Consider the following 56,687-nt stretch of genomic DNA (forward strand, 5'->3'; position numbering starts at 1 on the left):
AGTTCCTCGGCAGGGTCCTGCGGCTGGTCCGGGGCGCGAACCGAGTCGTCTCCAACCAGCTCTCCACCGCTGTCGTCTACGCCGCCGCCGAGGGCACGCCGACCGCGATCTACGGCACGGACATCGCTATCGGCGCGCTCGGGACCGAGGTCTCGCGGCGCACGCGGGAGCTGTGGCCGGAGTTCCACGAGGACGCCGATGACGCACTGCGCCAGAATCTCGCCCGCCACGAGCTCGGGCATGAGCACCTGCTGGACGCACCGGCACTGCGCACGGCCCTGGGCTGGGATCGCACCTCTCCGGGACCGTTCCTGAGCTATTGGACCGGCGCCCCGCTGCGGAAGGCCGGTGCTGTCCTGGGTCTGGTGAAGCGGCCCGAGGGAGTTCAGGACGCGGGCTCGGGCGGCTCCCCGCTGGTGTTCCTGCGCCATCCGCTCAGCCACCTCCCGAGCAGGCTCCCTCGACTTCCCGAGCACGACGCACTCCTGCCGGAGCCGCTGGTCCCGGCCCTGTGAGACGGTGGCCCGCCTAGACTGCTGGGCTATGGCGAGGCAGCCATGATCAGGCCCGACTCGAGGAGAGCCCTTCGGTGGATGCAGTGCTTCGCAAGCTCGTGCGTATCGCGAGAACTCCGTTCGATGCGAAGGGTCGTCGTCAGGCACTGATGGAGCGGGCGTCGAGCGCCCCGGTCGGCGGTCGCCTCGAGATCGCCCGTCATCTGTCGAGGCTGCGGAACTTCCGAACCGCTTCGCAACTGCTGGGGGAGGTCGACGCCCGCCAGCTCGCCTTCATCGACCAGTGCTTCGTCGGCGTGACCTTGCTCCATGCCCAGAGCGGGCGCATGTCAGACGAGCTGCTGGCACCCCACCTCGCTCACCTCGGGGACCGTGCTCTCAGCCCGTCAGAGGCGGTGAAGCTCGCCGAGTGGATCCAGCTGTCCGGCATGGATGCTGACGACAAGCTGCAGGCGCTGGACGTGCTCCAGCACGCCGAGCGCAGCGCGCGGCCCTCCGGCCAGACGGTGAGAGATCTCCGCTTCCGTGAGTTCCGGCTTCGCACAGCCGAGCTGCAGAAGGTCGAGGTCATGGACTACTTCGACGACGGCGAGGATGACCCGTACCAGTGGAAGGACAACCTCCGCTACGTCGGCGACCTCGTCACCCACGGCCATGCGGATGTCGCGCGCACGCTCCTGGAGCAACAGCTCTCCCTGCTCGGGCTCGGCGATCGCGGCGTGCTCGAAGCCGCGATGCGGTTCGACTCCGGCTCCCTGATCGGGGACCTCGACCAGATCCCTGCGAGATTCCTCGAGGTCCCCGGCGTGCTCGCCCTCACCTATGACCTGAGATCCAAGGGACCGGCGCACCAGGAGCTCTTCGCCGCAAGCCTCGCGGCGACCGCCGAGCGGTTCCCGAGCATGGACGTGTACACCCAGGATTCACTGCTGCGCGTGCTCACGGTCAAGGACCTCCTGGCAGAGCTGGACTCTCTCGTGCCACATCTCCAGGGCGTCCCCGACACGATGCTCGGCGCCCGTTGCGGCCGCGGCCTGATCGCCATGGAGGACGAGGCGCACCGCGATGCTGCAGAGCTGCTGAGGTCGGTCCTCGAGGAGGACCCGACCTACACCGCCGCGGCGACCGGCCTCCGGTTCGTCTATGCACGGCTCGACGAGGACTACTCCGTCATCGACCTCCGCAACGAGATCGGCTACGGCTCTGCGAGCGCCGGCCGCACGGGCATCCGCCTCGGGGACCGCGATCAGGCGACCACCCTGCTGCTCGAAGGTGACTTCCTCAAGAGCTGGAGCGTGCGCCGGGCGGCGCCGCCGTGGCGGACTCTCAAGCGAGATCTCGGCAGCACCTTCCTGAACTATGAGGAGCTGCCGGAGGCGCCCGGGTCGTCCTTGTTCCTCATCATCGATGACGGAGTCGGCGATGAGATCCGCACGGCGCAGTACCTGGACGAGCTCTCCTCCCGCTTCGCAGTCACTGCGACCTGTGATCCGCGCCTGCAGTCGCTGCTCGAGCGGAGCTTCCCCTCGGTGGAGTTCGTCGGCGTCCCGCGTCGCGTGCGAGGGATCCTCAACCCGGTCTATGACGGTCGCTACAGCGACTTCATCCTCGCCAGCCATCTGACGGCGGTCTGCGATCCGTATGTGGCGGCGTCGGACCACGTCACCTTCGGCCAGAACCTGACCTTCAACCGCTTCGCCGGCGTGCTCCCGCGCTCGGACTCGGGCGCCTATCTCGTCCCCGACCCCGCCCGGGCGGTGCCGAAGGCGGAGGGCAGGCTGAAGGTGGGGCTGGTCTGGAAGAGTCACTTCGCCGGAGGTTCACGGCGGATGATGTATCCGAATGTGGAGCGTTTCGCACCGCTGCTGGACGTCGAGGGGGTCGAGTTCTGGTCCGTGCAGCACGCCATCGATCCCGCCGAAGCCGCCTACTGCGAGGAGAACGGGATCCGGCAGATCGAGGACGTGGACCTGTTCGACGACTTCGAGGGTCTGGCCGGGCATCTGGCGTCGATGGACCTCGTGATCGGGATCAGCACGGTGCCGATGGAGCTGGCCGCAGCCGTCGGGACGCCGACCTGGCTGTTGGGCTTCTCTCCCGAGAACTACTTCTACCGCACAGGGGGAGGGGCGACACCTATCGACCAGCTCTCCCGGAACTCGAGGATCATCGCGCCGTCCTGGATCGACTTCACAGCTCCCTACGAGGAATGCCTCGATCACGTCATGGCGGCATGCCGCGCTCGCCTGGTGCGCCTGGCCCGCGCGTCGCAGCCGCACTGAGAGCGAAGCGCCGGGCCCGCTCCGGTACGATCGCACCATGTCTTCGAGCCTCCACGGATCCCCCAAGTCACTCCAGATCGGCGACCTCCAGGTCGGCGAGAACCATCGCCCCTTCGTCGCAGCGGAGATGTCCGGCAACCACAACGGCGACCTCGGCCGCGCCCTCGCGATCGTCGACGCGATCGCAGAGACCGGTGCCCCGGCGATCAAACTCCAGACCTACACGGCGGACACGATCACGATCGACGCCGACGGCCCCGCCTTCAGCATCACCGACAGCCACGGGCTGTGGGGCGGCAGGAACCTCTACAGCCTCTACCAGGAGGCTCACACGCCCTGGGACTGGCACGAAGCGATCTTCGCCCGCGCCCGCGAGCACGGCATGATCCCGTTCTCCAGCCCCTTCGATGCCACCGCAGTCCAGCTGCTCGAGGACCTGGACGCCCAGGTCTACAAGATCGCCTCGCTCGAGATCGGTGACATCCCGCTGCTGCGCACGGTCGCCCGCACCGGCAAGCCGGTCATCCTCTCGACAGGCGCCGCGAACGCCTCGGACGTCGACCTCGCTGTCGCGACGATCCGCGCCGAAGGCAACGACCAGATCGCCGTGCTCGGCTGCACCTCCTCGTACCCGGCCACCGCCGAGTCCACGAACCTGCGCACCCTGCCCGTGCTGCGCGACACCTGGAACGTGGTCAGCGGCCTGTCCGACCACACCAAGGGCATCGGCGTGAGCGTCGCCGCCGTCGCGTTCGGCGCTGCGATCCTCGAGAAGCACGTCACGCTCCGTCGAGCCGACGGTGGCGTCGACTCCGACTTCTCCCTCGAGCCCGAAGAGCTGAAGGCCCTCGTCGACGAGTCGCACAATGCATGGCTCGCGCTCGGTGAGGTGCACGTCGGCCCCGTCGCGAGCGAGGCCGAGAGCCAGCGCCTGCGCCGTTCGCTGTTCGTCGTGGAGGACGTCCGCGCCGGTGACGTGGTCACCGAGGCGAACGTGCGCTCCATCCGTCCCACGGGCGGGCTCGAGCCCCGCTACATGGATATCGTGCTGGGCCGCACCTTCACCCAGGACGTGGGCCGCGGAACGCCGCTCAGCTGGAATCTCGTCTGAAGTTTCGCCTGACGAGGACGTCGAAGTCGCCGTCGTCGCGGGTCGGGTCCAGCTGGTACCCGGCCCGCGCGAACAGGCGCTGGGACGGCAGGTTGTCGGGAAGGATCGCGGCGACCAGCACAGTTCCCGGATGCAGCTCCAGGAACGCCGACTCGCCAGCAGTCAGGACCGGCCGAGAGAGGCCACCGCCGCGCGCCTCGGGCGCGAGGGTGATGGAGACCTCCCACTCGTCGGCCTCGAGCGCATCGAAGCGGACTGTCCCCACGGGGGCCCCGCCGCGCTCGACGACGTAGAGCTCGCGCCGCGGATCCTCGAGCAGACTCCGGTACCAGCCCGTGTGGCCGTCCCACGAGATGCTCTGGGGGGACCGTGAGACCTCGCGGGTGCTGGGGTCGTTGCGCCACCGCAGCAGCAGGGACGAGTCGGCGAGGGTCGCGCGGCGCGCGATGGTGGGGGCGCCGTTCTCGCCGATGCGGCCAGCGAGGCTCTCCTCCCAGGCGGCGACGATCCGTCGCGCTCCGAGACCGTCCACGGCGGTGCGGCCGACGGAGGCCCACGACCGCCCGGAACGCAGATCGGCGAGGGCAGACTCCACGCGGGAGGTGGCAGCCGCAGGATCGGCGCGCACCTCCTCGAGCGTCCCCAGTCCGCGGGCGATCTTCTCGGCCATCGCCGCCTCATAGCCGGCGCGCTGGTTCTCCACCACGGCGACCAGCATGCTCGGCGCGCCGATGCAGGCCAGCTCCCAGGCCGTCGTCCCGGCGGCGCTGACCACGAGGTCCACGGAGCTGACGAGGTCGAGGAATGCGGGGGAGGGGGCGATCAGCTCGACCCCGTCGTCCGCTGCGGCGCGCACCGCCGGCCAGTTCCGCTCGGGGGAGACCACGCTCACCTGACTGATGCCGTCGGCCGCAGAGCAGACTGCCGCCAACGTCCCGGCGGCGCCAGTCGGATCAGTGCCGCCCATCACGATCAGCACCCGGGCCTCGGCACCCGGCCTGTCCGTCGCATCCCGCAACTCTCGTGCGGCGAGCACCTGCGGGCGCATCGGGGCGTAGCTGATCCCGCGCAGCACCACCCCGGAGCCGTCCTCCGGGCGGTGGGTGAGCTCTGCGCGGATCGTGGAATCGATGACGACGTCGGCAGGTCGCCGGCCGAATTCGCCGTCCTCCATCGAGGACATGAGCGCCCGGCTCGCGCGCACCGAGGCCAGTGCGTCAGCTCCGGTCGCGTAGTCGTCGATGTGGACGACGCTCGCGCCCTGCTCAGCGGCGAGGACCTCGAGGTCGGAGGGGGCGCCGACTACCTCGAGACCGGCCTCAGCCAGCAGGTTCCGCGCCAGCGGGGAGCTGATCGAGCCGGCGACGACCACGGTGTGTCCGGCATTCCTGGCAGCGCCGGCGACGGAGATCGCACGCACCAGGTGACCGACGCCGCCCTGCTCGGTCGCATCGCAGCGGATGACGACATGGGTCATCCTTCGGTCAGCTTCTTCTGACGGACCCCAGCGTTGATGCCGGTGATGTCCGGGCGTGCACGCAGCAGATCGACGACCTCGTGCCATGCCGGGGCGCGGTCACCGAGCTCGGCGACGATCGCATCGAGCATCTCTCCGTCTTCGACGGTGTCCAGGGTGACCCGGAGATCGTTGGCGGCGGGCTGCACCACGAGGCCCATTGTGCGGAACGAGGCCTTGCCGTCGTACAGATAGGAGGTCACATGCGTGCGGTGGAAGCTCTCGGCCTCCGCGTCCGCCCGCTCCAGCGCGGCCCGCGAGGCGAGCTCCACGTCGAGACCCCGCGGCAGGGTCCGCACGAGCGTGGTGGCGGTGTAGTCCAACGAAGGGTCCGAACGCCACAGGCCGACCACGGAGGAGATCAGGGCAGGATCCGCGAGCGGGCAGTCCGCGGTGAGTCGCACCACAGCATCCGCCTGCGTCTCTTCGAGGGCGAGCATGAACCGGGACAGGACGTCGTCCTCGCTGCCCCGCACGACCTTCACACCGAGCTCCTCGGCAAGATCGGCGACGGCATCGTCACCTGGATCGGTGGACGTGGCGACCACTACCTCGTCCACCCCGGCGGCTGACTGCGCCGCGCGCACCATCCACCCGAGAACGGGCCTGCCGGCGAGCGGCCGGAGCACCTTTCCCGGGAGTCGGGATGACCCCATCCGAGCCTGAATCACAGCCACGCATCGTGTTTCGATCATCGTGCCATAATGACATGCGCAGCCCCGGGGAGTCCCCGTGGCACCTCATCCCAGACGACGAAAGAGATGTTCATGTCGATCCTTACTGGTGCCTCCATTCTCGTGACCGGAGGGACCGGCTCTTTCGGCAAGGCCTTCCTCCGCGAGGTGCTCGACAACCATGACCCCCGTCGTGTGGTCGTCTTCTCCCGAGACGAGCTGAAGCAGTACGAGGTGCGCAACCTGTTCGGGAACGACCCGCGTCTGCGGTGGTTCATCGGCGACATCCGTGACGAGCGCCGGCTCTCCCGCGCTCTGAAGGACGTGGACTATGTCGTCCACGCCGCCGCGCTGAAGCAGGTCGACACCGCGGAGTACAACCCCTTCGAGTTCGTCAAGACGAACATCCTGGGCAGCCAGAACGTGATCGAGGCGTCCATCGACGCCGGTGTCAAGAAGGTTGTCGCCCTCTCGACGGACAAGGCCTCGAGCCCGATCAACCTCTACGGCGCCACCAAGCTCACCGCGGACAAGCTGTTCATCACCGGCAACCACTATGCGGCGGCGTATGACACCCGCTTCGCCGTGGTGCGCTACGGCAATGTGATGGGCTCGCGCGGTTCGGTCATCCCGTTCTTCCGCCGTCTCGGCGATGAGGGCAAGCCGCTGCCGATCACCGATCTGCGCTGCACCCGCTTCTTCATCTCGCTGCCGCAGGCCGTGCAGATGGTCATCGATACCTTCGAGCTGATGCAGGGCGGCGAGCTGCTGGTCCCGAAGATCCCCTCGATGAAGGTCACCGACCTCGCCCACGCTGTCGTCCCCGGCGCCGAACTGGTCGATGTGGGCCTGCGCCCGGGCGAGAAGCTCCACGAGGAGATGATCAGCCCCGAAGAGGGCCGCCGTGCCGTCATGATCCAGGACGGCAAGTACTACATCATCCAGCCCGACCTCGCGACCTGGGGGTACCAGCCTCCGGAGGACGGGACGCCGGTCGAGCCCGGGTTCCACTTCCGCTCGGACTCCAATGACGAGTGGTACACCCAGGAGCAGATCGCCGAGATCATCGAGGGTGGGCTCTGAGATGCTTCCCTACGGGCGTCAGTCCATCGACGCCAGCGACATCCAGGTCGTCACCGAGGCGCTGAGCAGCGACTGGCTGACGACGGGGCCTGAGGTCGATCGGTTCGAAGCCGCCATCGCCGAGCGCGCCGGTGTCCAGCATGCTGTCTCGGTCACTTCCGGCACGGCGGCGCTGCATGTCGCCTACGCCGCGGCAGGCATCGAGCCCGGCGACGAGATCGTCACGACCCCGCTGACCTTCGCCGCCACGGCCGCCACCGCCGCGCTGCTCGGTGCCAAGGTCGTGTTCGCCGACGTCGACCCTGCCACCGGCAACCTCGACCCGGCGGCCGCCGAGGCCGCGGTGACCGAGCGTACGAAGGTCGTCGCGGCTGTCGATTACGCCGGCGTGCCGGTCGACGCCCCGGCCTTCCGGGATCTTGCCGAGCGCAAGGGCCTCCTCTTCCTCGAGGACGCCGCGCATTCGATCGGCTCGACCCTGGACGGGGTCCCGGTGGGCTCCCTCGCGGACCTCACCACCTACTCGTTCTTCCCGACCAAGAACCTCACGACCGCCGAGGGCGGCGCTGTGGTGACGGCTGATGACGAGCTCGCGGCCCGGGCGCGGTCCTTCAAGAACCATGGGCTGGTCCGCGATCGCGCGGCCCAGCGCTTCCCCGATGAGGGGCCATGGCATCAGGAGATTCACGCTTTCGGCCTGAACTATCGCCTGCCGGACGTCCTGAGCGCCCTGGGCACCAACCAGCTCACCCGCCTCGACCAGTTCGTCGCACGACGCGCCGAGGTGAAGAAGGCGTATGACGAGGCCCTCGGAGATCTCGACGGCGTCGACATCCCGTTCGCCCCCGAGGGCGCCGCCCCCGCATGGCATCTGTACCCGCTGCGGGTCCCGGCCGAGAAGCGACGGGCGATCTTCGACTCCCTGCGCGAGCAGGGGATCGGGGTCCAGGTCAACTACATCCCCGTCTACTGGCACCCGGTCTTCGAAGACCTCGGCTACCAGCGCGGGATGTGCCCCGTGGCGGAGGACTACTACCGCCGCGAGATCTCGCTGCCGATGTTCCCGGGCCTGACCGATGGCGATGTCGAGCGCGTCATCGAGGCGACCCGCAAGGCCGTCTCGGGCTGACGCCGTAAGGCCGCTCGTCAGGCGCAGCCCGAGCGCTCCGCGCTGCTAGCTCGCCGGGGAGCACTCGACTCGCAGCAGCCGAGAGTGATCGGTCTCGAACACCACGGTGCCCAGATCGTCCCCGCCCTGCCCGAGAGAAGTGAAGGCGGGGTCGAACTGGTACGGGCGCCTTTCCTGGTACACATACCCGATGCCGTGCTCCCTGAGGAGGCGGCAGTGCTCCGGTGAGCTTCCCGCGAGGGGCACCGCCTCGATCACGGCACGATCCTCGTCGGTCAGCGCGACGCCCGCGACCGGGAAATACGCGGGAAGGCCGTGCAACGCATACATGTGGGCCGCGCCGGAGTACGGGCTGGCGAGGATCGTGGTCGAGTGGTCCATCTGCGGTGCGAAGCGCGCGAATTCCGTGAGCTCGTCAGCCTGGAGGAAACGGCCGCGGCCCGGATAGTCCTGGGCGAAGTTCTTGGCCGCGTTGTCCAGACGCGTCGGGACCGACGAGAGAACCCCGAGCGCGGCGACGACCACCAGCGCGGCGGCGAGGGGAGCGCGGAGCGGTCGGCCGCGGCGTCGGGAGATGCGGAGCCTGTCCGCGTACCACCGGATCCCCGGGATGATGAGCACGCAGGACAGCATCGCCAGGGGGATCGCGATGCGGTCCTGCCCGCGGAAGAAGAGCACCGACAGGTTCAGGGGCGAGTCCACGGCAGCATCGAGGTAGATGACGGCCATGACCAGCCAGGCGACGGGCAGCCACCGGTGAGGTCCGGTCAGGGACGTCACCAGGCCCGGCCACCACAGAGCGGCGATGAGGACGCCGAGCGCCATCGGCCAGATCGTGAGCAGCCCCAGCCCCACCTCGCCGAGAGCCGACCACCACGGCACCTGCAGACCCCCGGTGAAACCGGTCACCCGGGCGCCGAGAGGCGTGTAGGTCAGTGCCGCCACGGGCAGCACGGCGAGCACCGGGATGGCGATCAGCCACGGGCGCGTCCGCCAGAGAGGGAAGCCGGTCACCGTCGTGAGGACCGCCAGCAGGATCAGCGCGGTGACGCCGACGTTCGGCTGCAGCAGCGTCAGCCCGGCGCCCGCGAAGCCCACGACGGCGAGGGTGGCGACGGACGGCCCCCACGGCCGCGCCGAGGCAGAGGCTCCTGGCCCCTGCGAGGGCGCATCCGCCAGGGTCTCCGAGGAGGCCGTCAGTGACTTCCACAGCGCGACCGCTCCGGCCAGCGCTCCGGCCAGCGCTGCGAAGCCGACAAGGTTCGGCAGGGGCGAGAGATGGACCCAGAGGTTCAGGGGGCTGGCCGGGATCACGGCCGCGACCACCGCGACGGCCGGGGGAGCCCAGGACACTTCGGGATAGACGACTCGGGCGAGGAGGGCCGTGCCGAGCACCCACGGCACGATCGCGAGTGCGAGCGCAGAGCCGTTGAGGACGATGGGGATGTCGATGCTGGGGACCAGCGCCGCCAGGTCATGGAACGCGGCCGGGTAGGAAGCGGGCTGTGCCGTGGAGCTCGCCACAGCGTTCAGCTCGAGGCTCGAGCCGTTGCCGGTGTCGCGGATGTGCTGCAGCGCGGTGAGGTGGAAAAGAGTGTCATACCGCTCGAGGACGGCATCGGCTCCGCCCGCGCGGACGGCGATCGGCATCACCGCGGTCGCGATCGCCGCGGTGAGCGCCCCGCCCCAGCCCAGGCGAGTGGAGGGACGCCGCTCGGCGAGCAGCGGGCCGTCGAGCACCGTGGCAGGCAGGCGGATGCCGAGCCGTGCGAGGGTGACGGAGAGGAGGACCAGCACGGCCGAGGCCAGCGCGTACGCGAGCAGCGTCCAGTCCAGACCCACGAAGGGCGCGATCATCGCGCCGATTCCCGCCGCTGCAGCTCCGAGCGCGGGAGCGAAGGCGAGTGCCAGCAGACGGGAGCCGGCCAGGGCCCGGACCACGATGTAGCCGGGGAGGTAGGTGGCGACGAGGACGAGCAGGACGACGAGCAGCAGGTGGGTCAGCCCCATCATCCGTGGTGCTCGTCCAGGGATCGCCGGCGGTACTCGACGGCGGGCTCCGCCTCATCGATCGACAGGCGGCGGGCGAGGTAGGTGGTGCGCTTCTCCTGGGCCTTCGTGCGCGCTTCCTGGAGCGCGAGGAAGCCCAGCAGGACCAGAACCGTCGCGTACAGCAGCAGATCCGCACCTCGACCGACCCCGACCAGATGCGCGATGTGGGTGAGCAGCCCGGGGAACAGCACCGCGGCCACTGCGAACACGGCGAAGGCGATGATCAGCAGCCGACGGACGGCAAGCTGCTTCGCACCGCGCTTGATGAAGAGCCAGGTGACGATCCCGACGATCCCCAGCAACAGGAGCATCTGGACGATGAAGGTGCGACTGCTCACCGAAAGCGAGGGACCGAGTGATTCAAGGAGGCTTTCCACGTCAACAGGGTATCCTCCTGAAGCGTCCTGGTCCCGGTCGCTGAACGCCCCGCCCCACGAGGAGACCACATGAGCAGCCCAGACTCCTCGCGCACGCTGGCCGCGCCGGGAGCCGACACCACCTGGTTCGTGGTCCCGCTGTTCAACGAGGGCGAGGTCGTCGGCGATGTCATCCGTGATCTGCGCACCCGATACCCCCTGGTCATCTGCGTGGATGACGGCAGCATGGACGGGTCCGCGCGGATCGCCGCGGAGGCGGGTGCCGCCGTGGTGCGCCATCCCTTCAACATGGGACAGGGCGCCGCGCTGAAGACCGGCATCGACTACGCCCTGCGTGATCCGAACATGCGTCAGATCGTGACCTTCGACTCCGACGGCCAGCACCAGGTGGACGATGCCGCGGCGATGATCGCCCTGCGCGATGCCGAGGGCGTGGACATCGTGCTCGGCTCCCGCTTCCTCGATGCGCGCACCAAGCCCGGACTGCTCAAGCGGATGGTCCTGCGCGGCGCGGTCTGGTACACCAATCTCACCAGCGGGGTGAAGCTCACCGACGCCCATAACGGGCTGCGGGTGCTGGGTCGAAAGGCATGCGAGACGATCGCGATCGAGCAGAACCGGATGGCGCACGCCTCCGAGATCGTCGAGGAGATCGGGCGCCACAAGCTCAGCGTCGCTGAGCATCCGGTGCACATCCTCTACACCGACTACTCCCGCTCGAAGGGCCAGTCGGTCCTCAACTCGGTGAACATCGTCATCGACATGCTCTTCCGCTGATTCCGCCCCGGCGCTGAACCAGTGCGCTGGCACAGCTGCAGCATCGATGTCGAGATATCGCCAGGGGCGCCGCCAGGTGCTACGGCGCGGGGGCGGGCTCCGCAGATCCATCCGCCACGGAGGCGAAGAAGGCGGCGACGTCATCGTCGTCAGTGAGCAGCGCGACCCCGGAGTGCTTCGTCTGATACTCGGGGTCCTCGATCGGGATGCTGAGCGTCCCTCCCGCGTTCATGGCGCTGCGGGCGGTCAGAGCCATCCGTCCCACGTCGATGATCCCGCTGCCCTCGCTCGTGGTCAGTGCCCCCGAGCCGGCGCCGGCCAGGCGCAGCTGGCTGATCGGGTTCAGCAGCACCGCCGGTGAGGTGACGCGATCCATCAGTGCCCCCACGAATTCCTGCTGGCGCTGCTGGCGTCCCATATCTGCGGTGGGATCGAAGTAGCGGGCCCGCACGAAGGCGAGCGCCTGTTCCCCGCCCACGTCGTGGCAGCCCTCGGCCATGACCAGTCCAGAGCGCTTGTCGTCGACATCCTGGTCGATGCACAGGTTCACGTGCCCCACTGCGTCGACCACCTGCGCCACGCCGTCGAAGCCGACCTCGACGTAGTGGTCCACCGTGAGTCCGGTGAACTGCTCGACGGTCTTGACCAGCAGCGACGGTCCACCGAAGGCGTAAGCCGCGTTGAGCTTGTAGCCACCTTTGCCCGGAATATCGACCAGGGTGTCCCGCGGCAGTGAGATCAGGTAGCTGTTCCCGCCCGGAGCCTTGTGCAGGAGCATGATCGTGTCGGTGCGGGCCCCTTCTGTGCCGTCGGACTCGACGGTGTCTCCGCCGCGGCTGTCGGAGCCGGCGATGAGATAGGTGGTACCTGGGGTGTTCGCCGCCTCGGACAGTGCATCGACATGTTCGATCCGGCTCTGCGTCCAGAGCAGCAGCCCGGCGCCCCAGCCCAGCACCACCACGAGCACCAGGACCAGGAGCGTGGCCCCCAGCCGTACGGGGCGGGGGGTGCGCCGCGGGTTCCCCGCGGTGCGCGCGAGCGGAGGCCCGTCGGGCGCTGGGTCGGTGAAGGATGCCGGCTGTCCCGGCTCACCTGCGTCGGCGCGGGGCAGCAGACGGGTGGGAGTCGGGCTGCCCGGAGCGGGCGCGGCCGGGCGCCGTCCCTGTCGCGGGACCGGACGCGCGCTGCCTCCGGCTCGTGCGCGATGACCTCTGGGACGTCGAGGCCCTCCCGGGCGCGGGGAGCGTGGCGGCGACTGATCGCTCACAGCGGTCTCCTTCCGGCCGGAGCCGTGCAATCGGGGGCGTCGGGGCATGCGTCGACCGGTGGGCAGTGCCCCTCGGCGCATGCGGCGTTCGCCAGGGTAGCCGCCCCGGCGCATCCCGCGCCGCTGCGGCGCGGCGGGCGACGATCTTCCCAGGAACCTCCCGAGAACCTTCACACGGCCATCATCATGGAGGTGGGGGCGCCCGCCCGGTGCTCCGTACACTGGGGACGCGCCGCCGAGGCGGCACAGACCAGCAGCAGGAGGCGCAGTGACACATTCCGCACCCGCAGGCGACCAGACGCCTCGGCAGAGCACCGCACATCCCGACGCGCTCGCTGCGCGCGTGGTCGCCGTCGTGGTGACATACAACCGTGAAACGCTGCTGCAGGAGTGCCTGGATGCACTCGCGGCCCAGGATCGCCGTCCCGATGCGGTGATCATCATCGACAACGCCTCGACCGATGCGAGCGGCACCGTCGCGGATGTCCATCCGCTGAACGCGGACGTCGTCCATCTGCGGAGGAACGTCGGTGGGGCGGGAGGCTTCGCGACCGGTATCGCTCGCGCCCTGGTGCGGCATGACGCGGACTGGGTGTGGGTGATGGATGACGACACGATCCCGCGCCCGAGCGCGCTGCGCGAGCTGCTGCGCTCCCTCGAGGCCTCCCCGGTGAGGCTGAGCGTGCTCAGCTCACGCGCCGTCTGGACTGATGGGCGTGACCATCCCATGAACACCCAGCGCAGCAGGCTGGGAGCGAGTGCACAGGAGAAGCGCGATGCCGCCCGCGCCGGCGGACGCCCGATCCGCACTGCGAGCTACGTCTCCGCGCTGCTGAACGGTCAGGATGTGCGTCGCCTGGGCCTTCCCTATGCGGACTACTTCATCTGGTCGGACGACTTCGAGCACACCGGGCGTCTGCTGCGGGACGGACGGGGGCTCCAGGTTCCCGGCTCCGTGGTCGAGCATCGCACCGCCCGCTTCAGCAACGCGCAGACCAGCCCCGGTTCTCGTTTCTACTATGACGTGCGCAACCGGCTCTGGGCGCTGCTGCGCACCAGCTCCTTCACCCCGCTGGAGAAGGTCCTCCATGGTGGCGCCACCTCGCTGGGCTGGCTCCGGCTCCTGCTGCGCCACCGCGGTGACCTGCTCGGTGTGGGGCTGCGGGGCCTGCTCTCCGCGCTGCGACGAGGACCACGGCCCTCCACCACGGTGCTCCAGTCCGACGGCGAAGCCGCAGCGGACATCCGCGTCATCGAAAGGGCGGCCGGTCGGTGAGCGAGTCGGACCGGGCTCCCGCGAAGGGCCTCTCTCCCGCGACCGGACATCCTTCTCCGTTCGCGGTGCTGATGCCGTTGTGGGGACGTGACCTCCCGGAGCGCGTCGAGCTCGCGCTCACCTCGGCGACCACGGCCCAGCAGCGTCGCCCCGAGCTGCTGATCCTCACCGTGGATGGGCCGCTCCCGGCCGGTCTCGAGACCTTGGTGCAGCGGGTCGTCGCCGGGGAGTTCGGACCCGCCCAGGTGCTGCGCCATGACGCCCACCGCGGCGTCGCCGCTGCGCTCCAGGACGGACTCGAAGCCAGCCCCTATGAACTGGTCGCGCGGGCGGATGCAGACGACATCTGCCGGCCCGAGCGTTTCGCCCTCCAGATCCCCTGGATGGAGGAGCAGAACCTCGATCTTGCAGGGGGTGCGATGCGGGAGTTTAGCGACAGGGTCGAACCTGGTAAGGGCCCGCTGCGCACGAGGCCGCTCGAGCACGACGAGATCGTGCGCTATCTGCCGCACCACAGCCCCTTCCATCACCCCACGGTGGTGCTGCGGCGCTCGGTGGCTCGTGCCGTCGGCGGCTACCGGGACCTTCCATTGCTCGAGGACTATTGGCTGTGGGAGCGGATGATGCTCGGCGGCGCCCGGATGGCGAACCGACCCGAGGTGCTCGTCGACTATCGCGTCGATGAGGAGCTGTTCGCCCGCCGCGGCGGGTGGAGGCTGTTCTCGAGCGATCTGCAGCTGCAGCGCCGGATGCTGCTGGACCGGGTGATCGGTCCGGGACGGTTCGCCCGCAACCTCGTGCTGCGAGGCGCCTATCGGTTCGCGCCGGGCTGGGTCCGCCGCATCGGCTACCGCCGCTTCATCGAGAAGAACGTCGAGGTTCCGCACTCCTCGATGTCGGCCACATCATGAGGCAAGCCACACCCTCCGGCGCGCCGAGGCCGGGGCTCCTCCCATCGTCCTGCCTCCGATACTGTGAGCGGGTCTCCGGCGGACCCCTCCGCACGCATCGAGCGGACTCCTCCGCACGCATCGAAAGGACCACCTGTGTCGACTCCTGATCTCCTGATCGTCGGTTCCGGCCTCTTCGGCCTGACCGTCGCAGAGCGCGCCGTCGCCGAGCATGGCGCGAAGGTGACCATCATCGACCGGCGTCCTCACGTCGGCGGCAACGCCTATTCCGAGGCCGATGAGCAGACCGGCATCGAAGTGCACAAGTACGGCGCCCACCTCTTCCACACCTCGAACGAGCGGGTGTGGGAGTACGTGAACCGCTTCACTGAGTTCACCGGTTACCAGCACAAGGTGTACACCACCCACCAGGGCGAGGTGTACCCGATGCCGATCAACCTCGGCACGGTCAACCAGTTCTTCCGCTCTGCGCACACGCCCGACGAGGCGCGCGAGCTGATCAAGGAGCAGGCCGGGGAGTTTGCGGGCAAGGACCCCGAGAACCTCAACGACAAGGGCATCTCGCTGATCGGTCGCCCGCTGTACGAGGCGTTCATCAAGAACTACACCGGCAAGCAGTGGCAGACCGATCCCAAGGACCTGCCCGCCTCGATCATCTCGCGGCTCCCGGTGCGCTACACGTACAACAACCGCTACTTCAACGACACCTACGAGGGGCTGCCGAAGGACGGATACACCGCATGGCTCGAGCGGATGGCCGACCATCCGAACATCGAGGTGCGGCTGAACACCGACTACTTCGACACCACCCAGCCGCTGAACAAGGATGCCGTGCGCGGGAACATCCCGGTGGTCTACACCGGCCCGATGGACCGCTACTTCGACTTCGAGCTCGGCGAGCTGGGCTGGCGCACCATCGACCTGGAGACCGAGCACCTCGACGTCGGCGACTTCCAGGGCACCTCGGTGATGAACTATGCAGATGTCGAGACCCCGTACACCCGCATCATCGAGCCGCGCCACTTCCACCCCGAGCGGGACTACTACCCCACGGACCGCACCGTGATCCAGCGCGAGTACTCGCGCTTCGCCGAGTCCGGGGACGAGCCGTACTACCCGATCAACTCCGGCAGCGACCGCGAACGAGTGCTGGCCTACCGTGAGCTCGCCGACGCCGAGCCGCGCACCCTGTTCGGGGGCCGGTTGGGCACCTATCAGTACCTGGACATGCACATGGCCATCGGCTCGGCCCTGTCCATGGCCGACAACAAACTGTCCGACCTGCTGCGGGCGTGACCCGAGCGCCCCGCCGCCTGCCGCGGGGCATCCGCCGAACGCCGACGAGGAGCACCATGAACGCCACCACTGCCACCACGGCATCTCGCGAGACCGACCAGCCCGCCCCGGGTGCCCCGCAGCGACTGCTGCAGCGCATGATCTTGCCGTACGAGTCCTCCCCGGACATCGTCCCCCTGTACATCGAAGCCTCTGATGCTCGCTCCGGCGCCACGGGGGGAGCCTTCGGCCTCGGTGGAGGCTCGGAGCGCGTGGAGAAGTCCACGGCGGCGTCTCCGCCCATCGCGCACTCCTCCGCGTCACAGGTGGATATCACCGACCTCAGCGACCGTCACGCGGTGCGGATCCCCGCACAGTCCATGCGCTCTTTCGGCACCTACTTCAACGCGTTCCCCGCGAGCTACTGGCGGCGCTGGACGCCCGTCCGGGCGGTGCGCCTGACGGTGCGCACGGCTGGCTCAGGTCATCTCGTCGTGATGCGCTCGACCGCTCGCGGCACTCTGCAGCGTCAGGAATCACGCAATGTCTCCGGATCCGGCGAGCAGGTCTTCGAGCTTCCGCTGACCGCCTTCGGTGACGGCGGCTGGTACTGGTTCGACGCCTACGCCGGGTCGGAGGACCTGACGGTGCTCGGAGCGGAGTGGACTGCTGACGCCGATCTCGCTCGTACCGAGGGCTCGTTCTCGATCTCGATGACCACGATGAACAAGGTCGAGTACTGCCTGGACAACATCCGGACCCTCGCCGAAGATGACGATCTGCGCGCGCTGTTGGACGTCATGTACGTCATCGACCAGGGCTCTGATCGGTTGAATGACCACGCCGAGGAGCTCGCACCGCTGCAGGAGTCGCTGGGCTCGAAGCTGAAGGTCATCGAGCAGGGCAACATCGGTGGCTCGGGAGGCTTCTCCCGGGGGATGTATGAGGCATCGACTGGCGGCGCCTCGACCTATGTCATCAACTGCGACGACGACATCGTCATCGAGCCGGAGTCGCTGATCCGGATGGTGACCTTCGCGGACTTCGCCACCCGCCCCATGCTGGTCGGTGCGCATATGTTCGACCTCAACAACCGCTCGGTGCTGCACACCTTCGGTGAGGTCGTCGACCCCTGGCGGATCCAGCCCGCCCTCGCCAACCAGGACGGGACGACGGGCCACGACTTCGCCCAGGAGCCGCTGCGCTCCACCCCGTGGCTGCACCGCCGTGCGGACTCCGACTACAACGGCTGGTGGAGCTGCCTGATCCCCACCGAGACGGTGCGCGCGATCGGTCTCAGCCTGCCGGTGTTCATCAAGTGGGACGATGCCGAGTACGGGCTGCGGGCCAAGAAGGCCGGCTATCCCACGGTCTCCCTGCCCGGAGCCGGCGTATGGCACATGAGCTGGGTGGACAAGGACGACCTGGTCGGCTGGCAGGCCTACTTCCATGAGCGCAATCGCATCATCACCGCGCTGCTGCACTCCCCGTACGCCCGTGGTGGCCGGGTGGTCAAGGAATCGCAGTTCATGGATGTCAAGCACCTGATCTCCATGCAGTACTACACGGAGGCGGGCCGGCTGATGGCTCAGCAGGACGTGCTCGACGGGCCCGACGCCCTGCACCCCTCGATCGGGACCAAGCTTCCCCAGATCCGGGGGATGGCCGCGGACTTCGACGACGCGGTCGCCAGGAAGGACCAGGATCTGTACCCGCCGGTCCACATCGACAAACCGCCCCGGAAGGGACGTCCCTTCTCGCAGCCGCACCGGCTGATGCTCCCGGTCTGGACCGCCAAGACCCTCGCCAAGCAGCTGCTGAAGCCCACGCAGCCGCGTTCTGCGGAGAACCCGCAGGCGGTGATCCCGCACCTCGACGCGAAGTGGTGGCGGCTGTCCGCCTACGACAGCGCACTGGTCTCCAACGCCGAGGGCACCCAGGTCGCCTGGTACAAGCGGAACCCGCAGCAGGTGCGGGAGATGCTCAGTGAAGCGATCACCGCCCACCTCGAGCTGCATCGTCGGTGGAACGAGCTGCGTGACAGCTACCGAGAGGCCTCCTCCCGGATCACCTCCTTCGACGCCTGGGAGCAGACCTTCGCGGACAATCCGGCGCCGGTGCGCGAGCGCGACCGGGCAGAGGGCTCTGCGCACAGCGGCGACACCGGAGGCTCTGCGGCGTGACCGCGAACGTCACCGGCGGAGCTGCGTGGCTTCCGTCCCGCGCGGAGCAGGCCGAAGGCTGGCGGGCTCCGGGGCAGGACGCGGGCTGGCTGAATCCGATTCGCGAACGGTTCCTGCTGCGCCTGCTGGTGCGCAAGGAGCTGCGGGTGCGCTACCGCGGCAGTGCGCTGGGCATGCTGTGGAGCTACGTCAAGCCCGCCGTGCAGTTCATCGTCTTCTACATCGCGCTCGGAGTGTTCCTGCAGCTCTCGAGGGACACCCCGGCCTACGCCGTGTATCTGTTCAGCGGAATCGTGGTGGTGAACCTCTTCGGTGAAGTGTTCGGCAACGCCACCCGTTCGATCACCGGGAACCAGGCGCTGGTCTCGAAGATCTACCTGCCCAGCGAGCTGTTCCCCTGGGCGAGCATGATCGTGGCGCTGGTGCATTTCCTGCCCCAGCTGGCAGTGCTGGTGGTCGGCGCCCTCCTGTTCGGATGGCTGCCCTCGTTCACCGCGGCGATCGCCTTCCTGCTCGGGATCGTGATCCTGGTGGTGTTCACCATGGGGCTCGGCATGATCACCGCGGCGCTCAACGCCGCCTTCCGCGATGTCGAGAACTTCGTGGATCTGATCGTCATGGTCGCGACCTGGCTCTCCCCGGTCCTCTACCGGATCTCGATGGTCCAGGAGGCGATCGGGGGAACCGTGTGGTGGTGGCTCTACCAGCTGAACCCGCTGACCATCGTGGTGGAGCTCTTCCACACCGCGTTCTGGCGCTACGGGCCGGAGGTGGTCGAGGCCGTGGCCGTGGATCCCTCGCTGACAGGTCCCGGTGAGCCCTTCGGGCTGTGGTGGGCCGGACTGCTGATCGCTGCGGTCACCTTCGTGGTCGGCACCGTCGTCTTCGAGCGCTCGAAGCGGCGCTTCGCCCAGGAACTGTGACAGGAGCACCCGGATGAGCCCGAACCTCGACTCCGTACCCGACTCCGCCGCAGTCCCCACCGACCGCGAGATGGTGCTCATCGAGCACGTCACCAAACAGTTCTCGCTGCGTCACGACCACTCGCTCAAGGAGCTCGTGTTCTCGGCGCTGAAGCGCAAGAAGCTGGCGGACTCCTTCCTGGCCCTGAACGATGTGGACCTCACGGTGCACGCGGGGGAGACGGTGGGGCTGATCGGCTTCAACGGCTCCGGCAAGTCCACCCTCCTCAAGACCATCTCCGGGGTGCTCTACCCGGACCGCGGCCGAGTGCTCCTCCGGGGCCGAGTGGCGGGCCTGATCGAAGTGGGTGCCGGCTTCCACCCCGATCTCTCGGGGCGTGAGAACGTCTACCTCAACGGCGCCATCCTGGGGATGAGCCGCGAGCAGATCGATGAGAAGTTCGAGGAGATCGTCGCATTCAGCGAGATCGAGGAGTTCATCGACACCGACGTGAAGTACTACAGCTCAGGGATGTTCCTGCGCCTGGCCTTCTCCGTCGCGGTGCACACCGAGCCGGATATCTTCCTGGTCGACGAGATCCTCTCCGTCGGCGACGAGCCGTTCCAGCGCAAGTGCCTGGAACGTATCCGCGAGCTGCAGGAGGCCGGCCGCACCATGGTGGTCGTCTCCCACGAGCTCGAGATGCTCGAGAAGCTGTGCACCCGCATCGTCGTGCTCCAGAAGGGCCGGGCCATCTTCGACGGCGACCCCACCGAGGCCGTAGCGACGCTGCGTGCGAGCTGAGAGGCTGCCCGCGAGCCGAACCGCCCGGTGACACCGGGAGGGCCACTCGGCGCCGGGGAGAACCGCCAGGAGCCGGCCAGCCCGGTGGTGCAGCGTCGGGCGCAGCGGAAGAGCCGTCAGCGAGCGTCGAGCGCTGCGGTCACACCCTCTGCGCGCGCCTGCTCCTCGCCCACCTCGCTCGCGGGGCCGACGATCCCGCCGCCCGCCAGGAGCACCCCGAGCAGCTGCGCGGCTGCCGGCAGCCCGTCCTCGTCGACCAGCACCCGGGGGAGCGGCGCGCCGGGCGCTGTGGTCGGGGGATCCAGCGGTTCAGGGCCGCTCCAGCGGGGCAGCACCACGCCGAGTCGGTCGGAGCTGCCCCGCACCTCGCTGAGCCAGTCGTGGACCAGCGCGGGCAGGTCCCCGTCGTAGCGCGGGGCGAGCGAGACGGCCTGGAGGGCGAGCACTTCCTCAGCATCTCCGGCCAGCTCCGAATCGGGGCGGTCCGTGGCAAGGACCTGCGGAGACGGGACGGGAAGCGCCCCCTCCACCGCGGAGCCCTCGGGATCGCGCCAGGTCACCTCTGCACCGAGGGACCAGGCCGCCAGGGCCAGCACCAGGCGCTTCCAGTGGGGAGGCAGGTCCAGGACGATCTGGTCGCCGGGGGCGAGCGCGATCTCGTCGTGGAGGTGCCCGATCGCCTTGATCACCCAGTTGGCCAGCACGTGCCCGGAGAGCTCGATGCGGGAGGCCTCGCCGTACCAGGCGAGCACCGGGTTCGGGCCGGTCTGCTCGAGGGCGCGCAGCAGCGGGGCGCCGGTATCCAAGAGCGCTCTGGGGTGCTCGCTCATGTCAGGTCCTCCTGAGGATCGGGGACGGAGATCTCGAGGGAGACCTCCGGCAGTGCAGCGGCGAGGGATTCGGCCGCCAGCGCGGTGCGGATCCGTTCGGCGAGCGTCGCGGCGTGGATCAGGGCGGAAGCGGAGTCGTCTGCCGCTGCCACCACGATATGCGCAGGACTCCCCGGCACCGCGCTCAGGTGCGCCGTGGCAGTGCCGGGCAGCTGCCCGGCACGGGGAAGTGACGCGACCGCGAGCGCCCGGGCGATCCGTTCTGCCTCGGGTTCCGGAGACATGCGGGCGATCGGTTCCTGCTCCGGGGTCAGGCCCAGGGATACCCAGACCGATTCCAGGCTGGGCCTCCGGAACCAGTCGTCGCTCCCGGTGCGGGAGAGCTCACGCGCAGGGACGTCGGCCGCAGTGGCGGAGGCGACTCCGCGCACCAGGGCGGCTGGCACCCCACTGGCCTTGCCCTTGACCAGGTCGGCAGCAGCGGCGAGCTCATCTGCGAGGTTCCGGACGGTGACGTGCAGCGGACGGCCGTCGGCGTCGGTCCCGCCGCGCAGGTCCTGCAGCGCGCTGACCCCCGCCGCTCCGAGGGCGATGTCTCCGACCCCCACCCGCCAGACCCGAGACGAGGTGTCGGTCAACAGGACCCCCAGGTCGACGCCCAGAGCTGCGACCAGCTGGTCACGGAGCTCCCAGGCGCAGGCGTCGGGATCCTCGGGCAGCAGCAGCGGCCCCTGTGGCGCATTGGAGGAGTCGACCCCGGCGGCCGCCATCACCGGACCGGACGGGATCTGCACCACGGAGGTGACGACCCGCGTGTGCAGGCGGCGGGCGACGGTGCGCACCGCTGCGGCGCGGATCGCCTCGTCGCGATCCTCAGGGGCCACCCGTAGGCCCAGAGCCTTGGAGACGACCTTCGTGGAGACGCACAGCACGTCGCCATCGGCCGGAGCCAGAGGCGCCAGCGCTGCGGCGAGCAGGCTGCCCAGATCGTCGCCCTCACCGATCTCACCGAGCCCGGTGACGGGCAGGATGGTGACGGCGGAGGGGGCCGGACCGGGGTCACCCGGTGACACCTGTGCAGGCGGTGATGCGACGGACATGGGCCCTCCCGGGAATGTGATTCGGATGCGATATGCAAGGCGACGCGCCGACGCCGCTTGACGGACCATAACTACACCGGTGTACTTTAGGGCCCAGACGGGCCTTCGGTGGTCGACACAGCAGTGGAAGGAGTGGTGGCTATGGATGCGGAACGAGTCGAAGACGACGCGCGTGCCGAGCTGTCCCTGCTCGATTTCGCCGGGCAGGACTCCGACGACGTCGAGCTGACCTGGCAGGAGCGTGCCCTGTGCGCGCAGACCGACCCGGAGGCGTTCTTCCCCGAGAAGGGCGGCTCCACGCGTGAGGCCAAGAAGGTCTGCGTCTCCTGCGAGGTGCGTGCCGAGTGTCTTGAGTATGCCCTCGAGAATGATGAGCGCTTCGGGATCTGGGGCGGACTGTCTGAGCGTGAGCGTCGCAAGCTCAAGCGCCGGGTGGTCTGACATCCTTCCCTGGTGAGCGATCGTCACATCACTGCGGTCGTCCTGCTGAGCGGGGCGACGACCGCGCGCACCCATGAGGCGCTGCGCGCCGCACTGGCAGCGCAGACGCGCCAGGCCGAGCGGATCGTGGTGGTCGCTCCGTCCGGCCTCCCCGAGGCGGTCAGCGATGCCCTCGCGAGGGACCTCGGCGACGGGACAGTCGATGAGGTTCTCCCCATCTCCGCTGCCCTCAGCCGCGCCGGAGCGGTGCGCGAGACTCTCGAGCTCCTCGGCCGAGGTGCAGGCTCCCGCGATGCAGAATCCCGCGACCGCGACACCTCTCGCGACGGCGACGCAGACACCGGAGCAGAGGCAGGACCCGGCGGAGGGGTAGAGCGCAGCGACCAGGCGGCACGACCCAGTCGGCGCCGCGCCCGCGTGGTCGACAGCGCCGCGGTCGAGCGCGAACGCACCCAGCGGGCCGAAGACCTCGCCCAGGTCCCCCTGCGCCTGCGCGAGGAGTCCTCTCGACCGGGCCGTCGCGTTGCCGCCGCGCAGAGCGCGGGGGCCGAGTCCTGGCTCTGGTTCGTGGTCGACGGAGCAACTCCCGGCCTCGATGCTCTCGAGCGCCAGCTGGAGGTCGTCGAGCGCTCGCCGAACACCGCAGCGATCGGCGCGAAGCGGGTGCGCCAGGTGGAGGACAGAGATGATCTGCCTCTGACGGCCGAGAGCGCGGATGCCCTGGTGGACGTCGGCCTGACGCTCACCCATGGAGGCCGGATCATCACGGGGGTCGATCCCGGGGAGATCGACCAGGGGCAGGCTGACTGGCGTCAGGATGTCCTCGCCGTCCCGCTGCCCGGCATGCTGGTCCGTGAGCTGACGCTGCGGGAGGTGGGCGGCCTCGACCCGGATCTGCCCTCGCCCTGGGCCGAGATCGATCTGTGTCGACGCATCTGGCGATCCGGTGAGCGGGTTGCGGTGCAGTCCTCCTCCCGGGCTCTGCACCCCTATCCCACCCGCCCTCTGCTCGAGCGGCTCCAGGAGCAGCGCACCGGGCAGGTGCTGACGCTGCTCAAGCAGCGGCGGCTGCTGCACGCCCTGTTCACCCTGCTGCTGCTGCCCGGGGAGACGCTGCTGCGGATGCTCGGTGCGATCGCCGCTTCCGCTCCGCGGGTGGCGCGCATGGAGCTGCGCGCGGCCCTGGCGGTTCTGCCCCGGGTACGCCGCGTCCTCGCCCGCGGGCGGAAGGAGCGGAGCCATGCGCGGGTCCCGCGCGGTCGACTTGCCCCGCTCTACCTGCCGCGCAGTGAAGGAGTGCGGCGGTGGATCGACGACACCTGGAGCCGGCTGTTCGCCGACGACGACCGGCGCCGCCGGATCCGCCACACCACCTGGGGGATCGCCGGGACCCGGCACGGCCTCGAGGACGCCGACTACGGCCGTCACATCGTGTGGACGGGCGTGGTGGCCCTCGCCGCGACGGTCCTGGGGCTCGTCGCGCTGCGAGGCCTCTTCGGCCGGGGGGAGCTCACCGGTCCCGGGCTGCGCCCACTGCCCGAGAGCTGGGAGGCCCTCTGGTCCGCGGCCTGGTCGAGCTGGATCCCTGGTGGGCTCGGTGAGCGTGGCCCCGGGGACGCCCTCATCAGGGTGCTGGGGCATCTGCCGCTCAGCGGGGGATGGCTGATCGAGGCACTGATCTTCACCGCATTGCCGCTCAGCGCCGTGCTGGCGTGGTGGGCCTCCGGCGCCCTCACCCGTGCCGTCGGCGCCCGCCTGGTGATCACCACGGGGTGGGCCCTGGCTCCTTCGCTCCTGACCGCGCTCACCGTGGGGGCCTGGCCCCTGCTGCTGGTCCACATGCTGCTCCCGCTGCTCGCCCTGACCCTCGGTCGTGCGATCGGTCTGCCGCACAAGGTCTCGCAGGCCAGCGTCTCCGCCGCCGCTGCGGGCGGGCTGCTGCTGCTCGTGATCGGATCGGTCCAGCCCGTGCTGGTGCTGCTCACCGCCGCAGCATTGGCGATGATGGCGATCGCGGCGCCGGGCCGACGGCGCCGTCTGCTCTGGGTGCTGCTGCCCTCCCTCGCCCTGCACGCCCCCTACCTTCCGAGCTATCTCGGCCATCCCGAAATGCTGCTGGCGGTGGCTGGAGTGCCGCCGATGGCGGCAACGGCCTCGCCTCTGGACCTGGCGGGGCTCTGGCCCATCGCCCCGCAGCTGCAGGAGCTGCTGATACCGCTGGTCGGGGAGACGGCGGCGCTGCTGCTGCCGCTGCTTCCCATTGCTCCGCTCGCCCTCGCCGCGCTCTGCGCTCCGCTGCTGGCGGGCGCTGCCGGGCGGGCCGGACGCTTCAGTCTGCTGCTGGCCGCGCTCGGCCTGCTCGCGGTGCTTGTCGCCCGCGACACCTGGACCGGAGCAGTCGATGGGCACCTGGCCACGCCCCCGCTGCATGCTCTGCTCAGCGTCATCCTGCTTGCCCTGGCGGTCGGAGCTGCCGCCACCTTCGACGGCCTCGCCCGTCGGGAGGAGCATGATTCGAGGTTCCGTCGTGCGGCGACGGGGGTCGTCGGCGGGGTTGTGGCCCTCGCCTGCCTGGCGACTGTCGCGGGCTGGGTGCTGGTGCTGCCGGGCCAGCTGAGCGTGGAACGGACCGAAGGGGGGCAGGTCCCAGCCGCGGCGGCGGATCAGGGGCGCACCGACGCCCGCGCCCGGGTGCTGACCCTCACCGCAGAGGACGACGGTGCTTTCCGCGCCGAGCTGGTCGTCCACGGCGGGGACTCCGTCATCCAGCATGCCGCGATCGCCGACGTCCGGGACGTCGACACCGTCCAGGAGGGCAGGCCCGTCGATGACGATCCAGCGTCCGCAGCGCTGCGCGATACCGTCGCGGGAATGCTCTCCGGCGGGAGCCAGGCCGGCCAGAACGCCGAGGAGGGGGGAGAGCGCGCCGTCGCCCATCTCGCGATCGCCTATGTCGTGGTCCCGGGTGATCCCTCCCAGCAGCAGGAGCTGATGCGCGCCCTCGACAGCTCCACGCAGCTCGAGAAGGTCACCGAGAGCTCCCGGGGCGGCCTGTGGCGGGTGGTCGCTGCTGCGCCCCGTGCACTGGTCGCGGGGGGAGAGGCCCCGCTTCCCCTGGCCAGCGACGTGATCGAGGCAGCGGGGACGATCCCCGCCGAGGATGTCGAGCGCATGCTGGTCCTCTCCGAGCGCTTCGACACCGACTGGCGCGCGACCCTCGACGGTGACGAACTCGTGCCGGTGAAGATCGATGGCTGGGCGCAGGGCTTCGAGGTGCCTGCGGGAGCAGACGGCGAGATCGACGTGCACCGAGACCAGCCGCTGCTGCTGCTCTGGAAGCTCCTGCTCTACGGCGGGACAGCATTCACCGCCCTGCTGGCGATCCCCTGGCGGGTTCGCACCCGCACGGCTGAGGAGATGTATGGCTGAGAACCGGATGCCTGACGACAGCGCCCTGGGAGACGACCACGAGGCACAGCCTGCTCCGGAGCATTCGCGCCGGAGCGCGACGAGGATCCTGCTGGCCCTGGCCGCCGTGGTGCCGCTCGCCCTGGCCGCCGGTGCCGTGGCCACCGCTCCCTCCGAGGAGATCCCGGTCGTGCAGCGGGCCACCGCCGAATCGGAACCCGGTGCGAGCACCCGGTGGTGCCAGGGGCCGCTGCAGCTGCCAGAGCAGCTGCTGGACAGCGGTGCGGATACCGAGCTCGCGGCGACTCCCCCCAGCACCGAGATCTCCCTGCGCACCACCTCCGTCGAGCCCGCCTCGTCGGTCCTGTTCGGCACCGTCAGCGGTTCTGCCACGCAGCAGGAGGATGACGGATCCGTCCGCGCCCCATCGATCACCGCACGCAGCATCGACGGCACTGATCTCACGGACCAGCCCGTCTCCCAGGACATCGGAGTCTCGGTGCAGGACCTCCAGGCGACCGATGGTCCCCTTCACGTCTCTTCGGCGACCTCCGAGGGAGGGAGGCCGGTGACGGACTCCCTGCAGTCCACGATCACCACCAGCGGGGACTACCGCTCGCTCGCGGTCACCCGCTGCGCGGAGCCCGCCACCGAGGCGAGGTTCCTCGGGATGTCGACCGCTACCGGGGACAGCTCCGTGCTGGTGCTCCGCAACCCGACCGAACGCGCGGCGACCGCCTCGGTGCAGCTGTGGACTGAGGACGGGCCCGCTGCGATGGAGGGACGCAGCCAGGTGGTGGTGGCCCCTGGAGCGGAGGAGCGGGTGCTGCTCGAGTCTGTGGCCGCGGGCCAGGCCGCGGTCGGGGTGGACGTCTCCGTGCTCGGCTCTCCGCTGGTGATGCACGTCCAGACCACCGAGCTCGAAGGGCTCACACCCGGCGGCGCCGAGATCCTCTCGCCCCTGCCCGCCGCTGCGACCGAGTTGCAGATGCCGGGGGTGGACGTCGCCGGGACCCCGCCCACGCTGGTGCTCGCCAACCCTCAGGGCGCGGACACCACGGCCACGGTCGAGGTCCTCGGCCCCGAGGGTGCAGTCCAGACCGCTGCCCGCGAGGAGATCGAGATTCCTGCCGGTACGGTGCTGCGCACCCCGCTGGAGGGCCTGCCCGATGGCACCTATTCCGTGAGCGTCCGCGCCGCGGATCCGATCACCGCAGTCACCCGCAGCGTCCGTACCGGGGCGGACCTGCCGGGAGACACCATCGGCGCCCCGGTCGACTTCACCCTGGTGGCTCCGGCTCCGGCGCTGAGCTCACACGGCATGAGCTCCCTTCCGATCCAGGCCGGTGGCGGCGAGCTCACCCTCGTCGGCACCGCAGACTCCGCGATCACCGTGGTGCCGATCGCGGCCGACGGTTCCGCCGGAGCCCCTGTGGAGGTCGCCGTGACCACCGGCTCGACCACGACGCTCACCGCAGCACAGCTGCAGGTCGGTGCGGGCGTGCTCGCCGCGCTCAGCATCGTCCCGGAGGTGCCGGGAGCAGTGCATGCGAGCTGGATGCAGCGCACTGATGATGGCGCCGGGGGCCTGCTGCTGTCTTCCCTCCCCGTGCACGCCGACCAGGGCGGCGGCAAGCCCGTCGTGGTGCGGCTGGGGGAGTGACCTGCGCCCGGCAGCGCGGCAGCTCGAGGGGCTGCGCTGTGGCTCGAGGGGCTGCGCCGGGCGATGCGCGGTGCGCGAGTCAGCGTGCGGAGCACGCCGCCGAGCTCACCCGGTCCAGGCCTCGGGATCCACATCCTCGGGGGGAATGTTCAGCAGCGAGCCGATCTGCTCGGACAGCACCTGCCGCACCAGCATCTCCAGCTCCGTCTCATCGGCGCAGCGGGTCTGCAGCGGACGACGATAGAGGATGACCCGGGCGGGATGAGAGCGAGAGGGCGGGATCATCCGCCCGAGCATCACCGTCGCCTCCTCCCAGGGAGCAGGATCAGCCGGTGGCACCTCCTCGACCAGCACCTGCATATGCGCCAGGCGGCGTGGGAACCGCTCGGCGAGCATCGCCCCGGCATCGGTGACGAGGTCGTCGAAACGATCCCGACGCGTGCGATAACCCGGCAGATGCGGCGGGATCAGGTCCCAGCGCCTCCCGCGGTCGCGACGATCGCGGCGGCGCGGACCCTGACGGGGGGCCGGGGGGCCGGGGAGCAGCGGCTCGACATCCATGGATCGCACTCTAGTTCCCGCCCGCTGCGAGGAAGGGCGGACCGCGCCGCAGCACCAGGGCGCGCCCGCCGCCGACAGCCGGACCAGGTGCGTAGACTGCAGGGCGTGCCTGCTCGTGAATGCTCCCGGACCGCCTGCTCCAGGCCTGCCGTCAGCTCGCTGACCTTCGTCTATGAAGACTCGACAGCGGTGCTCGGCCCGCTGTCCAGGATCAGCGAGCCTCATGCCTACGATCTCTGCAGCGAGCATGCGACCCGGATGACGGCGCCGCGCGGCTGGGAGCTGCTGAGGGTGCCAGGGGCTGAGATGGTCAGCGACGACCTGGTCGCGCTGGCCGACGCTGTGCGCCCCCGGCAGGCGAACCCCGAATCGGCACCGGCAACGCCGCCCGGCACGGCCCGCAGCGCCAGGGACACGCCCGCTCGTCGCGAAGCGCCCGCCCGCCATCTGCATGTGGTCAGGAGCACCAATGACTGAGTCCCGCAGCCGCCCAGCCGTCTCTGCCGCTGCCGTTCATGACCTCTCCGGCATCGTCAAGGCCAATGACGTGCGCGGTGTGGCGGGCGAGGAGCTCACAGTCGAGATCGCCCGCGCCCTGGGTGCCGCCTTCACCGACTTCCTGGACGCCCCTGAGCTCATCGTCGCTCACGACATGCGGGTCAGCTCCCCGGAGCTCTCCCGCGCCGTGATCGAAGGTGCAGTGCGCCGGGGCGCGATCGTCGCCGATGCGGGACTGTCGTCGACCGATCAGCTCTACTGCGCCTCAGGACTGCATCGGGCGGCTGGACTGATGATCACCGCCTCCCACAATCCGGCAGCGGACAACGGGATGAAGCTGTGTCTGCCGGGCGCTCGTCCGGTGGGTCGAACCACCGGGCTCGAGGAGATCCGCCGCGGTGCCGAGGCGTATCTTGCGGCGGGCGAGATCCCTGCGCATGGCGAAGGCCGCTCCGAAGCCATCGACACCCTCGCCGACTATGCCAGAACCCTCCACGACCTGGTGCCCCTCACCGGGGACCGTCCGCTGCGGGTGGTGGTCGACGCGGCCTCTGCGATGGCCGGGCACACCGCCCCGGCGGTGCTCGGGGTGCTTCCGCAGATAGAGCTCATCGAGCTCTACTTCGCGCTCGACGGCAGCTTCCCGCACCACCCCGCCGATCCGCTGCGTCCGGAGAACCTCGTCGATCTGCAGGAGGCGGTGCTCCGTGAAGGCGCGGATCTCGGCCTCGCCTTCGACGGCGATGCGGACCGCTGCGTGGTCCTGGACGAGAACGGGGCGACGGTGCCGCCCTCGGCGATCACTGCCCTGATCGCCCAGCGTGAGATCGCCCGTGCCCGCGCCGCCGGTGAAGAGCGACCCGCAGTGGTCGCGAACCTGGTCTCCTCCCGTCACGTGGCCGAGGCCGTCCTCGAGGCCGGGGGAGAGCCCGTGCGCGCACCCGTCGGCCATGCGCTGATCAAGACGATCATGGCCGAGCGAGATGCAGTGTTCGGTGGTGAGCACTCCGCCCACTTCTACTTCCGGGACTTCTTCTTCGCCGATTCGGGAATGCTCGCCGCATTGCACGTGCTGGCCGCTCTCTCGGAGTCCGAGGGAGCCTTCTCCTCCCTGGTCGCAGCGCATGACCCCTACGCCGCGAGCGGCGAGATCAACCTTCGCATCTCCGATGCCGCAGCCGCCCGCGAGCGGGTGCGTGAGCAGATGAGCGCACTGCCCAGCGCGCGCACCGACGATCTCGACGGGCTGACCGTCGAACACTGGGACCACGAGCTGACAGCGGAGGACCGCTGGTGGTTCTCCCTGCGCTCCTCCCAGACTGAAGAACTGCTGCGGCTGAACGTCGAAGCGGAGGAGGAGACGACCATGGCCCGGATCCGGGACGAGATCCTCGCACTTGTGCACGAGGACGCTGCAGGGGTTGCCGGGGTTGCCGGTTCCACGGCACTTCCCGCGGGGGCGAGCGGAGCGGATGTGCCGGGCTGGGTGCGCACGATCCTGCGCTGTCCGGACTGCGGCGGTGAGCTGCGCGACGTGGAGCGGGCGATGCAGTGCAACGGCTGTGCACGCGTCCATCCGGTCGAGGGCGGGATCCCGGTGCTCATCGCCGGCCGCCACCAGGTGCCGTCGGTCAGGCGCTGAACGGCACCGTTCTCACCTCAGCGGAGAGCTCCCGCTGCCGCTCCTGAGTGCGGCGCAGCCTCTGTTCATCGCGTCGGGACCGTTCGGCGAGGACCGCGGTGAGGAACTCCTCCGGGTCGGTGCCCGGCGGCGGCGCCGGCGCGACGTGCGGCAGGGTCCGTCGCAGGAGATCCCGGGAGAGCTGGCGGCGGGATTCCGGATTGATCGTGGACGCCCTGGGCAGGAACGAGCGGACGTCCTGCATCAACGTGACCGGCAGGCGTCCGACGTCAGCCCCCCGCACCCAGTCCTGCAGGCAGTCGGGCACCTCCACGCGCAGGGGAGTGCGGTCCCGCATACGTTCCTGGATCACCATGGTGCCGGCCAGCAGATCTCCTACCCGCCGTGACTTGCGGTCGATGACCGAGCAGGTCAGGGCGATAGCCCCAGAGGTCGACCAGATCTCGAGCATCGCCATCACCGCACGGATCAGCGACTGGCGCACATGCACGGGACCGCCGTCATCGCGCACCACTCGGGTGCCCATGACCAGCCGGCCCACCGAACGGCCGCGCAGCAGCATCTCGCACAGCACCGGATAGCCGACATACGCGAGCACCGACATCACCAGCACCCCCGCCACGACCAGCCCGTCATCGAACTCGGCGCGGGCGGTGAGCCAGACCATCGCGATGGTGCCCCCGACCAGGACCGCGAGCTGGAGCACCCCATCGATCACGGCGGAGAGCATGCGGGTGGGGAAGGACGCAGTGCGCAGGTCCAGCAGCACCGCGTCGCCGGTGATCAGGGCATCGCGATCGACGGAGGAGACCGCTGCAGTGGTTCCCATGGTTGACATGACCCCATCCTGACACCGCAGCGACGCAAGGGTCAGCGCCGACCGTCGGCTTCCGATGCTGTGGCCTCCGACTTTCGTCGGCGGTCCCGGGCCGCGCAGGACCCTACCCTGAGAGCGTGGACACCGACGCCTTCATCGCCGTGCACCGGCCCCAGTGGGACCGGCTCCAGGAACTGACCCGGAGCCGTCAGCTCGACGCGGCCGGAATCGACGAGCTGCTCTCCCTCTACCAGGAGACCTCCACCCACCTGTCCACCGTCCGCTCCACCAACCCTGACCCGGCGCTGATCTCCCGGCTCTCGCTGCTGGTGCATCGTGCACGGCTGCGGATCACGGGCACCCGGATCCCGCTGTGGAAGCACGCCCGCAGCTTCTTCTGGGAGGACCTGCCCGCTGCGCTCTACCAGGCACGATGGGCGGTCGCGCTTGCGGCGGGCCTCTTCCTGGGCTCGGCCCTGCTGACGGGCTTCTACTTCGGCTTCGACGCCACAGCGAGGGAGCTGGTGGTGCCTGAAGCGCAGCAGCGCTCCCTCGCTCAGCACGAATTCGTCAGCTACTACTTCCAGGGCGAGGCTTCGGGCTTCGCCGCCCAGGTGTGGACCAACAACGCCTGGGTCACGGTCCAGGCGGTGGTCTTCGGGGTCACCGGGATCTGGCCGGTGATCATGCTGGTGCAGAACGGGCTGAACGTGGGGCTGTCCGCCGGAGTGATGGGCGCCTATGGCGGACTGGACACCTTCTTCGTCTACATCCTTCCGCACGGGCTGCTCGAGATCACGTCGGTGGTGGTCGGTGCCGGAGCCGGTCTGCGCACCTTCTGGGCCTGGGTGCGGCCCGGCCCCCTGCCGCGGCTATGGGCGCTCTCGCGATCCGCCCGCTCCCTCGTCACGGTGGCGATCGGGCTGGTGCCCGTCCTGCTGGTCTCCGGGTTCATCGAAGCCTTCGTGACACCGAGCTCCCTGCCGCCCGCGGTGAGGATCGGTATCGGTGCGGCCGCCTGGCTGGCCTTCCTGGTGTTCATGCTGGGCCGTGGCCGCCAGGTGCATCGTGCCGGCGTCACCGGGGACCTCTCCGCGGAGCTGGTCGGTGACCACGTCGCGACCGCCGGCTGAACGGAGCCACCCGTCGTGACCGGTGCCCTCGCGGTACCCTGTCGCTCCAGGTGGCTGCCGCTGCCGAGCTCCGCGGCGACCGGCAGCTGCGAGACCACGCGCTGAGGAATTTCGCCCGCAGGATCCGCAGCGGCGACCCGCAGTGGTGAGGGCGCTCCGCGAACTGTCCTTGTGACGGGGACCGGCTCTCGAGCTCCCAGGGACCTGCCCTGCGGGGCTTCTCTGCGCGACCTGCTGCGCGTGGGCGTCCGGTGCGGCGGACGCCGCTACGCTGAGTGCCATGCAGCGCCGCAGCACCGACCGCGATTTCTCCCAGTACAACGCAGCCCAGGCCGAGCGAGCGGTGCGCCCCCTCGCGCAGCGGGCCGTCGCCCTCGCCGCTGACGCCGCGGCGACGGAACGTCAGTGCGGCGACGAACCCGCTGCGGAGAACGGATCTGCCGCGGTGAGAGAGCGACCAGTCGCTGTCGACCTCGGGTGCGGTCGCGGCATCGAAGCCCGCTACCTCGCCGAGAACGGACTGACAGTCCACGCCTACGACGTGGACCCGAGCGTGAGGGGTGCTCTCGACGAGCTGGCCGCTGAGCTGCCGGTGCTCCCGCGGATCCTCGACCTCTCTCAGCTTCGCGAACTGCCCGGTGCCGATCTGATCCTGGCCTGCGCTTCCCTGCCTTTCGTCCCCCGTGACTCCTTCGACGGGCTGTGGGAGGCGATGAGAACCGCGCTGCGGCCACGGGGGATCCTGGCCGTGGATCTCTTCGGACAGCGCGATGACTGGGCAGGGACGGACGGCACCTACCTCTCACGCCAGGAGGTCGAAGCCCTGCTGGACGGGCTCGAGGTGCTCGAGCTGGCCGAGGAGGAGCGTGACGGCCGCTCGTTCAGCGGCCTGAAGCACTGGCACACCTTCCGCGTCCTCGCCCGTCGGCCCTGAGTCGCGTCGCCTGGCCTGTCGAGGCGGGAGGGCGTGGCGTACGGCGTCAGAGCTTTCCGGCGGCCTTCAGCGCGAGATAGGCATCCGCCAGGGCCTGCGGAGCGCGCTCCGGCGGGGCATCGACCACATGCGCGCCGACCCGCTCGAGAGCGTGCGAGACGCCTGCCCGCTCGGCACGGGCCTGTTCTGCCACAGCCGCTATGTACACGGACTCCAGATCGTCGCGGCCGCCGGCGAGCTCCTCCAGGGCCGGATCGGAGACCGAGGCCACCACCAGTGGATGGTCCCTGGCCAGGCGGGCTGCCACCGGCAGCAGCCCGGTGTGGACCACGGAGGACTCGACCGGGGTCAGCAGCACCACGAGGGAACCGCGCCGGGCACGCTGGGTGATGGTGCTCGCGGCGAGCTCCCAGTCGGTCTCCACCAGTGCTGGATCCACGGCAGCGGTTGCGGTGACCATGTCGTGGAGCACCTTGGTGCGGGTCGAGCCGAGGACCGAGAGGTGGGGGATGCGGTCCACGCAGATCAGATCCACCCGGTCTCCGGCCTGCCCGGCGAGCGCGGTCAGCAGCAGCGCTGCGTCGAATGCCGCATCCAGCCGGGTCGACTCTCCGAGCCGGCCCGCAGAAGTGCGGGAGGTGTCCACGACGATCAGCACGTGCCGGTCCCGTTCGGGGCGCCAGGTGCGCACCACCACGCTGCGGCGGCGGGCAGTGGCGCGCCAGTCGATCGAGCGCACATCGTCCCCGTCCACGAAGTCGCGCAGGGAGTCGAATTCGGTGCCCTGCCCGCGCTGGTGGATCGCCGCCAGTCCCTCGAGCTCTCGCAGCCGTTGGACTCGTGAGGGCAGATGCCGGCGCGATCCGAAGGGATGCAGCGCCAGGAGCCGGCCGGGGGCATCGACCGCGGTGGTGCGACGGGCCAGCCCGAGCGGGCCGCGGGAGGCGACCAGCAGCGTGCGCGAGCTGTGCTCCCCACGACGGGTGGGGGTGAAGTGCTGGGCGAGGGCCCGGCGTTCCTGCGCGGGAACGTCGAGAGTCGAACGCTGGGCGTCGAGACCGGCGGTGGGGTTCCAGGCATCGCGCACCTCGAGTCGAGCGGTCCGCGTGGTGGGGTTGGTCAGCAGCAGCCGGCCGCGGACGGTGTTGCCGAGCCGCACCTGCGTCGGCGCCTCTCGTTGCACCCGGAGTCGGCGCGGGTTCGGCGCCGAGAAGGCGTCGGCGAGGATCACCAGCGCCCACAGCGCCACCAGGATCAGCACCACCCACCACAGGGGCCAGAGCACGATCACGGGCAGCGCGAGCAGCGCGACCAGGGCCGCGCGGGGGGTCAGAGAGATCCTCATCGGCCCTGCCTCAGCGGGGAACCGGTACGGAGGCGAGGGTCGCGGCGAGCACGGCCTCGACCTGGGTGCCTTCGAGCTCGGCCTCGGTGGTCAGCCGCACCCGGTGGGAGAGCGTGGACAGAGCCATCGTCTTGACATCGTCCGGCGTGATGAAATCGCGTCCGGAGAGATAGGCCCAGGCCCGGGAGGTGCGCAGGAGCGAGATCGCCCCGCGGGGCGAGACCCCGAGCGCGAGGCTGGGGGAGCGGCGGGTGGCGCGGCACACGTCCACGATGTACTGCACCACCGGATCCTCCGCCACCACGGCGGCAACATCGCGCTGGGCACGATGCAGCGAGGGGATGTCCACCACCGCTCGCAGGCCCATCGCAGCGAGATCCGTGGTGTCGAAGCCCGCGGCGTGGCGACGCAGCACATCCACCTCGACCTCACGCTCGGGCAGCGGCATCACTGCCTTGAGCAGGAAGCGGTCCAGCTGTGCCTCGGGCAGGGTGTACGTGCCGTCGAACTCGATCGGGTTCTGGGTGGCGATCACCACGAAGGGATCGGGCAGCGGCCGGCTCGCGCCGTCGATCGTCACCTGCCGCTCCTCCATCGCCTCCAGCAGTGCGGACTGCGTCTTGGGAGGGGTGCGGTTGATCTCGTCGGCCAGCAGCAGGTTGGTGAAGACGGGACCCTCGCGGAAGACGAGGTCGCTGGTGGCGTTGTCGTAGATCAGCGAGCCGGTGATGTCGCCGGGCATCATGTCAGGGGTGAACTGCACCCGCCGCATCCGCACATCGAGAGCTGCGGCCAGGGAGCGGACCAGCAGCGTCTTGGCGACGCCCGGGACGCCCTCGAGCAGCACGTGCCCGCGGCACAGCAGCGCCACGACCAGGCTCGTCACGGCCGCGTCCTGCCCCACCACGCCCTTGTGGATCTCGGTGGAGAGGCGCTGGAGCTGGGAGCGGGTGTCCTGGTCGACGTCGGGCCCGGAGCCGGTCATCTCCGCGGTGACGGGAACGGCGGCGGGATCTGCGGGCGGGTGAGCACCCGGGGTGGGGTCGGTCATAGGTCGATCTCCTTCTCGAGTTGGTCGAGGTCGTGCGCGAGGCGCACGAGGTCCTGGTCACTGGTGACGGGGGAGGGCCCGAGCAGCGTGCGCAGCTGCTCAGGGGTGCGATCCACGTGCGGCGCGAGCGCTGCCAGTAGACCGACGAGGGCGGATTCGCGGCGCAGTCCGAGTCGGTTCGCGAGCCGTGATGCTGCCGCGGAGCGCAGTGCTGTCGCCGCGGCCTGCCGCTCACCGGAGCGCTGGAGCAGTCGGGCCCGGCCCAGCACCAGCTCCTGGGGACGGACGGTGACCGGCAGCGGTTCGACCACCACCGGGCCGAAGCGCCGGCTCAGCGCCACGAGGGCGACGATCGCGATGAGCAGCAGCCAGAGCAGGAGCGGTCCGGCCCAGTCCGGCAGATACCCGAGCAGGGTCTGGGAGGACGAACCCATCGGGTCGTTCGCGGAGGGGACGTACCAGCTCAGCGCGCCCTCCGTGCTGAGGCTGTTCAGCACCAGGGCGGAGTTGTCCGCTCGGCCCACCGCATCGTTGGTGAGCAGGTCCGCGCTGCCCAGCACGAGGACCCCCTCGTGTTCAGCCACGAGGGAGCCCTGCTCGGTGCTGAAGCAGGACGTTCCCTCCCCAGAGACCCGGTACAGGGTAGCGGCGCCGCGGATCGCCTCCTCGGCGGCGGGGACCAGCAGCGTGCCGGCCTGGTGCTGGAGATCACCGCACCCGGGCCCGGCCTCGATCAGGGTCTCGGTGCGGACGGCGCCGGACGGCGAGATCTGGGAGGAGAAGTAGGAGAGCGACACCAGATCGGGGGCGACCAGCACCAGGCGTCCCTCTCCGTCCTCACGGGCCTCGGCGAGGGCCGTGAGCTGCTCGGCGCTGAGGCTTCTGGGGTCGGTGACCAGCACCGTGCCGCCCTCCTGCAGCGCCTCAGCAGCGTCTGCCGTGTGACGGTCGACGTCCACCTCCACACCGAGGTCACCGAGCACCTCGACCACTGCCTTCGAGCCCTGACCGGTGGGGGCTGCAGGTTCGAGCGGTCCGTCCCGGTAATAGCCGCGGGCGATCGAGGCCAGGATCGCGGCGAGCATCGCGAGCACGATCAGGACGGTCAGCCAGGGGCGCCGTCGGGAGGGCTTCGCCTGCTGACTCCTCGAACGGTCTGGACCGTCGGCCGACGGGGCAGGTGCCACCGTGAGCCCTGGGGAAGGGCCTAGGCTCATGAGCCCCCTCCTCTCACCGGTGCAGGATCCGGCTCGGCGCCGGTCATGGCGGACAGATCCGGGGCGGATTCCGCGATGTACTCGGCCAGACGCAGCAGATCATCCGCCTGCTTGGTGGCGACGCTGCGGTGGGAGTAAGCAGCGGTGTCGAACGCATCGGCGCCGCGTTGCAACCGCCCACGCAGCTCAGGGAAGGGTGCTTCAGCGTGGCGGGCGGCTTCGTGCGCGGTCATCCCCGCGGACACCTCCAACAGCGTGCGCTCCTCGAGATCGCGCACCAGCCCCCGCAGCGCGAGCACGGTGCCGTCGTCAGTGTGACCTGCATCGATCGCTGTCCGCGCGGCGTCGCGCAACTCGCTGCCGCTGAGCACCGGCTCGGCATCGAGGCTGGTCGCGACGGAGAGGGCGTGGTCGCGACGGATCAGTCCGGTGCGGCGCAGCACCAGGATGACCACCGCGATCAGCGCGACCGCGATCAGCACGGCGATCCCGGCCTGGGTGGCCGACGAGCCGTCGATACCGTCGAGAACCTTCATCAGCCAGTTCTCGAGGGTGCTGAGCACCCAGGCCACGAAGCCGGGGGAGTCGTCGTACTCGGGCTTCGCGAGCTCTTCCAGGATGCGGGTGCGAGCTTCCTCGGAGTCCTGCGGCGGAGGCGCGGCGGGGTTCACCGGACCCTGACCCCGTCCCAGTGCTCACGTGCGCGGCGCGTCAGCTCGACGTCCCAGGCCTCGTGGCGCATCCGATTGTCCGCATAGACAGCGACATAACCGGCGGAGAGGAACGGGGCCAGCAGGAACGTGGCCGCATAGCTGCCCACCATCGAGATGATCGTCAGCACGGCCATGCCCAGCAGCAGCGCTTCGAAGGAGCTGATCAGCAGGATGGCGACGTAGAGGATCATGGCGATGGTGCTGAACACGCCCACGATGACCTGCACCGCGATCGTGTAGAGGAGGTACAGCAGGATCGTGGTGCCCAGCACCCGCCAGAGCCGACGACCGCTGGTCATCGCGAAGCTGCGCCGTAGCGCGCCGAACACCCCGGTCTCCTCGAGCACCAGCGTGGGGACCGCGAGCACCGTGCGGGCCCAGATCCAGAGCATCACCAGCACCGCGGCGACGAGGCCTATCACCAGCGGGATGATGGTCAGAGCGGTCGCCTCCTGGAGCAGGATCAGGGGGAGCATCCCCAGCACCAGCAGCACCACGAAGGCGAGGCTGCTGAACAGGCCGATCAGCAGGGTCACCGCGACCGCGGGCAGCCCTCGACGGCGCATGACAGCCCACATGTCGGCTGTCGAGAGGTGTTCACCGACGGCCTCTCCGAGCGCGACGCGGGTCAGTGCCACGGTCACCAGCGACGAGGCGACCAGCGAGATGATCATGGTCACCGCGCTCGAGACGACCATCAGCACCACGTCGCCCACGGAGCCGAACGCGGTGGGCGTGGCAGTGGTGGCGGCGGGGTCCTCGAGCACGGCCTGCATGTCGCCCATCATCGGGACCATGCTCGCGCCGGTCGCGAAGGTCATGATCACGAAGGCGACGCCGTAGACAGCCGCAGCGACGCCGAGCACCGAGCGGGCACGCAACCGATAGATCCGCACTGCTGCGCCGAGCACCTCTCCCAGCCCCAGCGGCCGCAGCGGGAACAGCGGCATCGACTGGACCAGCTCGCGACGAGGCCCGCCGGGTGGTGGTGCAGAGAGCGGTCCAGGAGGCCCACCGCCTGCGTTCGAGGGCGGGGACGGCTCACCGGACCCGTGCGCTCCCGGGGCGGTCCACTGCGTGCTCATCGTTCCTCCTGCTGCTGGCGACGGGGAGGCAGCTGGCTGCCATGTCCGGACGGGTGGGAGTGGAACTCCAGGACTGACACTACGGAGTGCGGGTGCCACAGCTGATCCGACGAACGTCGAAGACCTGGCGTCTTCCGGACACCCCTGGCCCCGGCCTCCCAGCTCTCGGCCTCCAGCGGTGGCACAATGATGTTCATGACGACGCCTTCTCGGATCCTCGTGGTCGATGACGATCAAGCGATCGCCGAAATGGTCGGCATCGTGCTGCGCGGCAAGGGCTACGAGGTCGCGACCTCTCCAGACGGAGCTTCCGCGCTGGAGACGTTCCCGCGCCTGCGACCCGATCTGGTCCTGCTGGATCTCATGCTGCCCGGAATGGACGGGATCGAGGTGTGCCGCCGACTGCGCAGGGAGTCCGGGGTGCCGATCATCATGCTCACCGCGCGCACCGATACCGCAGATGTGGTCGAGGGTCTCGAGGCCGGGGCCGACGACTATCTCACCAAGCCCTTCGAACCTGAGGAGCTGGTCGCCCGGATCAAGGCTCGGGTGCGCCGGGTCGAGGCTCCCACGACGGAGCAGCTCACGATCGGTGACCTCTCCATCGATGTGGATGGGCACGAGGTGCGCCGTGATGACGAGCTGATCTCGCTGACCCCCCTGGAGTTCGATCTGCTCACCCAGCTCGCCCGCAAGCCGTGGCAGGTGTTCACCCGCGACGTGCTGCTGCGTGACGTCTGGGGCTATCGCCATAGCGCGGATACCCGTCTGGTCAACGTCCATGTGCAGCGGCTGCGCTCGAAGATCGAGCATGATCCGGAGAATCCCGCCATCGTGGTGACCGTGCGCGGGGTCGGCTATCGCGCCGGGGGCGGAGCCTGAGGGCACCGACGCGGTGGTGAGCACTCTCGAGGGCAGCGGCCCCGCGCCGACGGAGCGTTCGGAGAAGCGTTCGGTGATCGACGTCGATCCCCGCAGCTGGCCGCTCGCCCTGCGGGTCGTGCTGGTGACCACGCTGCTGTCCATCGTGGCGCTGCTCGTGGTCGGCGCCTATCTCTCCTCGGTCATCGCCGACGGTCTCTATGAGCAGCGGCGAGACCGGGTGCTCGAGGAGACTCTCGAGGTCCGGGGTGAGCTGACCGAGACCCTCTCCCAGGTGTCCGGGGCCACCAGCACCCAGCAGCAGGACGCCGTGAGCGCCTTCGTCCAGACCACGGGCGGACGGGGAGGCGGTGACCGCCGAGAGGTGGCACTGGTGCCGATCGAGACCACCGGTACGGTCTTCCCTGTCGAGTCGTCGGAACGGACTCTCTTCGACGAGGTCGACGACGAGTTTGCCGCGGCCGTCGCTGAGCAGCCGGAGACCATCTCCTGGCGCTCGATCGGCCGTGAGGACGGCTTGGGGGAGACGGATCCGGCTCTGCTGGTGGGGACGCGGGTGATCGTTCCCGGCTCCGGTTCCTACGACCTCTACCTCGTCTACTCCATGCAGGAGGAGCAGGACACGCTCGCCTTCGTGCAGCGGGTGATCCTCGGGGGCGGCGGGGTGCTGATGGCTCTCATCGTCGGCATTGCGATCGTCGTGGCGAGGATGGTGACCACCCCGCTGAAACGTGCTGCGTACGCCGCGGCGCGGATGGCCGCAGGGGATCTGACCAGTCGCGTCGAGGTCTCGGGTGGTGACGAGCTGGCCCGGGTGGGGGAGTCCTTCAACGATATGGCTCGCAGCCTCGAGCAGAAGGTCGACGATCTCACCGAGCTCTCCTACGTCCAGCAGCGGTTCGTCTCCGATGTCTCCCATGAGCTGCGCACCCCGCTGACGACGATCCGCATGGCGTCCTCGGTGCTCGATGCTCGACGATCCGACCTGCCCGGTGAGCTGCAGCGGACCACCGAGCTGCTCTCCACGCAGGTCCAGCGCTTCGAAGTGCTGCTCACGGACCTGCTGGAGATCTCACGGTTCGATGCCGGTGCCGCAGAGCTCGAGGCCCACCGGGAGAACGTCGATGCGCTCGTCGAACGGGCGCTCGAGGACGTCCGCCCGCTGGCGGGTGCCCGTGGTTGTCTGTTGGATGTGCGGCTCGCCGGTGGTGACGTCTACGCGGTGGTCGATGCGCGCCGCGTCGACCGGGTCCTGCGCAACCTGCTGACCAATGCGATCGAGCACGGTGCCGGACATCCCGTGCTGATCCAGACCGCCGCGGACGAGGACGCAGTCGCGGTGGTGGTCCAGGACCACGGCCACGGCCTCTCCCCGGAGGATGCCGAGCACGTGTTCGATCGTTTCTGGCGTGCTGATCCCTCCCGGGCCCGGACGCTCGGGGGGACCGGTCTGGGACTGTCGATCTCCGTCGAGGATGCGCGCCTGCACGACGGCTGGCTCCAGGCCTGGGGGCAGGAGGGCGAGGGCGCGGTGTTCCGGCTGACGCTCCCGCGGCGCCCGGGAACCCCGTTGACGCGCTCCCCACTGCGGCTCGAGCGCTCACTGGATCGGCGCGGTGCGGATGCCGCGGTCTCCACGACCCCGACGGGGGAGATCCGAATCGGACCCGGCCTGCTCCCCGACCTGGAGGACACCGGGAGCGATTCCTCCCCGGAACCCGACGAGAGCGGAGAGGCACGATGAGACCTTCACGTCGACATGTGCTGCGCGCTGCAGGTGCCGTGGCGGTGCTGGGTATCGGCGCGGCCTGTGCCCGCATCCCCACGGAGTCCCCGATCGTCAGCCGCGGCTTGACGGGAAGTTCCCAGCCGGGCGCCCCCTATGTCAGGGCGCTGCCGCCCCCACCGGACGCCGACGCCGCAGAGGTCGCAGCCGGCTTCGTGCAGGCCGGGGTCGGCTCAGAAGACGACTTCGCCATGGCGCGCGCCTATCTCACGCAGCCGGCGAGCGAACAGTGGGACCCGGCAGCCGGGATCACCGTGTACTCAGGCAGCCAGGAGCTGCAGATCGAGGCGCTCGACGATGGCAGGCTCGCGCTGATCCTCCAGGTCGTCGCGCTGGTGGACGGCACCGGCGTGCGCACCGTGCTGACCGGGGCTGCACCCCGGGAGGTCGAGGTCGCGATCGAGCAGGTCGATGACCAGTGGCGGCTCAGCGAGGTGCCCGACGGGATATTCCTCTCGGAGGCGGCGTTCGGTTCCCTCTACGCCCCGGCCAGGCTCTACTTCCTCGACATCCGGGAACGTCACCTGGTCCCCGATCACCGCTGGTTCCCGCTGCGTCGGGGTGCCGCGAGTGTGCTCGAAGGGCTCGTCGCCGGGCCCGCCAGCTTCCTCCAAGGTGCTGTCAGCAGCCAGATCCCACGGACCTCGGGGATCTCCGACGCCGTCATCACCACCGGTGCCGACGGCGGTACGCAGGTGGCAGTGCCGACCGCGATCGCGAACCTTCCCACCGGCCCGAGAATGCTGGCGCTGTCCCAGATCGAGGCCTCCTTGCGCTCATTGCGCACTCTGTCCGGCGTCCAGATGGTGCAGGACGGCGAAGAGCTGGTGCTCGATGAGAAGACCCGGACCGAGCGCGGACTGCCCGGCCATCGCCCGATCGCCGCCGGCGCGACCGGAATCATCTCACTGGCTGATCCGGGCCAGGGGGTGCCTGCCGCGCAGCTGGTTCCCGCACTCGAAGCCATCGCGCTCTCCTCTCCGGTGATCGCTCAGGACGGCGTGCTCGCGGCAGCCCGCAATCCGGAGGGGAGCATCGTGCTGCTCGCCTCCGCCGACGGTTCGATCCCGGTGCGGGAGGCCGCGACCGGCGGCGCCTTCGTCGCACCGTGCCTCGACGACGCGGGATTCGTCTGGACCGCCACCCGGTCCAGCGCGGGCGCCCTGTTGGCGCTGTCCGGTCAGGGTGCGGAGCTCGATGCGAAGGTCGATGCGGCCTGGCTGACCGCTCGTGAGATCCGTGCCCTGGACATCGCGGCCGACGCCACCCGGATGCTCGTCCTCTCCGCGGATACCGGGGGCACCCGGGTGGATCTGTGCGCGGTGGTGCGTGACAGCGGAGGAATTCCGTCTTCGCTCACCGATCCGGTCGGCATCCGCACCGATCTCCAGGACATCACCGAGGCCAGCTGGTACGACGAGATCGCCGTGCTGGTGCTGGGGACGGATCCCGTCTCCGGCGAGCGCAGGGCACAGATCGTCGACTTCGCCACCGGCAAGGAGGCCTTGCCCTCGCTCGCGCCCGGCACTGATCGGGTCGCGGGTTCGGCCGTCGCCGAGACGGTGTGGGCCGGTACTTCAGAGGGCGTTCTGCTGCGCAGCAGCGGGGACGGTTGGGCCACGGTCGATATCGAGGGCCGGGATCCGTCGTTCTACTGACCACGGTTCCTCCACACCACGGCGTCATCCACTCTCGCTGCCCGGAGGTGGGATGCCCTTCCGCACTGCGCTGAGATGGAGGTATGACGGACACCGGCGCCCCGACCCTGTGGAGGATGCTGCGTGAGGCGGCGGTCCAGACCTGCGCGCTGGTGGCACCCCGGCAATGCCCCTGCGGGCGGGAGGACACACGACTCTGCCCGCACTGCACGGCGCTGCTGGAGTCGGAGCCGTGCCGGGTGGAATCTTGCTGCGACGCCCTGCAGGAGCTGAGCGCTGCACGGGTGCGAGACGAGGTGCACGGCGATCTCATGCTGCCCGCCGGAGTCGACCACACCCCGCTGCTGCCCGTGCTCGCGCTCGGTGAATACGGCGGAGACCTGCAGCGCTTGATCCTGGCGTGGAAGAACGGCGGGATGCTCCACCTCGGTGCGCGCATCGCCCCGGCACTGTCCCCGGCCGTGGCCCGACTCGCCGGGGACGCTGACGGCGCCCTGCCTTTCCTGGTCCCGGTGCCCTCGCAGCGCAGTGCTCGGCTGCGTCGCGGCGAGGACCACACCGCAGAGCTGGTGCGTGCCATGGAGCGCAGCGGCGCGGGGCGCGCTCTGCTGCTGCGCGCCCAGCCCACCACCGCGCAGGAGGGGCAGGGCGCCCGGCAGCGACGCAACCGCCAGATACTCCTGCGCGGGCGTGCTGCCCGCCAGGCGGGGCTGCGGGCCGCCCCCGTGGTGATCGTCGATGATGTGGTCACCACCGGCTCCACGCTGCGCGGGATGCATCAGGCGCTCACGGCTGCCGGCATGCAGGTGCTGGGGGCGGTGGTGGTCGCCTCCGCCCGGGTGCCGACTGAGCCGAGAACTGCCGGCGAGCGAACGGGATGAATTTTTGGGACGAACATTCAGGAAACACGGCGCAAAGCATGGCATGCTGGTGATACCCGCCACACGACGGCGGGACCCCCTTCACCAGGAGGTGCGACCCCCAGCCGAAGAGCCATCGCGGCCGGGCTCAGAGCGGCCGCACCCTGATAGGAGGAGAACCCACTCATGGAGATCAATGTCGTCGGACGCCATATGGACGTCCCGGACCGATTCCGTCGCCATCTCGCTGACAAGCTCGACAAGGTCACCCAGCTCGCCCCCGCGGCCCTGCGCGTGGACGTCGAGATCTCACAGGAGAAGAACCCCAGGCAGACCGAGCTCAGCGATCGCGTGGAGCTGACCGTTCATGAAAATGGTGCGGTGATCCGCTCGGAGGCCCGAGCGGATGATCTCTACGGAGCGCTCGACGTCGCCTACGGCAAGCTCCTCGAACGACTCCGTCGGTCCCGCGACCGTCGCAAGGACCACCGCCGTGGTCGCGACCGTTCCCACCAGGGCGCAGGCGCGAGCCTCCGCACCTTGCCCGCGGATCAGGAGATGCCCGCGCCGCTCCTGGAGGACGCACCGAAGAGCGAGGACGAGACGGAGTCGACCACAACCACCCACGAGCATGACCTCGCTGAGGCCGGCTCGCCGGTGGTCATCCGCGAGAAGAAGCACTCCGCCACGCCGATGAGCATCGACGATGCGCTCTACCGGATGGAGCTCGTGGGCCATGACTTCTTCCTCTTCGTCGACGCCGAGACCGGCAACCCGAAGGTGGTGTACCGCCGCAAGGGCTGGAACTACGGTGTCATCGAGCTCGACGCAGAGCTGACGGCCTGACCTCTCTTCACCGCTGAAGGGCGGGAGGGGCCTCGCGGCCCCTCCCGCCCTGTGCTGTGCCGACCCCGCAGGAGCATCCCGCCGATGAGCCCGACTCTCACCTGGACCCGTGCACGCCGGATCGCCCTGCGAGCCCAGGGCATGGGGCTCGCCCGCCGCAGCGATCCGCCGACCACGGCAACCAGCCGACGCGCACTCGCCCGCACCCTCGAGCGGACCCATCTGCTCCAGATCGACTCGGTCAGCGTGTTCGCGCGTGCCCACCACCTTCCCGTCTTCACCCGCAGGGGCCTCTGGGACCCCGCCGTGCTCGAGGACGCCGTGCGTCCCGGACCACAGCGCACCCTGCGGGAGAGCCTCGCCCATGAGGCCACCTACACCACCCCCGAGATCCACCGACTGCTGGCCTTCCGCCGCCGAACCACCTCCGAGAAGGACTGGGGCGCGGTGCGCGATATCGCTGTGACCTCGCCGCATCTGTTCCCGCAGATCCGGGAGGTGCTGCAAGATATCGGACCCGCCAGTGCGGCCACCGTGTCGAAGCATCTGGGCGACACCGAGCGAGGAGAGGGCTGGGGGTGGCGCCGCACCGCCACCCAATGGGCAGTGGAGTATCTGTTCCGCACCGGAGACCTCGACTGCGTGGGCCGCTCCTCGCAGTTCGAGCGGCTGTACTCCCTTGCGGCGGAGGAGCATGCATCACCGGTATCCGCGGCGCAGGACGAGACGGCATCCATCGAGCAGCTGGTCCTGCGAGCGGCCCGCTCCCTGGGCGTCGCCGAGATCAGCTCCCTGGCGGACTATTTCCGCCTTCGCCTGCGGGAGGTCGCCCCTGCCGCCGAGCGGCTGATCCTCCAGGGCGAGCTGCAGGAGGTCGAGGTCTCCCACCCCACCGGCACCCGGAAGATGCTGCTGCACAGGGATGCCCCGGCCCCTGCCCCGCTGCGGGTCGCAGCACTGGTCAGCCCGTTCGATCCGATCGTCTTCCATCGCCCGCGGCTCGCGCACCTCTTCGATGTGGACTACCGCATCGGCATCTATACCCCCGCCGCCCAGCGCACCGCCGGCTACTATTCGCTGCTCTTCCTGCTCGGGGACCTCATCCCGGCGCGCGTGGACCTGCGGGCAGATCGCGCCCGGAAGGTGCTCGAAGTACGGGGCGCCTACCGGGAACCGCTGCCCCACCTCCCTGCCCGGCAACGGCCCGAGGACCAGGCACTCATCGAGGCTCTTGCCATGGAGCTCCGACGTGCCAGCCGGTGGCAGGGCCTGAACACGATCGAGGTTCTCACCGGGCCGGGGACGGGAGAGCTCTCGATCCCGTTGGCGGCGGCCACCCGCGGGCACGCCGACTTCGGGTGACGATCCGCGCAGGTGGTCACCTTCCGGGGCCGTGACGCATACGATGGGTCAGGCATCAGCCGCCCTACGGGGTGTACACGAGATCTACGGGAGCACGAGTGGTCAACCTCTTCGACAAGATCCTGCGCGCCGGCGAAGGCCGGGAAGTGCGCAGGCTCGAAGCCATCGCCCAGCGAGTGGGGGAAGCCGGGGATGTCTTCAGCGAGCTCACCGATGACGAGCTCCGTGCCGAGACCGACCACTTCAAGGAGCGGCTCGAAGAGGGTGAGACTCTTGACGACGTGATGGTCGAGGCGTTCGCCGCAGTGCGCGAGGCAGCTCACCGCACGCTGGGCCAGCGACCGTACGACGTGCAGATCATGGGCGGAGCGGCGCTGCACCGCGGTCGCATCGCCGAGATGAAGACCGGCGAGGGCAAGACCCTGGTGGCGACCCTCCCCGCCTATCTCAACGCGCTCGCCGGCAAGGGCGTGCACGTGATCACCGTGAACGACTACCTCGCCGGCTACCAGAGCGACCTGATGGGCCGCGTCTTCCGCGCCCTGGGCCTGACCACCGGAGTCATCAAGTCCGGCATGACCCCCGCAGAGCGACGCGAGCAGTACAACGCAGACATCACCTACGGCACGAACAACGAGTTCGGCTTCGACTATCTGCGCGACAACATGTCTCTCACCCCGGAGGACAGGGTCCAGCGAGGACACAGCTACGCGATCGTCGACGAGGTCGACTCGATCCTCATCGATGAGGCACGCACCCCGCTGATCATCTCCGGACCCGGCTCCGGGGACGCGAACAAGTGGTTCAGCGAGTTCGCGAAGGTCGTCAAGCTGCTGCGTCAGGACCGCGACTATGAGGTCGACGAGAAGAAGCGCACCGTCGGCGTGCTCGAGTCCGGGATCGACAAGGTCGAGGACCACCTCGGCATCGACAACCTCTACGAATCGCTCAACACCCCGCTGATCGGCTTCCTCAACAACGCCATCAAGGCCAAGGAGCTGTTCAAGAAGGACAAGGACTATGTGGTCCTCAACGGCGAGGTGATGATCGTTGACGAGCACACCGGTCGCATCCTCGCCGGTCGCCGCTACAACGAGGGCATGCACCAGGCGATCGAGGCGAAGGAGGGCGTGAAGATCAAGGCGGAGAACCAGACTCTCGCCACGATCACCCTTCAGAACTACTTCAAGCTCTACGAGAAGCTCGCAGGCATGACCGGCACGGCCGAGACCGAGGCCGCCGAGTTCATGAACACCTACAACCTGGGTGTGGTGCCGATCCCCACCCACCGCGAGATGCAGCGTGCGGATGAAGCCGACCGCATCTACCGCACCGAGAAGGCGAAGTTCGAGGCCGTCGTCGAGGACATCGTCGAACGTCATGAGAAGGGCCAGCCTGTGCTGGTGGGTACCACCAGCGTCGAGAAGTCCGAGTATCTTGCCAAGCTGCTCACCGCCCAGGGCGTCGAGCACGAAGTGCTGAACGCGAAGAACCACGCGGGAGAAGCCGCGATCGTCGCGATGGCAGGTGCGAAGGGTGCCGTCACCGTTGCCACGAATATGGCCGGCCGCGGCACCGACATCATGCTCGGCGGCAACGTCGAGTTCATGGCCCATGCGGAGCTCGAGAAGCGCGGCATGGATGCTGAGGAGGACCGGGAGGCGTACGAGAAGGCCTGGGACGAGGAACTCGTACGCGCCAAGGAAGCTGTCGCTGAGCAGCACGACGAGGTCGTCGAGATCGGTGGTCTCTACGTGCTGGGCACCGAACGCCACGAATCGCGCCGCATCGACAATCAGCTGCGCGGCCGCTCCGGCCGTCAGGGCGACCCGGGGGAGTCTCGCTTCTACCTCTCTCTCCAGGATGACCTGATGCGGCTGTTCAACTCCGGGGCGGCGGAGTCCCTGCTGGCCCGCGGCGGTGTGGACGAGTCGATCCCGCTGACCGGCCGTATGGTCTCCGGCGCGATCCAGCGCGCGCAGAACTCGATCGAGTCACGCAACGCCGAGATCCGCAAGAACGTTCTGAAGTACGACGACGTGCTGACCAAGCAGCGCAAGAAGTTCTATGAGGAGCGCTCGCGGATTCTCGAAGGCGAAGATCTCGACGAGCACGTCGAGCGCTTCATCGACGAGGTGATCGGGGGCACCGTCGACGCCCACACGCGCGGCAAGCCTGCGGAGGATGTCGATCTGGAGGAGCTGTGGGGCGCCCTGCGTCCCGCATATCCGGTCTCGCTCACCGCTGACGAACTCATCGAGGAGGTGGGCGGGAAGGAGAACCTCGAGGCGAAGGTGCTGAAGGCGGAGATCCTGGCCGATGCCCGCGTCGCCTATGAGAAGCGCGAGGAGGAGCTGGGCGAAGAGGGTCTGAGGCAGCTGCAGCGTCGTGTGCTGCTGTCCGTGATGGATCGGCGTTGGCGCGAGCACCTCTACGAGATGGACTATCTCAAGGAGGGCATCGGCCTGCGGGCGATGGCCCAGCGTGACCCGCTCATCGAGTACGAACGCGAGGGCCATCTCATGTTCAACGACATGATGGCTGGTGTGAAGGAAGACGTGGTCGGCTACGTCTACCACCTCGAGGTGCAGGTCGAGAAGGCCGACCCGGTGGTCCCGAAGGCCGTCAGCGATCTGCTGCGCAGCGCTACGAAGGTCGCTGCTGCAGCTGCTGCGAAGAGCACTGCGGCCAGCGGAAAGAGTGCCGCGACCGAGAGCTCCGAGACGGTTGCCCCTGTGAAGGCCGGCTCGGACGCGGCCGGCGATGACGAGGCCGAGGGTGCAGACGGCGAGAGCGGCACGTCCACCGAGCAGTTGGCGCAGGAGCGGAGCGTCGTCCTGCGCGCGAAGGGGCTGGATGATGGGCCGGGGGAGCGTCAGCTTCGGTACACCTCTGCGGAGGGCAGTGGGGTGCAGGACTCCTCGACCCTTTCTCGGGCGCAGCGCCGTCATAATGCTCGTCATCACCACGGCGAGCCGGGCGAGTCGGGAGCGCACGACAAGGAGCAGGACAAGCCCGAGGGCGCTCCGCAGGAGGACAGCAAGAATCGGGCTCAGCGGAGGGCGAAGCGCCGCCGCCGCTGATTCATCCGATCTCCAGCACCGTCACGCGCCACCCTGTGTGCCGCAGTTCCCAGCGCATGGCCAGGAATCTCGCTCGGTCGGGCTCTCTGAGCACGCAGCTGGCTTCGACGGTGTGCTCGTTGACGATGCAGATCCGCACCCCTGTCACCATCAGAGCTCGCGCAGGCGCGAAACCGGTGGTGGCACGGAGGCGACGGGTCAGGGCAGCTCGACGCGCGAGCTGTTGGCTGATCTCCGGTGTGACCAGTCGCGTCAGTGAGTTCTCCGGACGCATGTCACGCACGATCTCGACAGCGCGCCGGGCTACCGGCACGATCAGGTGCTCTATCGCTCGTGGATCGTCGGGGGCATAGTCTCTGGCGTCCTCGGCATTTCCGGGGCCCGGGACCTGCGGGACGGGGCGTTGATCTGTGGCACTCATGGCATGTCCTTAGTGATCAGTGAGTGGGGGACGGTGAGTTCCATTCCAGGGAGCAGGCGGTCGGGGTCTGCCCCGATCACCTCCTGGTTGGCCGCATGCAGCAACGGCCAGGACGTGGAGATCTCGGCGGCGGCTGTCGTTCCGGGGCCGAGCAGTTCGTCCGTGATGCTCCATAGACTGTCTCCGCTGCGCACGATCACCGTGTGCGGAGTCGACGTCGTCGTCGTGCTGCGTGCCGAGGTGGGCATCGTCGGGGTGGCGGGGGCGGACGAGCTCGACACCGTGGCGGCCGGCTCATCGGGCACTGTCTGAGGGGCAGGGCTCTCCTCGCCCCAGCCCAGTGGAGGCAGGAGGGCTGTGCTTCGGGGTCCGTCACGCCCATCAATAGGGCCGGTGCCGGGCCCAGCTGCGTCCGATGCGGGGGTCGGGATGGGCGAGTCCGTGGGAAGCAGCTGGGAGGCTTGGGCGGGAGCCTGCTCGCTGAGCGCTGAGGACGCGGCATCTCCTTCGCTCGCCATCGCCGGGGTGAGCACGAGCGCGGTGGCTGTGGTCGCAAGAGCGGCTCCGGTGGCCACCCGCTGGGCGAGCCGGGGTGCCAGCAGCCGCAGCGCCACCAGCGATGCAGCGCCGGTCCGAGTAGCCGGCCCCGCCAGCAGGATTGCCGTGGCAAGCCCCCAGATGGCGGCGAGGTAGAGGCAGAGCAGAGCGCCGAGTGCAGCGAGAACGGCCAGCACCCCTCCGATCAAGGCTTGGTCTGCGTACGAGGCCTGTGCTGTTCTCCGCAGCGAATCGGCGGACATCGCCATAGCGACGGCACCGCCCGCCGCGAGCACAGTGCACAGAAGGGTGACCCCTGCGTGCGTCTGCGTGGTGGCCGTCGAGTTGTCCGTGCTGTCATCCCCCATGGAAGCCCCTGGCTGTGATGGCCCGTCAATGCCTGCGACGAAGCCGTGTCAATGTTGTCGTTTGATGAAGTTCGATGCAGTTTGATGCAGTTTGATGATGTTGATTCCAGATAGGAGCAAGTTAGCGCGTTGTGACGCAGGACGCAATGGCGTCGCGGTGGCGTGTGGATGATCGGCAGGTGGGGAGGAACGAATCTGGACAGGCGCTGATGCCCCGGGCAGGCGCTTAGAGTGGCGGCATGCGATTCGAGCGGATCTTCGAGGACCTCGAGGGACGGTTCGCCCATCACGAGCAGCAGGAGATGCGTGCCGTCTCGGAGGACCTGACCCGAGCAGAGCGCGCCCAGCTCACGCTGGCAGACCGACTCCGAGGCGCTGGGGCGCAGCTGCTGACGCTCCACGTCGGCTCAGGATTGCGCCTCAGCGGCACCGTCGATGAGATCGGTGCGGACTGGGTCACGCTGCGTGAGGGCGCAGGAGGTCAGCGGACCGTCGTCCCGCTCCGCGCGATCGTGATCGTGCATGGGCTCCCGACGAGGGCGCGTCTGCCCGAGGAGTCCTTGCGTTCACCGCTCGGACTGGGATCCATCCTCCGCGAGATCGCGAGGGACCGCAGCATCGTGCGACTGGAGACCCTCGCCGGTGGAGTGATCGGCCGGATCGCGGCGGTAGGTGCCGACACCCTGGATCTCCAAGCGCTGCCTACCGGGGAATCGGTACTGGTGCCAGGGTCAGAGCGGCTCACCGTGGCGATCTCGGCACTGCAGGCTGTGCTGCCCCGCTGAATTCCCGGTACCGGGAAGCAGGCGCAGAGGGAGAGCTGTGCGGGCGTCGATGTCTCGCGAGCCGTCAGTTCGTTCCGCTGGACTTCAGCTGCTCCCGCTGGCGCTCCTCCTCGAGGATGCTCGCGGTCGCCTCATAGCTGCGCTGGATGTATGACTCCAGCTCTGTGACCTCGACCCGCCACTGACCCCGCCCGCCGACCTTGATCGCCCGCAGCTCTCCGGAGCGCACCAGGGCATACGCCTGGGATGCGGAGATGGAGAGTGTCTCCGCCACATCAGACAACGGGACGAAACGTGGCGACATCGACGATCCTTCCGAGCGGAGCACCTGGAGGTGTGCCCGGCCATTCTCTCATCCTCGCCCCTGGCCGTTTCCACCGCTGTGGACAGACTCCGCCACTGCGTCTCGAGCAGTCGGATTTCCACAATGCGCCCGCACCGGCCCCATCGGAGCCGCTGCTGTCGTAGCCTCCCGGAAGGTCCCTGCGCCGCGGGGCCTGAGCGAGGGGTCAGGAGAGGGCAGTGGGGGCTACCGCACCGATGATGAGGTTGCGCCGACCACGATGGAAGGATCCGCGTCTGATCGTGGGGATCATCCTGGTGGTCGCGAGCGTGCTGATGGGGGCATTGCTGGTCTCCCGACTCTCCGAGACGACGCCAGTTCTGGTGGCCCGCTCTCCGATCGTGCCCGGGGACCCGATCGATGCTGCAGACCTGGTGGTGGTGGAGATGAGGCTCGGGGATCAGACAGAGGTCTATGCCGGCACCATGAATTCCATTCCCGCCGGCGCGGTCGCCACCCGCACCGTGCAGGAGGGTGAGCTGCTCCCGATATCCGCGATCGGACAGGCCACTGATGTGACGTTGCGACCTGTGGTGGTCCCGGTGGACGCGACCGTGGCGGAGTCCGTGGTCCCCGGTGCCACTGTGGAGCTCTGGCACACTGCTCCGACCAGTGCGGACTCTGAAGAGGTGCAGGCAGTGCTGCTGGTCCCCGACGCCGTGGTCCGACGCATCGATGAGGGCAGCTCACTGGGCATGCGATCGATGGCCGTCGAGGTGCTGGTGCCCAGCGGCAGCGTGGGTGAGGTGCTCGAGGTGCTCTCGAAAGATGAGCGGCTGGACGTGATCGGCGTCCCCGGCGCTCATGGGCTCGCACCATGATCGACATCGTGCTCTGCGCTTCGGGCAGCGACGAGGTCCGGATAGTCCACGATCTCGCGGTGGATCGCGACCGCACGGCCCGGGTGGTGCGCCGCTGCGCAGACCTGGCTGAGACTCTCGCGGTGACCGCGGCAGGCATCGGCGACGTGGTGCTCATCGACGTCTCTGTACGAGGCCTGGGACGCGATGCGATCGCGGCGATGATGCACGAGGCCCCGGTGGTGGGGCTGACCTCCGAGGACACCGCGGAGAAGACGGGGCTCGGGCTGCGCCAGGTCCTCCCCGTGCAGTCCTCGATCGACGAGATCCTGGCCGCAGTCACAGCGGCGGTCTCGGGGGAGGAAGAGGAGGTGGACTCCTGGACGCAGGAGGCCTCGGAGCCCGACCGCACGAGGACCGGGCGCATGGTGGCGGTCTGGGGGCCGACGGGGTCTCCCGGCCGGTCTCTGATCGCGGTGAATCTGGCTGCCGAGGCTGCAGCGGGAGGGGAGGAGACGGTGCTGGTCGATGCGGACACCTACGGCCCCTCGCAGAGCCAGCTGCTCGGAGTGCTGGATGAGGCGCCCGGCCTGGTCGCAGCGGCACGGGCCCACGACCGTGACACCCTGGACGAGGAGACACTGGAGTCGCTGCTGCCGCTGGTCCAGCCCCGCCTGCGGCTGCTCAGCGGAATCGGGGTTCCCGGTCGCTGGGCTGAGCTGCGCCGCACCTCGATGGAGGGAGTCTGGGGAGCATTGGCGAATCGGAGCGGGCTCGTCATCGCCGATATCGGACCGGTGCTCGAAGAGGACGAAGAGCTCAGCTACGACACCGCTGCGCCGCAGCGCAATGCCGCGGCGATCAGCGCGATCGAGGCGGCAGATGCGGTGATCGCGGTGGTCACCGCCGACCCCATCAGCATCACCCGACTGCTGCGGGAGCACAGCAGGCTCGAGGAGCTGGGTGTTGGAGAGCTCCATGTCGTGGTCAACAGGGTGGGTGCGCCCGTTCCCGGCGATCGAATCCGGGATCTGATCGCCTCCAGGATCTCCGTCGCCTCCTTGAACCTTCTACCGGACGATCCTGTCGCCTGCCGGACCGCAGCCTGGGACGGTGCCCTGCTCGCCGAGACCGCCCCGCGTTCGGCGCTGCGCAAGGGACTGCGGGATCTCGCGGCCTCTCCCGCTCTGCTCGGCCAGGGTGTCCCGGCCCTGGGTGAGGGGAGCCGGTGAGAAGATGGCTCCCATGAGGATCTACCTTCCGCTGACCGACCAGGACCGCCGAATGCTCGAGATTGCAGGTACCCGCGTCGATCTCGAGGCGGGCCGTGCCGCGTGGGCAGTGACCGCCGAAGCCCGTGCCGACCGACCCGGCGAGGACGAGGAGGACCTCGAGTACGAAGCACTCCAGGACGCCGTCCATATCGCCTTCAGCGCGGGACCGAGCACCGCGAGGGCGCTCGTGATCGCTGCAGATGTACAGGATGGCGCTCCCTCGCCTGCCGCCGAAGATGCGGGAGTCTTCGGTGTCGTCCTGCGGGAGGAGGCCTCGGCCAGGATCGCGAGCCTGCATGTCACCGAGCAGGACGCGGCGGCTGCGGACGCTGACGACACCGATCCCGCCCTGCTGTGGTTCGACACCAGCGAGGCGACCGATGCGCTCGCCTTCCTGGATGCCGCTTCCGGGAGCTGATCGCCCTCAGCAGGATGACTCAGCTGGCCGCCGACTCGCGGTAGGTCTTCGCCGAGCGTTCTTCGGCGCGGAGCACCGTGGAGACGTAGGGGATCGCTGCCTTCTCCAGGCGCGGCCCCAGCAGCGGGACCTTCGCGACCAGATCCCCGTCGATCTCGACCGTGCTGGCTGAGTCCCCGGAAGCGGAGAGGCGCAGGGTGGCGGTGAGTCCGGCGGGAGTGCCGACGACATCCAAGTGCATGGTGCCCTGGCGACTTCCGTCCTGCTCGGGTGCGGACCAGGACTGCTCCTCGTGGATCGTGACCGAGGAGCCGACGAAGGGCCGCACCATGTCCGGCACCCGGTCGGTGGGCATCGACAGTTCGGTGCGCACTGTGAAGGCGCCGGAGGGGTTCCCCTCACGCGTGGAACTCGCCTGCGCCGCGCCGAGCGTGCGCCGGCGGATCTCGGTGTAGTCCGGATCGGCGTACATCTCCGCTGCGGAGTGCGCTGAAAGCGGGAGATGCAAAGTTTCTCGAAGCTTCATCCTGGTCCTTCCTCGGAACGGGTCGGTCTCAGCCTAGAGCAGTGCGGAGGAGCAGCCCGCCGGTGGGACGGTCACCGGGGCGGTGACGCAGACGCCTATCCTGTCTCCATGCCGAGCCTGTCCAAGTTCCTCGCCGATAATCGTGGTCTCTCCGAGAAGGAGGCGGATTGGTTGCAGCACCTGGTCGGTGACTGGAACCTGCTGTCCGATCTTCTGCGTGCCGACCTCGTGCTCTGGATCCAGGAGGATGACGGCCCGTTGGCCGTCGCGCATTGCCGCCCCGCCACCGGCCCCACCGTCTACTACGAGGACCCGGTGGGCACCACGAGCGATGGTGGTGAACAGGGCCCTGAGATCGCCCGGCTGCTCGCTGGAGGTGAGTCGTCCCGCCTCACCACCGAGCTCGAGCGCGAGGGCCGCCGCGCCGTGGGGACTCTGGTCCCCGTGCGCAAGAATGGCCGCACCCTCGCTGCACTGGCGGCAGAGGTTCCCGAGGCTGACCATCAGCCTTCCGACAATGAGATCCACCAGCGGGCGCTGGGTGATCGCCTGCTGCGAATGCTCGAGAACGGTGCCTTCCCGATCGCGGGAGCTCCGATCCCGCCGCGGCGTGGTGCGCCGCGAGTCGGCGACGGCGTGGTCGAGCTCGATGAGGCGGGGATTGTCCAGTGGACCTCCCCGAATGCACGCTCGGCCTTCCATCGTTTCGGCATCGCGGGCGATATGGAGGGCATCACCCTCGCGGAGCTTTCCACGGAAGTGCTGCAGTCTCGCTCTCCTGTCGATGAGTCCTTGCCGCTGGTGCTGATGGGTCGCGCCGCCTGGCGGTCAGACATGCAGGCCCGCGGCGGGACCCTCTCACTGCGTGCGGTGCCGCTGACGGAGCAGGGGAGTCGCACCGGCGCGGTGATCCTGGTGCGTGACGTGACCGAGCTGCGTCGTCGAGAGCGCGAGCTGATCACCAAGGACGCGACCATCCGCGAGGTGCATCACCGGGTGAAGAACAATCTGCAGACGGTGGCTGCGCTGCTGCGGATGCAGTCGCGCCGGATGAAGTCTGACGAGGCGAGGGAGGCGCTCGCGGAGGCGATGCGACGGGTCTCGACGATCGCACTGGTCCATGAGTCGCTGCTCCAGGGGTCTCAAGAGGCTGTCCACTTCGACGAGGTGATCGACCGCTGCCTGCGGCTCGCGGTGGATGCAGCGAGCGCCACCGTCCATCGCGCGGGGACCCCGCAGCTGACCGACACCCAGGTCGAGGTCCGCACCCAGAAGATCGGCCGAGTGGGGTCCATCCGGGCGGAGGAAGCGACGCCTTTGGCATTGGTGGTCACCGAACTCGCGACCAACGCGGTGGAGCATGGTCTCTCGGAGACCGGAGGGACGCTCACCATTCGCAGCGATCGCACCGGATCCCATCTCGTCATCTCGATCGAGGATGACGGCATGGGGATGGGGCCTGCGAAGCCCACGGGCCTCGGGACGAACATCGCCCTGACTCTGGTGCAGGGTCAGCTCGGCGGGACTCTCACCTGGGAGGACCGTCCGGAGGGCGGAACCCGGGCGATGGTCGAGGTCTACCTGGATCCGCTCACGATCTGAGCAGAGGGCGGGATGGAGCCGGGGCTGAGGCCGGGCGGGAACCGAGCCTGTGGCGTCGGTCAAGAGGTCCAGCTGGGTCCTGCGGCGCCACGCTCAGAGGGGGTGCCGCAGGACCGAGACGATCAGCTGGCGCGGCGAGCGCGGGCGTTGCGGCGCTTCAGGGAACGGCGTTCATCCTCGGAGAGTCCGCCCCAGACGCCAGAATCCTGGCCAGTCTCGAGCGCGAACTTGAGGCAGGCTGTCATGACGTCGCAGCCCTGACACACCGCCTTCGCTTCCTGGATCTGGGTGATCGCCGGTCCGGTGTTCCCGATCGGGAAGAACAGCTCGGGATCATGCTTGAGGCACTCGGCACGGTGGCGCCAGTCCATCGTCACTCTCTCTTTCCAGGACGCCCCACCCCGCCCCGTGGGGCGTGGCGCGGCGAGGGTCACCCTCTATGGGGCGTTCTCGGGTCTCTGGCTCTTCGGGCAGGACGGGGAGCGGATGCTCCCGCGATGTCCATCAGCTCGACGAGCAGATCTCCATTCTCTGGGGCGGCCGTGCAGTCGACAAGGGCCAGG

General features: G+C 69.2%; 50 protein-coding genes (1 of these 50 only partly in view). 31 read left to right on the forward strand and 19 right to left on the reverse strand.

The features are described from left to right. The 3 genes from ABD893_RS04200 to pseI all read left to right on the forward strand — a co-directional run. On the forward strand, window positions 1-515 hold the 3' portion of the coding sequence (locus ABD893_RS04200; RefSeq protein ID WP_345076297.1) for a hypothetical protein. Its footprint begins 496 nt before the window's first position; 515 of the gene's 1,011 nt are visible here — the last part of the coding sequence; its start codon lies beyond the left edge, outside the window; it ends in the stop codon at window positions 513-515. A 74-nt stretch (window positions 516-589) separates the two neighbouring features. Beyond that, a complete protein-coding gene (locus ABD893_RS04205; RefSeq protein ID WP_345076298.1) occupies window positions 590-2,797 on the forward strand; it encodes a hypothetical protein in 2,208 nt (735 codons plus the stop codon). 37 nt (window positions 2,798-2,834) lie between these two features. Further along, a complete protein-coding gene (pseI, locus tag ABD893_RS04210; RefSeq protein WP_345076299.1) occupies window positions 2,835-3,908 on the forward strand; it encodes a pseudaminic acid synthase in 1,074 nt (357 codons plus the stop codon). Here the strand turns inward: pseI and ABD893_RS04215 are convergent. Together ABD893_RS04215 and ABD893_RS04220 are read right to left on the reverse strand one after the other, a co-directional pair. Then, window positions 3,889-5,385: a GNAT family N-acetyltransferase gene (locus tag ABD893_RS04215; protein WP_345076300.1), complete on the reverse strand. Its 1,497-nt coding sequence runs from the start codon at window positions 5,383-5,385 to the stop codon at window positions 3,889-3,891. The two genes, pseI and ABD893_RS04215, sit on opposite strands and share 20 nt — an antisense overlap. Continuing rightward, window positions 5,382-6,119, reverse strand: a complete 738-nt coding sequence (locus ABD893_RS04220) for a cytidylyltransferase domain-containing protein (protein ID WP_345076301.1) — start codon at window positions 6,117-6,119, stop codon at window positions 5,382-5,384. Before ABD893_RS04220 ends, ABD893_RS04215 begins: the two co-directional genes overlap by 4 nt. A 72-nt stretch (window positions 6,120-6,191) precedes the next feature. Here ABD893_RS04220 and pseB point away from each other — a divergent pair, with 72 nt between their 5' ends. Beyond that, window positions 6,192-7,181, forward strand: coding sequence for a UDP-N-acetylglucosamine 4,6-dehydratase (inverting) (gene pseB, locus ABD893_RS04225; RefSeq protein ID WP_345076302.1), 990 nt, complete (start codon window positions 6,192-6,194; stop codon window positions 7,179-7,181). 1 nt (window position 7,182) lies between these two features. Further along, complete coding sequence (gene pseC, locus ABD893_RS04230) at window positions 7,183-8,310, forward strand: UDP-4-amino-4,6-dideoxy-N-acetyl-beta-L-altrosamine transaminase (protein ID WP_345076303.1); 1,128 nt, start codon at window positions 7,183-7,185, stop codon at window positions 8,308-8,310. 45 nt (window positions 8,311-8,355) lie between these two features. On the opposite strand, the gene ABD893_RS04235 is transcribed toward pseC, so the two are convergent. Both ABD893_RS04235 and ABD893_RS04240 read right to left on the reverse strand, forming a co-directional pair. Beyond that, window positions 8,356-10,323 (reverse strand): DUF6541 family protein, encoded by a 1,968-nt coding sequence (locus ABD893_RS04235; RefSeq protein WP_345076304.1) that lies wholly within the window; start codon window positions 10,321-10,323, stop codon window positions 8,356-8,358. Continuing rightward, a complete protein-coding gene (locus ABD893_RS04240; RefSeq protein ID WP_345076305.1) occupies window positions 10,320-10,739 on the reverse strand; it encodes a DUF2304 domain-containing protein in 420 nt (139 codons plus the stop codon). The genes ABD893_RS04235 and ABD893_RS04240 overlap by 4 nt, the downstream gene beginning before the upstream one ends. 69 nt (window positions 10,740-10,808) lie before the next feature. Between ABD893_RS04240 and ABD893_RS04245 the strand changes: the two genes are divergently transcribed. After that, a complete protein-coding gene (locus ABD893_RS04245; RefSeq protein WP_345076306.1) occupies window positions 10,809-11,516 on the forward strand; it encodes a glycosyltransferase family 2 protein in 708 nt (235 codons plus the stop codon). A 79-nt stretch (window positions 11,517-11,595) separates the two neighbouring features. Here the strand turns inward: ABD893_RS04245 and ABD893_RS04250 are convergent, their stop codons facing one another. Beyond that, window positions 11,596-12,783: an LCP family protein gene (locus tag ABD893_RS04250; RefSeq protein ID WP_345076307.1), complete on the reverse strand. Its 1,188-nt coding sequence runs from the start codon at window positions 12,781-12,783 to the stop codon at window positions 11,596-11,598. Between the two features lie 268 nt (window positions 12,784-13,051). On the opposite strand from ABD893_RS04250, the gene ABD893_RS04255 reads away from it, so the two are divergent. The 6 genes from ABD893_RS04255 to ABD893_RS04280 all read left to right on the forward strand — a co-directional run bounded on the left by ABD893_RS04255 (window position 13,052) and on the right by ABD893_RS04280 (window position 20,135). Continuing rightward, window positions 13,052-14,059, forward strand: a complete 1,008-nt coding sequence (locus ABD893_RS04255; RefSeq protein ID WP_345076308.1) for a glycosyltransferase — start codon at window positions 13,052-13,054, stop codon at window positions 14,057-14,059. Further along, on the forward strand, window positions 14,056-14,970 hold the full coding sequence (locus ABD893_RS04260) for a glycosyltransferase (RefSeq protein WP_345076309.1): 915 nt from the start codon (window positions 14,056-14,058) through the stop codon (window positions 14,968-14,970). Before ABD893_RS04255 ends, ABD893_RS04260 begins: the two co-directional genes overlap by 4 nt. 135 nt (window positions 14,971-15,105) lie before the next feature. Further along, window positions 15,106-16,266 carry a UDP-galactopyranose mutase gene (gene glf / locus ABD893_RS04265; protein ID WP_345076310.1) on the forward strand — a complete coding sequence of 387 codons (1,161 nt, stop codon included), beginning with the start codon at window positions 15,106-15,108 and terminating at the stop codon, window positions 16,264-16,266. A 56-nt stretch (window positions 16,267-16,322) separates the two neighbouring features. Then, window positions 16,323-18,428, forward strand: a complete 2,106-nt coding sequence (locus tag ABD893_RS04270; RefSeq protein ID WP_345076311.1) for a glycosyltransferase — start codon at window positions 16,323-16,325, stop codon at window positions 18,426-18,428. After that, window positions 18,425-19,351 (forward strand): ABC transporter permease, encoded by a 927-nt coding sequence (locus ABD893_RS04275; RefSeq protein WP_345076312.1) that lies wholly within the window; start codon window positions 18,425-18,427, stop codon window positions 19,349-19,351. Before ABD893_RS04270 ends, ABD893_RS04275 begins: the two co-directional genes overlap by 4 nt. 13 nt (window positions 19,352-19,364) lie before the next feature. Then, complete coding sequence (locus ABD893_RS04280; RefSeq protein ID WP_345076313.1) at window positions 19,365-20,135, forward strand: ABC transporter ATP-binding protein; 771 nt, start codon at window positions 19,365-19,367, stop codon at window positions 20,133-20,135. 116 nt (window positions 20,136-20,251) lie between these two features. Here the strand turns inward: ABD893_RS04280 and ABD893_RS04285 are convergent, their stop codons facing one another. Next, on the reverse strand, window positions 20,252-20,965 hold the full coding sequence (locus ABD893_RS04285) for a TIGR03089 family protein (RefSeq protein WP_345076314.1): 714 nt from the start codon (window positions 20,963-20,965) through the stop codon (window positions 20,252-20,254). Continuing rightward, window positions 20,962-22,065, reverse strand: coding sequence for a coenzyme F420-0:L-glutamate ligase (gene cofE / locus ABD893_RS04290; protein WP_345076315.1), 1,104 nt, complete (start codon window positions 22,063-22,065; stop codon window positions 20,962-20,964). Before cofE ends, ABD893_RS04285 begins: the two co-directional genes overlap by 4 nt. A gap of 141 nt (window positions 22,066-22,206) precedes the next feature. Here cofE and ABD893_RS04295 point away from each other — a divergent pair, with 141 nt between their 5' ends. Genes ABD893_RS04295 through ABD893_RS04305 form a run of 3 tightly spaced genes read left to right on the forward strand, consistent with a single transcriptional unit; the run spans window position 22,207 to window position 27,577 of the window. Next, complete coding sequence (locus ABD893_RS04295) at window positions 22,207-22,506, forward strand: WhiB family transcriptional regulator (protein ID WP_299304560.1); 300 nt, start codon at window positions 22,207-22,209, stop codon at window positions 22,504-22,506. A gap of 12 nt (window positions 22,507-22,518) precedes the next feature. Next, the gene (locus ABD893_RS04300) at window positions 22,519-25,935 is read left to right on the forward strand and encodes a hypothetical protein (protein ID WP_345076316.1); all 3,417 of its coding nucleotides are present in this window, start codon (window positions 22,519-22,521) and stop codon (window positions 25,933-25,935) included. Further along, on the forward strand, window positions 25,928-27,577 hold the full coding sequence (locus tag ABD893_RS04305) for a DUF5719 family protein (protein WP_345076317.1): 1,650 nt from the start codon (window positions 25,928-25,930) through the stop codon (window positions 27,575-27,577). Before ABD893_RS04300 ends, ABD893_RS04305 begins: the two co-directional genes overlap by 8 nt. A gap of 105 nt (window positions 27,578-27,682) precedes the next feature. On the opposite strand, the gene ABD893_RS04310 is transcribed toward ABD893_RS04305, so the two are convergent. Next, a complete protein-coding gene (locus ABD893_RS04310) occupies window positions 27,683-28,138 on the reverse strand; it encodes a metallopeptidase family protein (protein ID WP_345076318.1) in 456 nt (151 codons plus the stop codon). Window positions 28,139-28,243: 105 nt separating this feature from the next. On the opposite strand from ABD893_RS04310, the gene ABD893_RS04315 reads away from it, so the two are divergent. Next, entirely contained in the window at window positions 28,244-28,615 is a 372-nt protein-coding gene (locus ABD893_RS04315; RefSeq protein WP_425548341.1) for a DUF3499 domain-containing protein, read from the forward strand. Then, window positions 28,608-30,278, forward strand: coding sequence for a phosphomannomutase/phosphoglucomutase (locus tag ABD893_RS04320; RefSeq protein ID WP_345076319.1), 1,671 nt, complete (start codon window positions 28,608-28,610; stop codon window positions 30,276-30,278). The genes ABD893_RS04315 and ABD893_RS04320 overlap by 8 nt, the downstream gene beginning before the upstream one ends. Here ABD893_RS04320 and ABD893_RS04325 read toward each other — a convergent pair. Continuing rightward, the gene (locus tag ABD893_RS04325; RefSeq protein ID WP_345076320.1) at window positions 30,268-31,116 is read right to left on the reverse strand and encodes an RDD family protein; all 849 of its coding nucleotides are present in this window, start codon (window positions 31,114-31,116) and stop codon (window positions 30,268-30,270) included. The genes ABD893_RS04320 and ABD893_RS04325 overlap by 11 nt on opposite strands. Before the next feature lie 116 nt (window positions 31,117-31,232). Between ABD893_RS04325 and ABD893_RS04330 the strand changes: the two genes are divergently transcribed. Both ABD893_RS04330 and ABD893_RS04335 read left to right on the forward strand, forming a co-directional pair. After that, on the forward strand, window positions 31,233-32,228 hold the full coding sequence (locus ABD893_RS04330; RefSeq protein WP_345076321.1) for a stage II sporulation protein M: 996 nt from the start codon (window positions 31,233-31,235) through the stop codon (window positions 32,226-32,228). 280 nt (window positions 32,229-32,508) lie between these two features. Beyond that, window positions 32,509-33,162 (forward strand): class I SAM-dependent methyltransferase, encoded by a 654-nt coding sequence (locus ABD893_RS04335; protein ID WP_345076322.1) that lies wholly within the window; start codon window positions 32,509-32,511, stop codon window positions 33,160-33,162. 46 nt (window positions 33,163-33,208) lie between these two features. Here ABD893_RS04335 and ABD893_RS04340 read toward each other — a convergent pair whose 3' ends face one another. The 5 genes from ABD893_RS04340 to ABD893_RS04360 are packed head-to-tail and all read right to left on the reverse strand — an operon-like array spanning window position 33,209 to window position 38,573. Continuing rightward, a complete protein-coding gene (locus ABD893_RS04340; RefSeq protein WP_345076323.1) occupies window positions 33,209-34,507 on the reverse strand; it encodes a DUF58 domain-containing protein in 1,299 nt (432 codons plus the stop codon). Window positions 34,508-34,517: 10 nt separating this feature from the next. After that, window positions 34,518-35,558 (reverse strand): AAA family ATPase, encoded by a 1,041-nt coding sequence (locus ABD893_RS04345; RefSeq protein ID WP_345076324.1) that lies wholly within the window; start codon window positions 35,556-35,558, stop codon window positions 34,518-34,520. Continuing rightward, the gene (locus ABD893_RS04350; protein WP_345076325.1) at window positions 35,555-36,775 is read right to left on the reverse strand and encodes a DUF4350 domain-containing protein; all 1,221 of its coding nucleotides are present in this window, start codon (window positions 36,773-36,775) and stop codon (window positions 35,555-35,557) included. Before ABD893_RS04350 ends, ABD893_RS04345 begins: the two co-directional genes overlap by 4 nt. Then, window positions 36,772-37,446: a DUF4129 domain-containing protein gene (locus ABD893_RS04355; protein WP_345076326.1), complete on the reverse strand. Its 675-nt coding sequence runs from the start codon at window positions 37,444-37,446 to the stop codon at window positions 36,772-36,774. The genes ABD893_RS04350 and ABD893_RS04355 overlap by 4 nt, the downstream gene beginning before the upstream one ends. Further along, complete coding sequence (locus tag ABD893_RS04360) at window positions 37,443-38,573, reverse strand: glycerophosphoryl diester phosphodiesterase membrane domain-containing protein (RefSeq protein WP_345076327.1); 1,131 nt, start codon at window positions 38,571-38,573, stop codon at window positions 37,443-37,445. The genes ABD893_RS04355 and ABD893_RS04360 overlap by 4 nt, the downstream gene beginning before the upstream one ends. A gap of 186 nt (window positions 38,574-38,759) precedes the next feature. Here ABD893_RS04360 and mtrA point away from each other — a divergent pair, with 186 nt between their 5' ends. The 7 genes from mtrA to secA all read left to right on the forward strand — a co-directional run bounded on the left by mtrA (window position 38,760) and on the right by secA (window position 49,050). Continuing rightward, window positions 38,760-39,455, forward strand: a complete 696-nt coding sequence (gene mtrA, locus ABD893_RS04365; RefSeq protein WP_345076328.1) for an MtrAB system response regulator MtrA — start codon at window positions 38,760-38,762, stop codon at window positions 39,453-39,455. A gap of 16 nt (window positions 39,456-39,471) precedes the next feature. After that, window positions 39,472-41,199 carry an MtrAB system histidine kinase MtrB gene (gene mtrB, locus ABD893_RS04370; protein ID WP_345076329.1) on the forward strand — a complete coding sequence of 576 codons (1,728 nt, stop codon included), beginning with the start codon at window positions 39,472-39,474 and terminating at the stop codon, window positions 41,197-41,199. After that, complete coding sequence (locus tag ABD893_RS04375; RefSeq protein WP_345076330.1) at window positions 41,196-42,899, forward strand: LpqB family beta-propeller domain-containing protein; 1,704 nt, start codon at window positions 41,196-41,198, stop codon at window positions 42,897-42,899. Before mtrB ends, ABD893_RS04375 begins: the two co-directional genes overlap by 4 nt. An 83-nt stretch (window positions 42,900-42,982) precedes the next feature. Next, window positions 42,983-43,780, forward strand: coding sequence for a ComF family protein (locus tag ABD893_RS04380; protein ID WP_345076331.1), 798 nt, complete (start codon window positions 42,983-42,985; stop codon window positions 43,778-43,780). 165 nt (window positions 43,781-43,945) lie between these two features. Next, window positions 43,946-44,605 (forward strand): ribosome hibernation-promoting factor, HPF/YfiA family, encoded by a 660-nt coding sequence (gene hpf / locus ABD893_RS04385; RefSeq protein WP_345076332.1) that lies wholly within the window; start codon window positions 43,946-43,948, stop codon window positions 44,603-44,605. A gap of 84 nt (window positions 44,606-44,689) precedes the next feature. Further along, the gene (locus tag ABD893_RS04390; protein WP_345076333.1) at window positions 44,690-45,967 is read left to right on the forward strand and encodes a winged helix-turn-helix domain-containing protein; all 1,278 of its coding nucleotides are present in this window, start codon (window positions 44,690-44,692) and stop codon (window positions 45,965-45,967) included. Between the two features lie 98 nt (window positions 45,968-46,065). Next, entirely contained in the window at window positions 46,066-49,050 is a 2,985-nt protein-coding gene (gene secA, locus ABD893_RS04395; protein WP_345076334.1) for a preprotein translocase subunit SecA, read from the forward strand. 1 nt (window position 49,051) lies between these two features. Here the strand turns inward: secA and ABD893_RS04400 are convergent, their stop codons facing one another. Next, entirely contained in the window at window positions 49,052-49,471 is a 420-nt protein-coding gene (locus ABD893_RS04400; RefSeq protein WP_345076335.1) for an Rv3235 family protein, read from the reverse strand. Beyond that, a complete protein-coding gene (locus ABD893_RS04405; RefSeq protein WP_345076336.1) occupies window positions 49,468-50,376 on the reverse strand; it encodes a LysM peptidoglycan-binding domain-containing protein in 909 nt (302 codons plus the stop codon). Before ABD893_RS04405 ends, ABD893_RS04400 begins: the two co-directional genes overlap by 4 nt. Window positions 50,377-50,615: 239 nt before the next feature. On the opposite strand from ABD893_RS04405, the gene ABD893_RS04410 reads away from it, so the two are divergent. Then, entirely contained in the window at window positions 50,616-51,161 is a 546-nt protein-coding gene (locus ABD893_RS04410) for a hypothetical protein (RefSeq protein WP_345076337.1), read from the forward strand. Between the two features lie 64 nt (window positions 51,162-51,225). Here ABD893_RS04410 and ABD893_RS04415 read toward each other — a convergent pair whose 3' ends face one another. Beyond that, entirely contained in the window at window positions 51,226-51,465 is a 240-nt protein-coding gene (locus tag ABD893_RS04415) for a helix-turn-helix domain-containing protein (RefSeq protein ID WP_345076338.1), read from the reverse strand. Between the two features lie 218 nt (window positions 51,466-51,683). On the opposite strand from ABD893_RS04415, the gene ABD893_RS04420 reads away from it, so the two are divergent. From ABD893_RS04420 to ABD893_RS04430, 3 genes are read left to right on the forward strand one after another with little or no spacing between them, the layout of a single operon-like run. Beyond that, window positions 51,684-52,325, forward strand: a complete 642-nt coding sequence (locus ABD893_RS04420; protein WP_345076339.1) for an SAF domain-containing protein — start codon at window positions 51,684-51,686, stop codon at window positions 52,323-52,325. Beyond that, a complete protein-coding gene (locus tag ABD893_RS04425) occupies window positions 52,322-53,536 on the forward strand; it encodes a CpaE/TadZ family protein (RefSeq protein WP_345076340.1) in 1,215 nt (404 codons plus the stop codon). Before ABD893_RS04420 ends, ABD893_RS04425 begins: the two co-directional genes overlap by 4 nt. Window positions 53,537-53,549: 13 nt before the next feature. Next, window positions 53,550-53,996 (forward strand): DUF6912 family protein, encoded by a 447-nt coding sequence (locus ABD893_RS04430; protein WP_345076341.1) that lies wholly within the window; start codon window positions 53,550-53,552, stop codon window positions 53,994-53,996. A gap of 19 nt (window positions 53,997-54,015) precedes the next feature. On the opposite strand, the gene ABD893_RS04435 is transcribed toward ABD893_RS04430, so the two are convergent. Then, complete coding sequence (locus ABD893_RS04435) at window positions 54,016-54,522, reverse strand: DUF2505 domain-containing protein (RefSeq protein ID WP_345076342.1); 507 nt, start codon at window positions 54,520-54,522, stop codon at window positions 54,016-54,018. A gap of 108 nt (window positions 54,523-54,630) precedes the next feature. Here ABD893_RS04435 and ABD893_RS04440 point away from each other — a divergent pair, with 108 nt between their 5' ends. Further along, window positions 54,631-56,124: a sensor histidine kinase gene (locus ABD893_RS04440; RefSeq protein WP_345076343.1), complete on the forward strand. Its 1,494-nt coding sequence runs from the start codon at window positions 54,631-54,633 to the stop codon at window positions 56,122-56,124. Between the two features lie 122 nt (window positions 56,125-56,246). On the opposite strand, the gene ABD893_RS04445 is transcribed toward ABD893_RS04440, so the two are convergent. Continuing rightward, on the reverse strand, window positions 56,247-56,495 hold the full coding sequence (locus ABD893_RS04445) for a WhiB family transcriptional regulator (protein ID WP_299304496.1): 249 nt from the start codon (window positions 56,493-56,495) through the stop codon (window positions 56,247-56,249). Window positions 56,496-56,687 lie beyond the last annotated feature (192 nt).

It is taken from the genome of Brachybacterium paraconglomeratum (genome assembly GCF_039541415.1).
Taxonomy (GTDB): Bacteria; Actinomycetota; Actinomycetes; order Actinomycetales; family Dermabacteraceae; genus Brachybacterium; species Brachybacterium paraconglomeratum_A.

Bases quoted from the DNA above. Each gene is read 5' to 3' on its own strand.
- pseI (WP_345076299.1), top strand. From the start codon at position 2,835: ATGTCTTCGAGCCTCCACGGATCCCCCAAGTCACTCCAGATCGGCGAC.
- ABD893_RS04215 (WP_345076300.1), bottom strand. From the start codon at position 5,385: ATGACCCATGTCGTCATCCGCTGCGATGCGACCGAGCAGGGCGGCGTC.
- ABD893_RS04220 (WP_345076301.1), bottom strand. From the start codon at position 6,119: ATGATCGAAACACGATGCGTGGCTGTGATTCAGGCTCGGATGGGGTCA.
- pseB (WP_345076302.1), top strand. From the start codon at position 6,192: ATGTCGATCCTTACTGGTGCCTCCATTCTCGTGACCGGAGGGACCGGC.
- pseC (WP_345076303.1), top strand. From the start codon at position 7,183: ATGCTTCCCTACGGGCGTCAGTCCATCGACGCCAGCGACATCCAGGTC.
- ABD893_RS04235 (WP_345076304.1), bottom strand. From the start codon at position 10,323: ATGATGGGGCTGACCCACCTGCTGCTCGTCGTCCTGCTCGTCCTCGTC.
- ABD893_RS04245 (WP_345076306.1), top strand. From the start codon at position 10,809: ATGAGCAGCCCAGACTCCTCGCGCACGCTGGCCGCGCCGGGAGCCGAC.
- ABD893_RS04270 (WP_345076311.1), top strand. From the start codon at position 16,323: ATGAACGCCACCACTGCCACCACGGCATCTCGCGAGACCGACCAGCCC.
- ABD893_RS04280 (WP_345076313.1), top strand. From the start codon at position 19,365: ATGAGCCCGAACCTCGACTCCGTACCCGACTCCGCCGCAGTCCCCACC.
- ABD893_RS04285 (WP_345076314.1), bottom strand. From the start codon at position 20,965: ATGAGCGAGCACCCCAGAGCGCTCTTGGATACCGGCGCCCCGCTGCTG.
- cofE (WP_345076315.1), bottom strand. From the start codon at position 22,065: ATGTCCGTCGCATCACCGCCTGCACAGGTGTCACCGGGTGACCCCGGT.
- ABD893_RS04295 (WP_299304560.1), top strand. From the start codon at position 22,207: ATGGATGCGGAACGAGTCGAAGACGACGCGCGTGCCGAGCTGTCCCTG.
- ABD893_RS04305 (WP_345076317.1), top strand. From the start codon at position 25,928: ATGGCTGAGAACCGGATGCCTGACGACAGCGCCCTGGGAGACGACCAC.
- ABD893_RS04310 (WP_345076318.1), bottom strand. From the start codon at position 28,138: ATGGATGTCGAGCCGCTGCTCCCCGGCCCCCCGGCCCCCCGTCAGGGT.
- ABD893_RS04320 (WP_345076319.1), top strand. From the start codon at position 28,608: ATGACTGAGTCCCGCAGCCGCCCAGCCGTCTCTGCCGCTGCCGTTCAT.
- ABD893_RS04325 (WP_345076320.1), bottom strand. From the start codon at position 31,116: ATGTCAACCATGGGAACCACTGCAGCGGTCTCCTCCGTCGATCGCGAT.
- ABD893_RS04335 (WP_345076322.1), top strand. From the start codon at position 32,509: ATGCAGCGCCGCAGCACCGACCGCGATTTCTCCCAGTACAACGCAGCC.
- ABD893_RS04340 (WP_345076323.1), bottom strand. From the start codon at position 34,507: ATGAGGATCTCTCTGACCCCCCGCGCGGCCCTGGTCGCGCTGCTCGCG.
- ABD893_RS04345 (WP_345076324.1), bottom strand. From the start codon at position 35,558: ATGACCGACCCCACCCCGGGTGCTCACCCGCCCGCAGATCCCGCCGCC.
- ABD893_RS04350 (WP_345076325.1), bottom strand. From the start codon at position 36,775: ATGAGCCTAGGCCCTTCCCCAGGGCTCACGGTGGCACCTGCCCCGTCG.
- ABD893_RS04360 (WP_345076327.1), bottom strand. From the start codon at position 38,573: ATGAGCACGCAGTGGACCGCCCCGGGAGCGCACGGGTCCGGTGAGCCG.
- mtrA (WP_345076328.1), top strand. From the start codon at position 38,760: ATGATGTTCATGACGACGCCTTCTCGGATCCTCGTGGTCGATGACGAT.
- ABD893_RS04375 (WP_345076330.1), top strand. From the start codon at position 41,196: ATGAGACCTTCACGTCGACATGTGCTGCGCGCTGCAGGTGCCGTGGCG.
- ABD893_RS04380 (WP_345076331.1), top strand. From the start codon at position 42,983: ATGACGGACACCGGCGCCCCGACCCTGTGGAGGATGCTGCGTGAGGCG.
- hpf (WP_345076332.1), top strand. From the start codon at position 43,946: ATGGAGATCAATGTCGTCGGACGCCATATGGACGTCCCGGACCGATTC.
- ABD893_RS04390 (WP_345076333.1), top strand. From the start codon at position 44,690: ATGAGCCCGACTCTCACCTGGACCCGTGCACGCCGGATCGCCCTGCGA.
- ABD893_RS04400 (WP_345076335.1), bottom strand. From the start codon at position 49,471: ATGAGTGCCACAGATCAACGCCCCGTCCCGCAGGTCCCGGGCCCCGGA.
- ABD893_RS04405 (WP_345076336.1), bottom strand. From the start codon at position 50,376: ATGGGGGATGACAGCACGGACAACTCGACGGCCACCACGCAGACGCAC.
- ABD893_RS04410 (WP_345076337.1), top strand. From the start codon at position 50,616: ATGCGATTCGAGCGGATCTTCGAGGACCTCGAGGGACGGTTCGCCCAT.
- ABD893_RS04415 (WP_345076338.1), bottom strand. From the start codon at position 51,465: ATGTCGCCACGTTTCGTCCCGTTGTCTGATGTGGCGGAGACACTCTCC.
- ABD893_RS04425 (WP_345076340.1), top strand. From the start codon at position 52,322: ATGATCGACATCGTGCTCTGCGCTTCGGGCAGCGACGAGGTCCGGATA.
- ABD893_RS04430 (WP_345076341.1), top strand. From the start codon at position 53,550: ATGAGGATCTACCTTCCGCTGACCGACCAGGACCGCCGAATGCTCGAG.
- ABD893_RS04435 (WP_345076342.1), bottom strand. From the start codon at position 54,522: ATGAAGCTTCGAGAAACTTTGCATCTCCCGCTTTCAGCGCACTCCGCA.
- ABD893_RS04440 (WP_345076343.1), top strand. From the start codon at position 54,631: ATGCCGAGCCTGTCCAAGTTCCTCGCCGATAATCGTGGTCTCTCCGAG.
- ABD893_RS04445 (WP_299304496.1), bottom strand. From the start codon at position 56,495: ATGGACTGGCGCCACCGTGCCGAGTGCCTCAAGCATGATCCCGAGCTG.